Annotated in this window: 45 protein-coding genes (2 of these 45 only partly in view); 32 read left to right on the top strand and 13 right to left on the bottom strand. The window is 68.5% G+C overall.

From position 1 onward, the window contains the following. Positions 1–22 precede the first annotated feature (22 nt). From DMC64_RS26255 to DMC64_RS26160, 20 genes are all read left to right on the top strand, one after another. Positions 23–1,240: an ROK family protein gene (locus DMC64_RS26255; RefSeq protein ID WP_233629815.1), complete on the top strand. Its 1,218-nt coding sequence runs from the start codon at positions 23–25 to the stop codon at positions 1,238–1,240. Continuing rightward, positions 1,237–2,739: a sugar ABC transporter ATP-binding protein gene (locus tag DMC64_RS26250; RefSeq protein WP_016331778.1), complete on the top strand. Its 1,503-nt coding sequence runs from the start codon at positions 1,237–1,239 to the stop codon at positions 2,737–2,739. The genes DMC64_RS26255 and DMC64_RS26250 overlap by 4 nt, the downstream gene beginning before the upstream one ends. After that, positions 2,736–3,752 (top strand): ABC transporter permease, encoded by a 1,017-nt coding sequence (locus DMC64_RS26245; protein ID WP_038518488.1) that lies wholly within the window; start codon positions 2,736–2,738, stop codon positions 3,750–3,752. Before DMC64_RS26250 ends, DMC64_RS26245 begins: the two co-directional genes overlap by 4 nt. 22 nt (positions 3,753–3,774) lie before the next feature. Beyond that, a complete protein-coding gene (locus tag DMC64_RS26240) occupies positions 3,775–4,827 on the top strand; it encodes a substrate-binding domain-containing protein (RefSeq protein WP_016331780.1) in 1,053 nt (350 codons plus the stop codon). 42 nt (positions 4,828–4,869) lie between these two features. Next, positions 4,870–6,039 (top strand): Gfo/Idh/MocA family protein, encoded by a 1,170-nt coding sequence (locus DMC64_RS26235; RefSeq protein ID WP_125735681.1) that lies wholly within the window; start codon positions 4,870–4,872, stop codon positions 6,037–6,039. Positions 6,040–6,148: 109 nt separating this feature from the next. Beyond that, complete coding sequence (locus DMC64_RS26230; protein WP_125735680.1) at positions 6,149–7,306, top strand: inositol-3-phosphate synthase; 1,158 nt, start codon at positions 6,149–6,151, stop codon at positions 7,304–7,306. Next, positions 7,303–8,151 (top strand): SCO3242 family prenyltransferase, encoded by an 849-nt coding sequence (locus DMC64_RS26225; protein ID WP_038518478.1) that lies wholly within the window; start codon positions 7,303–7,305, stop codon positions 8,149–8,151. The genes DMC64_RS26230 and DMC64_RS26225 overlap by 4 nt, the downstream gene beginning before the upstream one ends. Next, complete coding sequence (locus tag DMC64_RS26220; protein ID WP_125735679.1) at positions 8,148–9,560, top strand: EboA domain-containing protein; 1,413 nt, start codon at positions 8,148–8,150, stop codon at positions 9,558–9,560. Before DMC64_RS26225 ends, DMC64_RS26220 begins: the two co-directional genes overlap by 4 nt. Before the next feature lie 4 nt (positions 9,561–9,564). Next, positions 9,565–10,428 (top strand): TatD family hydrolase, encoded by an 864-nt coding sequence (locus tag DMC64_RS26215; RefSeq protein ID WP_125735678.1) that lies wholly within the window; start codon positions 9,565–9,567, stop codon positions 10,426–10,428. Continuing rightward, positions 10,425–11,495, top strand: a complete 1,071-nt coding sequence (gene eboE / locus DMC64_RS26210; protein ID WP_125735677.1) for a metabolite traffic protein EboE — start codon at positions 10,425–10,427, stop codon at positions 11,493–11,495. Before DMC64_RS26215 ends, eboE begins: the two co-directional genes overlap by 4 nt. After that, a complete protein-coding gene (locus DMC64_RS26205) occupies positions 11,492–12,865 on the top strand; it encodes an alkaline phosphatase family protein (protein ID WP_125735676.1) in 1,374 nt (457 codons plus the stop codon). The genes eboE and DMC64_RS26205 overlap by 4 nt, the downstream gene beginning before the upstream one ends. Before the next feature lie 159 nt (positions 12,866–13,024). Continuing rightward, positions 13,025–16,114, top strand: a complete 3,090-nt coding sequence (locus DMC64_RS26200) for a ThuA domain-containing protein (protein ID WP_125735675.1) — start codon at positions 13,025–13,027, stop codon at positions 16,112–16,114. Further along, positions 16,114–17,118 (top strand): sugar phosphate isomerase/epimerase, encoded by a 1,005-nt coding sequence (locus DMC64_RS26195; RefSeq protein WP_037346231.1) that lies wholly within the window; start codon positions 16,114–16,116, stop codon positions 17,116–17,118. Before DMC64_RS26200 ends, DMC64_RS26195 begins: the two co-directional genes overlap by 1 nt. 10 nt (positions 17,119–17,128) lie before the next feature. Next, complete coding sequence (locus DMC64_RS26190; protein WP_125735674.1) at positions 17,129–18,016, top strand: sugar phosphate isomerase/epimerase; 888 nt, start codon at positions 17,129–17,131, stop codon at positions 18,014–18,016. Between the two features lie 14 nt (positions 18,017–18,030). Continuing rightward, positions 18,031–19,047, top strand: coding sequence for a multicopper oxidase domain-containing protein (locus DMC64_RS26185; protein WP_037346237.1), 1,017 nt, complete (start codon positions 18,031–18,033; stop codon positions 19,045–19,047). 19 nt (positions 19,048–19,066) lie between these two features. Beyond that, positions 19,067–23,032, top strand: a complete 3,966-nt coding sequence (locus DMC64_RS26180; RefSeq protein WP_125735673.1) for a ThuA domain-containing protein — start codon at positions 19,067–19,069, stop codon at positions 23,030–23,032. Between the two features lie 72 nt (positions 23,033–23,104). After that, positions 23,105–24,997, top strand: a complete 1,893-nt coding sequence (locus DMC64_RS26175; RefSeq protein WP_125735672.1) for a copper-binding protein — start codon at positions 23,105–23,107, stop codon at positions 24,995–24,997. Between the two features lie 72 nt (positions 24,998–25,069). Next, entirely contained in the window at positions 25,070–25,933 is an 864-nt protein-coding gene (locus DMC64_RS26170; protein ID WP_125735671.1) for a sigma-70 family RNA polymerase sigma factor, read from the top strand. A 29-nt stretch (positions 25,934–25,962) separates the two neighbouring features. Next, positions 25,963–26,439: a carboxymuconolactone decarboxylase family protein gene (locus DMC64_RS26165; RefSeq protein WP_037346248.1), complete on the top strand. Its 477-nt coding sequence runs from the start codon at positions 25,963–25,965 to the stop codon at positions 26,437–26,439. After that, the gene (locus DMC64_RS26160) at positions 26,439–26,804 is read left to right on the top strand and encodes a DoxX family protein (RefSeq protein ID WP_125735670.1); all 366 of its coding nucleotides are present in this window, start codon (positions 26,439–26,441) and stop codon (positions 26,802–26,804) included. Before DMC64_RS26165 ends, DMC64_RS26160 begins: the two co-directional genes overlap by 1 nt. Before the next feature lie 66 nt (positions 26,805–26,870). Here the strand turns inward: DMC64_RS26160 and DMC64_RS26155 are convergent, their stop codons facing one another. Both DMC64_RS26155 and DMC64_RS43010 read right to left on the bottom strand, forming a co-directional pair. Further along, positions 26,871–28,616: a BCCT family transporter gene (locus DMC64_RS26155; protein ID WP_038518437.1), complete on the bottom strand. Its 1,746-nt coding sequence runs from the start codon at positions 28,614–28,616 to the stop codon at positions 26,871–26,873. 326 nt (positions 28,617–28,942) lie between these two features. Further along, positions 28,943–29,086, bottom strand: a complete 144-nt coding sequence (locus DMC64_RS43010) for a hypothetical protein (RefSeq protein WP_199755092.1) — start codon at positions 29,084–29,086, stop codon at positions 28,943–28,945. 86 nt (positions 29,087–29,172) lie between these two features. On the opposite strand from DMC64_RS43010, the gene DMC64_RS26150 reads away from it, so the two are divergent. Next, positions 29,173–30,129, top strand: coding sequence for a GlxA family transcriptional regulator (locus DMC64_RS26150; RefSeq protein WP_125735669.1), 957 nt, complete (start codon positions 29,173–29,175; stop codon positions 30,127–30,129). A gap of 9 nt (positions 30,130–30,138) precedes the next feature. On the opposite strand, the gene DMC64_RS26145 is transcribed toward DMC64_RS26150, so the two are convergent. After that, a complete protein-coding gene (locus DMC64_RS26145; RefSeq protein WP_037346258.1) occupies positions 30,139–30,327 on the bottom strand; it encodes a hypothetical protein in 189 nt (62 codons plus the stop codon). 189 nt (positions 30,328–30,516) lie between these two features. Between DMC64_RS26145 and DMC64_RS26140 the strand changes: the two genes are divergently transcribed. Further along, a complete protein-coding gene (locus DMC64_RS26140) occupies positions 30,517–31,086 on the top strand; it encodes a TetR/AcrR family transcriptional regulator (RefSeq protein WP_199755091.1) in 570 nt (189 codons plus the stop codon). Between the two features lie 19 nt (positions 31,087–31,105). Further along, on the top strand, positions 31,106–32,302 hold the full coding sequence (locus DMC64_RS26135; RefSeq protein WP_125735667.1) for an FAD-dependent monooxygenase: 1,197 nt from the start codon (positions 31,106–31,108) through the stop codon (positions 32,300–32,302). 21 nt (positions 32,303–32,323) lie between these two features. On the opposite strand, the gene DMC64_RS26130 is transcribed toward DMC64_RS26135, so the two are convergent. The 3 genes from DMC64_RS26130 to DMC64_RS26120 form a co-directional block, all read right to left on the bottom strand. Beyond that, positions 32,324–33,580, bottom strand: coding sequence for an HNH endonuclease signature motif containing protein (locus DMC64_RS26130; protein ID WP_125735666.1), 1,257 nt, complete (start codon positions 33,578–33,580; stop codon positions 32,324–32,326). 207 nt (positions 33,581–33,787) lie between these two features. Continuing rightward, a complete protein-coding gene (locus tag DMC64_RS26125; RefSeq protein ID WP_125735665.1) occupies positions 33,788–34,537 on the bottom strand; it encodes an SDR family NAD(P)-dependent oxidoreductase in 750 nt (249 codons plus the stop codon). Positions 34,538–34,547: 10 nt separating this feature from the next. Next, the gene (locus DMC64_RS26120; protein ID WP_125735664.1) at positions 34,548–35,744 is read right to left on the bottom strand and encodes a glycosyltransferase 87 family protein; all 1,197 of its coding nucleotides are present in this window, start codon (positions 35,742–35,744) and stop codon (positions 34,548–34,550) included. A 135-nt stretch (positions 35,745–35,879) separates the two neighbouring features. Here DMC64_RS26120 and DMC64_RS26115 point away from each other — a divergent pair, with 135 nt between their 5' ends. From DMC64_RS26115 to DMC64_RS26100, 4 genes are all read left to right on the top strand, one after another. Then, a complete protein-coding gene (locus tag DMC64_RS26115) occupies positions 35,880–36,785 on the top strand; it encodes an AraC family transcriptional regulator (RefSeq protein ID WP_037346272.1) in 906 nt (301 codons plus the stop codon). Between the two features lie 78 nt (positions 36,786–36,863). Continuing rightward, positions 36,864–37,706: a carbohydrate-binding protein gene (locus DMC64_RS26110; protein WP_037346274.1), complete on the top strand. Its 843-nt coding sequence runs from the start codon at positions 36,864–36,866 to the stop codon at positions 37,704–37,706. 231 nt (positions 37,707–37,937) lie between these two features. Next, positions 37,938–39,242, top strand: coding sequence for an erythromycin esterase family protein (locus tag DMC64_RS26105; RefSeq protein ID WP_233629813.1), 1,305 nt, complete (start codon positions 37,938–37,940; stop codon positions 39,240–39,242). Between the two features lie 121 nt (positions 39,243–39,363). After that, entirely contained in the window at positions 39,364–40,338 is a 975-nt protein-coding gene (locus DMC64_RS26100; RefSeq protein WP_125735662.1) for a sporulation protein, read from the top strand. Positions 40,339–40,395: 57 nt separating this feature from the next. Here DMC64_RS26100 and DMC64_RS26095 read toward each other — a convergent pair whose 3' ends face one another. From DMC64_RS26095 to DMC64_RS26075, 5 genes are all read right to left on the bottom strand, one after another. Further along, positions 40,396–41,601 (bottom strand): acyl-CoA dehydrogenase family protein, encoded by a 1,206-nt coding sequence (locus DMC64_RS26095; RefSeq protein ID WP_125735661.1) that lies wholly within the window; start codon positions 41,599–41,601, stop codon positions 40,396–40,398. A 188-nt stretch (positions 41,602–41,789) separates the two neighbouring features. After that, entirely contained in the window at positions 41,790–42,986 is a 1,197-nt protein-coding gene (locus tag DMC64_RS26090; protein WP_125735660.1) for a GNAT family N-acetyltransferase, read from the bottom strand. 31 nt (positions 42,987–43,017) lie between these two features. Further along, positions 43,018–44,718 (bottom strand): ABC transporter ATP-binding protein, encoded by a 1,701-nt coding sequence (locus tag DMC64_RS26085; protein ID WP_125735659.1) that lies wholly within the window; start codon positions 44,716–44,718, stop codon positions 43,018–43,020. Next, complete coding sequence (locus DMC64_RS26080) at positions 44,715–46,457, bottom strand: ABC transporter ATP-binding protein (protein ID WP_125735658.1); 1,743 nt, start codon at positions 46,455–46,457, stop codon at positions 44,715–44,717. The genes DMC64_RS26085 and DMC64_RS26080 overlap by 4 nt, the downstream gene beginning before the upstream one ends. Then, on the bottom strand, positions 46,454–47,356 hold the full coding sequence (locus DMC64_RS26075) for an alpha/beta hydrolase (protein ID WP_125735657.1): 903 nt from the start codon (positions 47,354–47,356) through the stop codon (positions 46,454–46,456). Before DMC64_RS26075 ends, DMC64_RS26080 begins: the two co-directional genes overlap by 4 nt. 96 nt (positions 47,357–47,452) lie before the next feature. Between DMC64_RS26075 and DMC64_RS26070 the strand changes: the two genes are divergently transcribed. The 5 genes from DMC64_RS26070 (at position 47,453) to fxsT (ending at position 56,791) form a co-directional block, all read left to right on the top strand. Beyond that, entirely contained in the window at positions 47,453–48,487 is a 1,035-nt protein-coding gene (locus tag DMC64_RS26070) for a CdaR family transcriptional regulator (protein WP_125735656.1), read from the top strand. A 149-nt stretch (positions 48,488–48,636) separates the two neighbouring features. Continuing rightward, positions 48,637–49,353: a trypsin-like serine protease gene (locus DMC64_RS26065; RefSeq protein WP_125735655.1), complete on the top strand. Its 717-nt coding sequence runs from the start codon at positions 48,637–48,639 to the stop codon at positions 49,351–49,353. 170 nt (positions 49,354–49,523) lie between these two features. Beyond that, on the top strand, positions 49,524–51,317 hold the full coding sequence (locus DMC64_RS26060) for a hypothetical protein (RefSeq protein WP_125735654.1): 1,794 nt from the start codon (positions 49,524–49,526) through the stop codon (positions 51,315–51,317). A 13-nt stretch (positions 51,318–51,330) separates the two neighbouring features. Beyond that, positions 51,331–52,413: a MoxR family ATPase gene (locus tag DMC64_RS26055; protein ID WP_125735653.1), complete on the top strand. Its 1,083-nt coding sequence runs from the start codon at positions 51,331–51,333 to the stop codon at positions 52,411–52,413. Position 52,414: 1 nt separating this feature from the next. Next, positions 52,415–56,791 (top strand): FxSxx-COOH system tetratricopeptide repeat protein, encoded by a 4,377-nt coding sequence (fxsT, locus tag DMC64_RS26050; RefSeq protein ID WP_125735652.1) that lies wholly within the window; start codon positions 52,415–52,417, stop codon positions 56,789–56,791. A gap of 1 nt (position 56,792) precedes the next feature. On the opposite strand, the gene DMC64_RS43335 is transcribed toward fxsT, so the two are convergent. Next, a protein-coding gene (locus DMC64_RS43335; protein ID WP_233629812.1) for an HEXXH motif-containing putative peptide modification protein crosses the window boundary here: on the bottom strand, positions 56,793–57,671 show its 3' portion. The gene runs 111 nt beyond the window's last position; the window shows 879 of its 990 coding nt (coding positions 112–990); its start codon lies off the right edge, out of view; it ends in the stop codon at positions 56,793–56,795. After that, a protein-coding gene (locus DMC64_RS43330; protein ID WP_233629811.1) for a hypothetical protein crosses the window boundary here: on the bottom strand, positions 57,668–57,671 show its final stretch. It continues 923 nt past the right edge of the window; 4 of the gene's 927 nt are visible here — the last part of the coding sequence; its start codon lies beyond the right edge, outside the window — the gene reads right to left on this strand; the stop codon is at positions 57,668–57,670. Before DMC64_RS43330 ends, DMC64_RS43335 begins: the two co-directional genes overlap by 115 nt.

Below are 57,671 nucleotides of genomic sequence, written 5' to 3'. Positions count from 1 at the left end.
CGTAAGTGGGGACTGTGTGGCGGTGACGGAATCCGGGCGGCTCGACCCAGTCAGCCCCCGAACGGCGAACCTCGCCGCGCTCCTGCGGGCGTTGCGCGAGGGGCCGCTCTCGCGCACCCAGCTCGCGGCACGCTGCGGGCTCACCAAGGCGGCCGTCTCCGGGTTGATCACCGAGCTGTCCGAACGCGGTCTCGTCCGCTCCGCCGGACTCCAGGGCGGCGGCAACGGCAGGCCCAGCCAGCTGGTCGAGCTGAACGGCGGCAGCGCGTGCGGGCTCGCCCTCAGTGTCGAGGCCGACCGTTTCGCCGCCGTCGTCACGAATCTCGACGGCCGCGTGGTCGCCGAACGCACCGAGACCGCCGACGTCGCCGCGCTCGGGCTGCACCGGAGCATGGACGAACTCGCCTTCCTCGCCCGGACCGTGCTGCTGGACGGCAGGCCGGTCGGGGTCACCGTCTCGGTGCCCGGCCTGGTCGATTCGGCCGCCGCCGTCCTCCGGTTCGCGCCGACCTTGCGCTGGCGCGACGCCGAGATCGCCGACCTCCTCGCCGCCCGGCTCGGCCTGCCTGCCGAGGCCATCACGGTCGACAACGAGGCCAACCTCGGCGCGGTCGGCGAGGCCGTCGCCGGAGCCGGAAAAGGCGTGCGGGAGCTCTTCTACCTCAGCGGCGGCACGGGGGTCGGCGGCGGGCTCGTGTCCGGTGGCGCGATTTTGCGCGGTGCCAGGGGTTTCGCGGGCGAGGTCGGGCACATCACCGTCGACCCGTCGGGCGAGCAGTGCCCCTGCGGCCGGGTCGGCTGCCTGGAGACCAAGGCCGGGCTCAACGCCGTCCTGCGCGGCGCCGCCTCGCCGGGCGACCCGCTGCACGATCCCGCGCTCGGCGTCGACGGCCGGGTCGGGCTGCTCAAGCACCGCGTCCAGCGCGGTGACCAGCGCGCGGTCGCGGCCGTCTCGGAACTCGGGGTCGCGCTCGGCATCGCGGTGTCCACCGTGGTCGACGTACTCGACCCGGACCTCGTCGTCCTCGGCGGCTACTTCGCCGAACTGGGGGAGTGGCTGGTCGAGCCGGTGCGCCGCGAACTGTCCGCGCGTCCGCTCGGGCACGAGCCCGCCTGCCGCGTCGAGCCGTCGCCGCTGGGCACCACCGCCCCGCTGCGCGGCGCCGCACATCTCGCCACCGAACGGCTTTTCGCCGATCCGACGCTAGTTCCCACCACGGCCGAGGAGGCTCCGGCATGACCCTGCTATCCGTCCGGGGGATCGTGAAGACGTTCCCGGGGGTGCGTGCGCTGGACGGGGTCGACTTCGACGTCGAACCCGGCGAGGTGCACTGTCTGCTCGGCCAGAACGGCGCGGGCAAGTCCACGCTGATCAAGACGCTCGCCGGAGCCCACCGGCCCGACGGTGGTGAGATCTTCTGGCAGGGCGAGCCGGTCACGCTGCCCTCGCCGGTCGCCGCGCTGAAGATCGGCATCGCGACCATGTACCAGGAACTCGACCTGGTACCCGGGCTTTCCGTGGCGGACAACATCTTCCTCGGCCGCGAGCGGGCGAAGTTCGGGTTCACGCGGATCAGCGAGTCCCGGAACAAGGCCGCGAAACTGATGGCGCGGCTCGGGCATCCCGAGATCGCGCCCTCGACCGAGGTCGGCAAGCTGTCCGCCGCCGGGCAGCAGCTGGTTTCGATGGCGCGGGCGCTCGCGTACGACGCGAAGCTGCTGGTGATGGACGAGCCCACCGCGGCGCTGGCGGGCGAAGAGGTCGACAACCTGTTCCGCATTGTCGGCGAGCTGACCGCCGAAGGTGTCGCGATCGTCTACATCTCCCACCGGCTCGAAGAACTACGCCGGATCGGCCACCGCGTCACCGTGCTGAAGGACGGCAAGACGGTCTCCACCGGGCTCGACGCCAAGGAGACGCCGACCTCCGACCTCGTCGCGCTGATGGCGGGCCGCAAGGTCGAAACCGTGTTCGGCCCGCGCCACCAGGAACACGTCGACCCGGACAACGAGGTCCTCAAGGTCGAGAACCTGACCACCGTCGGCGAGTTCGAGAACGTGAACTTCACCGTGCACGCCGGGGAGGTCGTCGGTATCGCGGGCCTCGTCGGTTCTGGCCGCAGCGAGCTGCTGGAGACGATCTTCGGCGCGCGCAAACAGGACACGGGTTCGGTGTCGGTCGACGGCGAACCCGTCCGGCCGGGCAGTGTGTCCGCGGCGGTCAAGGCCGGGATCGGGCTGGCGCCCGAGGAACGCAAGAGCCAGGGACTGCTGCTGGACCTGCCCGTCGTGCACAACGTGACCCTGGCGAGCCTGAGCAAATACGCGACGTTCGGGTTCACCGAGCGGGGCAGGGAACTCGACGACGCCGGGGAAAGCCTGCGGCGTCTCGATCTCCGGCCCGCCGACCCGCACCGGATCATCCGCACGCTGTCCGGCGGCAACCAGCAGAAGGCGGTGCTGGCGCGCTGGCTGGTCCGCGGCTGCCGGGTCCTGCTGCTGGACGAGCCGACGCGCGGGGTCGACGTCGGCGCGCGGGCGGAGCTGTACCGGCTGATCGAGGAACTGGCCGCGACCGGGGTCGCGATCGTGCTCGTCAGCAGCGAGATCCCCGAAGTGCTCGGCCTGTCCGACCGAGTGCTGGTGCTGCGTGAAGGACGTGTCCTGGCTGAAAAGCCGTCCGCGGAGCTGACAGAGGCGGAAGTGCTCGACGTGATTCTCGAAGGGAGTGCGGCGTGACCGACCAAGCCGAATCGGTGCGTACGGAGAGCGCCGTGGAACCCTTGCCCCCCAAGAAGACAGGGTTCAAGTTCACCGCCGATCCCCGGCTGCTCGGGCTGACCGGGGTGCTGGTGATCCTGTGCATCGTCGGCCAGGTGACCAGGCCCGACCAGTTCTTCACCGACGGCAACATCTCCACGATCCTGCGGCTCGCCGCGGCCATCGGGGTGGTCAGCGTCGGGATGACGTTCGTGATCATCGCCGGCGGCATCGACCTCTCGGTCGGGTCGATCGTGGCGCTGTCCAGTGTCTGGCTGACCACCTTGGCCACCCAGTCCTACGGCCCGTTCGTGATGATCCTTTGTGGACTCCTGGTCGGCCTCGGCTGCGGACTGATCAACGGGATCCTGGTCTCCTACGGGAAGATCGTGCCGTTCATCGCCACACTGGCGATGTACGTCTCCGCCCGCGGTCTCGCGGAACGCATCAGCGGCCGCCGCACGCAGGTGGTGTCGGAAGCGGGTTTCCTCGACTTCTTCCGCGGTGACCTGCTCGGCATCCCGGTGCTGATCTGGATGTTCGCGCTGGTGTTCGCGATCGGCTGGGTGGTGCTGAACCGAACCACGTTCGGCCGCCGCACCTTCGCCGTCGGCGGCAACGCCGAGGCATCGCGGCTGGCGGGCATCAACGTCAAACGGCACACCGCGCTCGTCTACGGCGTCGCCGGGCTGTGCTGCGGTATCGCCGCGCTGATGGTCGTCGCCCGCACCACCGCGGGTGCCTCGACCAACGGCATGCTCTACGAGCTCGACGCCATCGCGGCGGTCGTCATCGGCGGCACCCTGCTCACCGGTGGCCGCGGCTCGCTCATCGGCACCCTGATCGGCGTGCTGATCTTCACCGTGCTGTCCAACATCTTCACGCTCAACAACCTGGACACCGACATCCAGAACATCGCCAAGGGCGTGATCATCGTCCTGGCCGCGCTGCTGCAGTTCCGCTCCGTCAAGAAAACCAAGACGAGTACTTGATCACCGTGGATGGAGAGTCGTCATGACCGAACAATCCCTGCACCGCCGCCGTTTCCTGCTGGGAGGCGCGGCCGTCGGAGCGGGTGCGCTGCTGACCGCGTGCACCTCGAACGAGGCACCGGCGCAGAACAACGCGGCCAACGTGGCCAACGCCGGGGCGAACTCGCAGCCCGGAACCCCCGTCACCATCGGGTTCTCGGCTCCTGCCGCGGACCACGGCTGGATGGCGGCCATCACCAAGAACGCCCGCGCGCAGGCGCAGAAGTTCAGTGAGGTCACGCTCAACGCGACCGAGGGCACCAACGACGTCAACCAGCAGATCTCCCAGGTGGAGACCTTGATCAACGCCAAGGTCAACGTCCTGGTGATCCTGCCGTTCGACGGCAAGGCGCTGACCGCGGTCGGCCAGCAGGCGATGGACGCCGGTATCCAGGTGATCAACCTCGACCGCGTCTTCGACACCCCGCTGGCGTACCGCACCTGGATCGGTGGCGACAACTACCGCATGGGTGTCAACGCCGGCAACTACATCGCCCAGCAGATGAAGGCGAAGAACATCGCCAATCCGGTCATCGGCGAGGTCGCGGGCATCGACTCGCTGCCGCTGACCCAGGAACGCAGCAAGGGTTTCAAGGACGCCTTGACCCGTCAGGGTTTCACGGTCGGCCCGCGGGTCTCGGCGCAGTTCACCCCGGAGTCGGGCGAACAGCAGACCTCGAACCTGCTGCAGTCGGCGTCCAAATTGGACGCTCTGTGGAACCACGACGACGACCAGGGCGTCGGTGTCATCGCGGCGATCAACAACGCCAACCGCAAGAACTTCCTGATGGTCGGCGGCGCGGGGTCGAAGAACGCGATGAACCTGATCAAGTCCGACGCCGAACCGCTGAAGGCCACGGTGCTCTACAGCCCGTCGATGGCGTCCTCGGCGATCTCGCTCGCCCGTCTGCTCGGCCAGGGCAAGGGCGCCGGCGACTTCGCAGAGCACGAGATCCCCGCCGAGATCACCACGTACTCCGCGGTGGTCACCAAGGAGAACGTCGACAAGTACATGGACGTCGGCTTCGACTCGTAAGACCCGCGTACCCGACACGCAAGCGGAGACATAGGAGGGGTATTGAGCACGGCAACGGAAACGATCGGGATCGGCATGGTGGGCCACGCGTTCATGGGTGCGGTGCATTCGCACGCGTGGCGCAGCGTGCACCGGTTCTTCACGCCACCGCTGATCCCGCGACTCGCCGTGCTCGGCGGCCGTGACGAGGTGCGGGCGAAGGCCGCGGCGGAACGGTTCGGCTGGGAAGACGTCGAGACGGACTGGCGTGCGCTGATCGCCCGCGACGACGTCGACCTGGTCGACATCTGCACACCGGGCGACAGCCACGCCGAGATCGCGATCGCCGCGCTCGAAGCGGGCAAGCACGTGCTGTGCGAGAAACCGCTGGCCAACACCCTCGCCGAGGCCGAAGCGATGGCCGAGGCGGCGGCGAAGGCACGGGCCAACGGCGTCCGGTCCATGGTGGCGTTCAACTACCGCCGGGTGCCCGCGCTCGCGCACGCCAGGAAACTGGTCGCGAGCGGGGCGCTCGGCGAGATCCGCCACGTGCGGTCGGTCTACCTGCAGGACTGGTTGTCCGATGCCCAGGCGCCGATGACCTGGCGGCTGCACAAGGACAAGGCGGGCTCCGGCGCGCTGGGCGACCTCGGCGCGCATATCGTCGACGCCGCCCAGTTCGTCACCGGCGACACGATCACCGGGGTTTCCGCGCTGACCAACACCTTCGTCAAGGAGCGGCCGGACGGCGACGGCGGCACCGGGCGGGTGACGGTCGACGACACCGCGCTGTTCCTCGGCCGGTTCGCCGGCGGGGCGGTGGCGAGTTTCGAGGCGACCCGGTTCGCGCTGGGCCGCAAGAACGCGATGCGGCTGGAGATCAACGGGTCGAAGGCGAGCCTCGCGTTCGACTTCGAGTCGATGAACGAACTGTCCTTCTTCGACGGTGGCCAGCCGCCCACCGAGGCCGGGTTCCGCCGGATCCTGGTCACCGAACCCGAGCACCCGTACGTCGGGGTGTGGTGGCCGCCGGGCCATCTGCTCGGCTACGAGCACACCTTCACCAACGAGGTCGCCGATCTGCTCGCCGCGATCGGCGAAGGCAAGGATCCCGAACCGTCCTTCGAGGACGGATTGAGGGTTCAGCAGGTCTTGGACGCGGTCGAGCGCAGCGCGTCCGACGAGGCGCGATGGACCACTGTGCCCGGAGTCACCGTGAAGGGGAGTAACTGAGGAGTAGATCCAGCCGAAAGTCGCATGACGGCTATCACTGCGACTTGGTTCGATCCGAAACATCCGACCATCGGAGGTTGGGGTTCTCGGGTTCTTGAAAGGTGGAGAAATGCCTGCTCACGAGCGTACGGGCATCTGGTTGATCGGGGCGAGGGGGTCTGTCGCCACTACCGCGGCGGTCGGGCTTCTCGCGCTCCGCGCGGGGGTGGCCGGCGGTGGCGGCTGTGTCACCGAGCTGCCCGCGTTCGCCGGGGTTCCGTTGCCGGGCTGGGACGATCTGGTCCTCGGCGGGCACGACATCGTGCACACCCCGCTGGAGAAGCGCGCCGAACAGCTGGCGCACGCCGGTGTCTTCGGGCACTCGGTGTTCTCCGCGGTCCGGTCCGGACTGGCCGAGGTGGACGCCGAGATCCGCGACGGCTACCACCCGGCGACGCACACCGGTGCCCAGGCCGACGCGGCCGCCCGGCTCACGGCGGACATCCGGTCTTTCGCCGACCGGCACGACCTCGCGCGGGTCGTGGTGGTCAACGTGTCCTCCACCGAGGCCCCGTGCCCCCACCTGCCCGAACACGACGACCTCGACGCGCTCGAGGCGGCGCTCGCCGACCCCGCACGGGCGGTACTCCCGTCGAGTTCCCTGTCGGCCTACGCGGCCTTGAAGGCGGGAAGCCCGTACGTCGAGTTCACGCCGTCCGCGGGGATCACCCTGCCCGCGCTGCGGAAGCTCGCCGATCGGGAAGGCCTGCCGTACGCGGGCTGCGACGGCAAGACCGGCGAGACGCTGCTGCGCACCGTCCTCGCGCCGATGTTCAGCGCGCGGGCGCTGAAGGTCCGCTCCTGGGCGGGCACCAACCTGCTGGGCGGTGGCGACGGCGAGACCCTCGCCGACCCGGTGACCGCGAACAGCAAGCTGGAATCCAAGGCGCGCGGGCTCGCGGCGCTGCTCGGCGAGGACGTCACCGCGCCGCTGCACATCGACAACGTGCCCGACCTCGGCGAGATCAAGACCGCGTGGGATCACGTGTCGTTCGAGGGTTTCCTCGGCGCGCGCATGAGCCTGCAGTTCACCTGGACCGGCTACGACTCCGCACTCGCGGCGCCGCTGATCCTGGATCTGGCCCGGTTCGTCACCGCGGCGCACGCCGCCGGCCAGAGCGGCGCGCTGACCGAACTCGGCTTCTTCTTCAAGGATCCGCTGGGTAGCGACGAACACCGCTTCGCCGAGCAGACCGCCCGCCTGGTCACCTGGGCGGCCGACCTGTGAAGGCCTATGTGGAACTCGTCCGGGCGCCCGCGGCGCTGACGGTGCTCGGCGACACGGTCGCCGGATCCGCCGCCGCGGGGCTCAAGATGACCGGACGGCGGCTGCTGCTGCCGCTGTCTTCGGTCGCCTTCTATTGGGCCGGAATGGCCCTCAACGACTGGGCGGACCGGAAGCTCGACGCCGTGGAGCGGCCCGAGCGCCCGATCCCGTCCGGGCGGGTGAGCGCGGGCGCGGCGCTCACCACCGGTGCCGCGCTGACCGCGGCCGGACTCGGCCTGGCGGCGCTCGGCGGCGGCCGCCGGGCGATGCGCGTCGCGGTCCCGCTCGCGGCGTCGGTGTGGGCCTACGACACCGTGCTCAAGCCGACCCCGGCCGGACCGGTGGCGATGGCGGCGTGCCGCACGCTCGACGTCCTGCTGGGTGCCGGTGATTCGCCGAAGAAGGCCGCCACGGCCGCGGCGGCGGTGGGCGTCCACACACTCGGCGTCACGGCCCTCTCCACCGGCGAGGTCCACGGGGCGAACCCGGCGACCGCCCGGGCGGCGCTGGCCACCAGCTGCGCGGCGACAACGTTGGCATTGACCGGACCGGCCCGTGGGGGCTGGCATCGCGCCGCCTCGATGGCCGCCGGTTCGGGCTACGCGGGCCTGGTCGGCCGGGCACAGGCGGACGCCGTCCGCGACCCGTCGGCGAAATCCGTGCGGTCGGCGACCAAGAACGGCATCCACGGCATGGTCCCGCTGCAGGCGGCGGTCACGGCGAAGGGCTCGGTACTGGGGGCGGCGCTGGTCGCGGCCGCACTGCCGATCGCCCGCAAGCTGTCGAGGAAGGTGAGCCCCACATGACGTTCTCGCTCGGATACGGCACCAACGGCTTCTCCAACCACCGCCTCGACGACGCGCTCGCGGTGATCGCCGACCTCGGCTACACCGGGGTGGCGCTGACCCTGGACCACGACCACCTCGACCCGTTCGCCGACGATCTGGCGCGGCAGGTCGACCACGTGGCCTCCCGGCTTTCGGCGCTCGGCCTGAACCGGGTCGTCATCGAGACCGGCGCGCGGTACCTGCTCGACCCGTGGCGCAAGCACTCGCCGACGCTGCTTTCGGACGATCCCGCGTTGCGGATCGACTTCCTGGCGCGAGCCTTGCAGATCGCCGGCGACCTCGGTGCGGACTGCGTGTCGTTCTGGTCCGGTGTGTCCACTGTGGACAACGAGCTGGCCTGGTCCCGGCTGCGTGAGGGAGTCGCGGCGGTCCTGGAGCACGCCGCACGGCTGAACGTGCGGCTGGCGATGGAACCCGAGCCCGGCCACCTCGTGCAGCATCTGGACCAGGTCCTGGACCTGCGCAAGGAACTCGGCGAACCGGATCTCTTCGGGGTCACGCTCGACGTCGGGCACTGTGTCGCCGTCGAGCCGGTGAACGCGGCCGAATGCGTCCGCCTCGCCGGTCCGCTGCTGTGGAACGTGCAGCTGGACGACATGCTGCCGAGGGTCCACGAGCATCTGGAGTTCGGCGACGGGCATCTGGATCTGCCGGGGACGCTCGCCGCGCTGGCGGAGATCGGCTACACCGGGTTGGCCGCGGTCGAACTGCCGCGGCACAGCCACGCCGCGCCGGACACCGCGCGACGGGCCTTCGAGGCGCTCACCGCGGCGATGCCGCAGACGTGGCAGACCAAGGCGGAACGCCGGATCCGGGAGAAGCCGTCGGTGATCGGCTCGATCTTCCCGGCCGTCGGCCGCGAGGTCGGCCGGGAGGCGCTGCGCCCGGACGTCGATCCGCAGGGCCTGGTCCACGGCACGGTCGACGACCGGGCACGGGTCCGGCTCGTGTCGGTGCTCGCCGAAGTCTTCGACGACGCGGCGCTGGCCGCGGAACTGCGCGATCTCTACCGCTACGGCGACGACGCCGAGCGGCGCGGGGTCCTGCGGGCGCTCTCCGCACTGGAGTCGCCGGGGGCCGAAGTCACCGATGCCGGGATCAAACTGGTCGAGGACGCCTTGCGCGCCAACGACATCAGGCTGGTCGCCGCCGCCATGGGTGCCTTCGCCCGGTTCCTGGACGACCACACGTGGCGCCACGGCGTCCTCAAATGCGTCTTCGTCGGTGTGCCGCTGGCCGCCGTCGCGGACCTCACTTCCCGCGCGGACGACGAGCTGCGGAGAATGCTCGCCGATTTCGCCGACGAACGCAGGGCGGCCGGACGTGACGTACCCGCCGACGCCCTCGAACTCCTCAAGGAGAACTGAGCCAGTGCGTATCTTCGATCCCCACATCCACATGTCCTCCCGGACCACCGACGACTACGAAGCCATGTACGCGGCCGGTGTCCGCGCGCTGGTCGAGCCCGCGTTCTGGCTGGGGCAGCCGCGCACCAGCGTCGGCTCGTACACCGACTACTTCGACGCGCTCATCGGCTGGGAACGGTTCCGCGCCGCGCAGTTCGGCATCCGGCACCACTGCACGATCGCGCTGAACCCCAAGGAGGCCAACGACCCCCGCTGCCGCGAGGTGCTCGACGTGCTCCCGAGGTACATGGCGAAGGACGGCGTGGTCGCGGTCGGCGAGGTCGGCTACGACTCGATGACCAAGGAAGAGGACGAGGTCTTCTCCCAGCAGCTGGCGATGGCGCTGGAGCACGACCTCCCCGTCCTGGTGCACACCCCGCACCGCGACAAGCTGGAAGGCACCAAGCGCACCCTCGACGTCGTGCGCGAGGCCGGCGTCGCGCCGGAGCGCGTGGTCGTCGACCACCTCAACGAGGTCACCGTCAAGCTGGTCAAGGATTCCGGCGCCTGGATGGGTTTCTCCATCTATCCGGACACCAAGATGGACGAACACCGGATGGTCGAGATCCTGCGCCAGTACGGGCTGGACCAGATGATCGTCAACTCGGCCGCCGACTGGGGCCGGTCCGATCCGCTGAAAACCGCCAAGACCGGGCAGGCGATGCTCGACGGCGGGTTCACCGAGGCCGACGTCGACAAGGTGCTGTGGCAGAACCCGGTCGACTTCTACGGGCTCAGCGGCAGGCTCACGCTCGACCCGCTGCCCGGGTTCACCGGCGAGGCCGTGACGTTCGAGGGCAACTCGGTGCTGCGAGGTGCCCGCAAATGATCTCCTACTGTACGAACGTCCACCCGGCCGAGGACGTCGACGGCATCGTCGCGCAGCTGGAGCGGTACGCGCTCCCGGTGCGTGAGCGGCTGGGCGCCGACCGGCTCGGCGTCGGGCTGTGGCTTTCCGCGCCGGTCGCGCGCGGGCTCGCCGAAGACGCGGAGGCGCGCAAGCGTTTCCGTGCCGAACTCGACGCCCGCGGGCTGTCGGTGTACACGCTCAACGCCTTCCCGTACGGCGGCTTCCACGACGACGTCGTGAAGCACGCGGTCTACCGTCCTGAGTGGACACACCCGGACCGGGTCGCCTACACGATCGACTGCGTGAACGTGCTTTCCGACCTCCTCGCCGAGGATGCTTCTTACGGCAGCATATCCACGCTGCCGTTGGCTTGGCGTGAACCGTGGGGCGAACAGGACGACCGCCGGGCGACCGAAGCCTTCGCCGAGGTCGTCCGCGCGATCGGTGACCGGCCGATCAAACTGGCCGTCGAACCCGAACCCGGCTGCGTGCTCGACACCGTGGCCGACGCGCTGGGCTGGCTGTCCGGCCGCGTCGATCCGGAATACGTCGGGCTGTGCCTGGACACCTGTCATCTCGCGGTGTCGTTCGCCGATCCGGCGGAGACGCTCCAGGCGATCGCGGAGTCCGATGTGGACATCGTGAAGGTGCAGGCTTCCGCCGCGTTGCACGTCGAAGACCCGGCCGAAGCCCGTGACGCGTTGGCGGCATTCGCGGAACCGCGGTACCTGCACCAGGTCCGCGAGTTTTCGGGTGGTGTCGTGCGCAAGGCCGACGACCTGCCCGAGGCGTGGACCGATCTGCCGGGGGAGGGGCCGTGGCGCGTGCACTTCCACATGCCGCTGCACCAGGCCCCGGCCGCGCCGCTGTCCACCACGACCGACGTCCTGCGCACGGTCGCCGCCGGGCTGCCCGGCGAACCGCATATCGAGGTCGAGACCTACACCTGGAGCGTGCTCCCGGACGCGGGCGACCTCGTCGGCGGGATCGCCGCGGAACTCGAGTGGGCACAGGCGAACCTCGTCAAGGAAGGGGCGTCCGCGTGAAACCGTTGGTCGTCATCGACGTCGTCGGGCTGACCCCGAAGGCGTTGCGGGACATGCCGAAACTGTCCGCCGTCGCCCGCGACGGCTGGCAGGCCGAACTGGGTACCGTGCTTCCCGCGGTCACCTGCAGCGCGCAGTCGACGTTCCTCACCGGGCTCATGCCCGCGCAGCACGGGATCGTCGGCAACGGCTGGTACTTCCGCGAGCTCGGCGAGATCTTCCTGTGGCGCCAGCACAACCGGCTCGTCGGAGGCGAAAAGCTGTGGGAGACCGCGAGGGCGGCGCACCCCGGCTACACGTCGGCGAACGTGTGCTGGTGGTACGCGATGGGGATGAGCACCGACGTCACGGTGACCCCGCGGCCGATCTACCACGCCGACGGCCGCAAGTCGCCGGACGCCTACGTGCGCCCGCCGGAACTGCACGATCAGCTGACCGGCGCGCTGGGGGAGTTCCCGCTCTTCCAGTACTGGGGCCCGACGGCGTCGCTCAAGTCGAGTAAGTGGGTCATCGGGGCATCGCGGCAGATCCTGCGGGAGAAGCGGCCGGATCTGCTGCTGACCTATGTCCCGCATCTGGACTACGACCTGCAGCGCTTCGGCCCCGACGCGCCGCAGGCACGGCAGGCCGCGCGTGAACTGGACAACGCGCTGGCGCCGTTGCTCGACGACGCCCGCAACGCCGGGGCGACCGTGGTCGCGCTCAGCGAGTACGGGATCACCAACGTGCACCGGCCGGTCGACATCAACCGGGCACTGCGGCGCGAGGGTCTGCTGGAGGTCTACACCCAGGCGGGCATGGAGTACCTCGACCCGTGGGCGTCGCGTGCGTTCGCCGTCGCCGACCACCAGGTCGCGCACGTCTACGTCCGCGACTCCGCCGATCTGGAGCGGGTGCGTTCGATCGTCGGCGAGCTGACCGGCGTCGACGAGGTGCTCGACCGCGAGGCGCAGGCCAAGTACGGGATCGACCACGAACGCGCGGGCGAACTCGTCGCGGTCGCCGAGCCGGACTCGTGGTTCACCTACTACTACTGGCTCGACGACGCACGGAAGCCCGACTTCGCGCGCGGCGTCGAGATCCACCGCAAACCGGGTTACGACCCCGCCGAGCTGTTCTTCGACCCGGAGGACAAGTTCGCCAAGGCGCGGGCCGGGCTCAACCTGGCGAAGAAGTTCGCCGGGCTCCGGTACGCGATGGACGTCGTCCCGACCGATCCGCGCTGGGTGCGCGGCTCGCACGGACGGCTGCCGGACTCCGCAGAGGACGGTCCGGTGTTGCTGTGCTCGGACCCGGCGTTCCAGCCGTCCGGTCGTGTGGGGGCCACCGACGTGCACCCGCTGCTGTTGTCGCTGCAGGGACTGAAGTAGAGGAGGTCCTCGGTCCAGTGGGTCGTGAGTGGTAAGTGACGTTAGAACGTCACTTACCACTCACGACCAACGCAAGTCCTTCCTTGATCGCCGCCGCTCATCGAAAGGATCGCCACTGCTATGTCTTTGAAACGACGATTGGGTGTGCTCGTCACATCCATGGTCACGGCTCTGACAGGCGTCGCGCTACCGATGCAGACCGCATCGGCGCACGAAGCGGCCACGGTGCTCGTGTTCTCCAAGACCGCGGGCTTCCGGCACGATTCGATCCCCGACGGCATCAAGGCGATCAAGGATTTGGGGGCGCAGAACCACTTCGCGGTGGAGGCCACCGAGGACGCGGCGGCCTTCACCGACGCGAACCTCAAGCGGTTCGACGCGGTGGTCTGGCTTTCCACCACCGGTGACGTGCTGAACGCGGACCAGCAGGCCGCGTTCGAGCGGTACGTGAAGGGAGGCGGCGGGTACGTCGGCGTGCACGCCGCCTCCGACACCGAGTACGACTGGCCCTGGTACGGCGAGCTCGTCGGGGCGTACTTCAAGTCCCACCCGCAGATCCAGCAGGCGAACGTCAAGGTCGAAGACCACGAGCATGTGTCCACTGTAGACTTGCCGGAGACCTGGCCGCGCACCGACGAGTGGTACAACTACCGCGAGAACCCGCGGAGCAACGTCCACGTTCTCGCGAGCCTGGACGAGAAGAGCTACCAGCCCGGCGACGGCGCGATGGGCGATCACCCGATCGCCTGGTGCCACGAGAACTCCGGTGGCCGCTCCTGGTACACCGGCGGCGGCCACACCAAGGCCTCCTACGCCGAGCCGGCCTTCCTCAAGCATCTGGCGGGCGGCATCAAGTACGCCACCAAGCTGAGCGAGGCGGGCTGCGCCAAGACCCAGGAAGACCCGGTCGACGCGGACTTCGACCAGATCACCCTGGCCAAGGGCGAAGAGAAGACCGGCGAGCCGATCGCGCTTTCCGTGCTGCCCAACCGCGACGTTCTGCACACTTCGCGCGACGGCCGTGTCTGGTACACCAGCTCTTCCGCGACCACCTCGCTGGCCGGGCAGATCCCGGTCTACAACCACGACGAGGACGGTCTTCAGGGTGTCGCCATCGACCCGGACTTCGCCAAGAACCGCTGGGTCTACCTGTACTACGCACCCAAGCTGAACACCCCGGCCGGTGACGCGCCGGAGAACGGCACCCCCGCCGACTTCGAGCCGTTCAAGGGTTACAACCAGCTTTCGCGGTTCAAACTGGGCACCGACAACAAACTCGACCTCGCGAGCGAGCAGAAGATCCTCCAGGTCCCCGCCGAACGCGGGATCTGCTGCCACGCCGGCGGCGAGATCGACTTCGACGCCAAGGGCAACCTCTATCTGTCCACAGGGGACGATTCCAACCCGTTCGCCTCCGACGGTTTCACCCCGATCGACGAACGCGCCGACCGCAACCCGGTGTACGACGCGCAGCGCACGTCGGCCAACACCAACGATCTGCGCGGCAAGGTGCTGCGGATCAAGGTCGGCACGGGAGGCAAGTACACGATCCCCAAGGGCAACCTGTTCCCCAAGGGCACGCCCAAGACCAAGCCCGAGATCTACGCGATGGGCTTCCGCAACCCGTTCCGCTTCGCCGTCGACCGCAAGACCGGCTGGATCCACCTGGCCGACTACGGTCCCGACGCCGGCGCGGCCGACCCGAAGCGCGGTCCCGGCGGCACGGTCGAGTTCAACCTGATCAAGAAGCCCGGCAACTTCGGCTGGCCGTACTGCGTCGGCGACAATCTGCCGTTCATCGACTACGACTTCGCCACCAAGCAGTCCGGCGCCGCTTTCGATTGTGCCAAACCGAAGAACACCAGCCCGCGCAACACCGGCCTGACCGATCTGCCGCCGGTGGAGAAGGCGTGGATCCCCTACGACGGCGGTTCGCTGCCCGAGTTCGGCACCGGCCCCGAGTCGCCGATGGGTGGTCCGGTCTACCAGTTCGACGCGAAGAACCCGTCGCAGACGAAGTTCCCGGAGTACTTCAACGGCAAGACCTTCGCCTACGAATGGGAACGCGGCTGGATCAAGGAGATCACCGTCGGCCCGAACGGTGAACGCGGCGCCATCAAGCCGTTCTTCGACTCGATGGACCTCGTCCGCCCGATGAACCTCGAGTTCGGCCCGGACGGCGCGCTCTACGTCCTCGACTACGGCACCGGCTACTTCGGCGGCTCCAAGGAATCCGCCGTCTACCGCATCGACTACACCAAGGGCCGTCGCACGCCGGTCGCCCAGGTGGCCGCGGACAAGACGTCCGGTCAGGCGCCGCTGACCGTCAAGTTCGACCCGGCCGGGACGAACGACCCCGATGGCGGCGCGCTCACCTACGCCTGGGACTTCGACGGGAACGGCACGACCGATTCCACCGAGGCCACCCCGGTTTCCCACACCTACGCCACGAACGGCCAGTACACCGCGAAGCTCTCGGTCACCGATTCCACCGGGCTGACCGGTTCGGCGAGTGTGGTGGTCACCGTCGGCAACACCGCGCCGGTGGTCACCTTGAAGACACCGGTCAACGGCAGCGTGTTCAGCTTCGGCGACATGGTCCCGTTCAAGGTCGAGGTGACCGACGCCGAGGACAACCCGATCGACTGCTCCAAGGTGACCGTCGAATACATCCTCGGCCACGAGGGCCACGGACATCCGCTGAGCCGCGCGACCGGTTGTGAAGGCACCATCGCCACGCCCGCCGACGAAGGACACGGCGCGGACGCCAACGTCTTCGGCGTCATCAACGCCAGCTACACCGACAACGGCGGCAACGGCGTGCCCGCGCTCACCGGCGAGGCGGAATCCATCCTGCAGCCCAAGCTGAAGCAGGCCGAGTTCTACACCCAGTCCAGCGGGATCGAGGTCGTCGCGCACGCCGGCGCCAGTGGCGGCAAACGCGTCGGACACATCGAATCCGGCGACTGGATCAAATTCGACCCGGTGAACCTCGTGGGCGTCAGCGGCATCGGCTACCGGGTCTCGTCCGGCGGCGCGGGCGGCACGATCGAGGTCCACTCGGGCGCGGTGGACGGACCGCTGGTCCAGACGGTCACCGTCGCCAACACCGGCGGCTGGGACACCTACGCCGACATCCCGGCTTCCGCCATCACCGACCCCGGCGGCACCGGCCCGTTGTTCCTCGTGTTCAAGGGCGGTTCCGGCGGCTTGTTCGACGTCGACGCGATCACCTTCGAGGAGAACTGATGAGCCGTCCGATCACCCTGTTCACCGGCCAGTGGGCGGATCTCCCGTTCACCGAGGTGTGCAGGCTGGCCAGCGAATGGGGCTACGACGGCCTCGAAATCGCGTGTTCCGGCGACCACTTCGAGGTCGACCGCGCACTGTCCGAAGAGGACTACATTCCCGGCCGTCTCAAGCTGCTCGCCGAGCACGGCCTCAAGGTGTGGGCGATCTCCAACCACCTCGTCGGCCAGGCCATCTGCGACGACCCGATCGACGAACGCCACCAGGCCATCATCCCCGCCAGGGTGTGGGGCGATGGTGAGCCCGAAGGCGTCCGGCAGCGGGCGGCGAAGGAGATGGCCGACACCGCCCGTGCGGCGGCGAAACTCGGTGTGGACACGGTGATCGGCTTCACCGGCTCGAAGACCTGGAAGTACGTCGCGATGTTCCCGCCGGTCTCGCAGGCGGTCATCGACGACGGCTACCAGGACTTCGCGGACCGGTGGAACCCGATCCTCGACGTCTTCGACGAGGTGGGCGTGCGGTTCGCCCACGAGGTCCACCCGTCGGAGATCGCTTACGACTACTGGACCACGAAACGTGCGCTCGAAGCTGTCGGCGACCGTCCGGCATTCGGGCTGAATTGGGATCCTTCGCATTTCATCTGGCAGGACCTCGACCCGGTCGGCTTCATCCTCGACTTCGCCGACCGGATCTACCACGTGGACTGCAAGGACACCAGGAAGCGGTTCGACGGACGGAACGGACGGCTCGGCTCGCATCTCCCCTGGGGAGATCCCCGACGCGGCTGGGACTTCGTTTCGACCGGGCACGGCGACGTGCCCTGGGAGGACTGTTTCCGCGCACTGAATTCGATCGGCTACGCCGGTCCGATCTCGGTGGAGTGGGAGGACGCCGGCATGGACCGGCTCCGGGGCGCGGCGGAGGCCGTGACCTTTCTGCGGGGGCTCCTGTTCGACAAGCCGTCGGCGGCCTTCGACGCGGCTTTCAGCAACCAGAAGTGAGGGCGGTTTCATGTGCGGTGAAGAAGCTGAGCAGTTCCACTCTCGACGGGCGCTCCTGCGCGGAGCGGCGACGGCGGCGGTCGCGGTCGGCGCGGCGGTAGCCCTGCCGGGCGTGGCCAGTGCGGCCACCGAGGCGGAGTCCCAGGGAGCCGGCCACCACGGACGGGGCCGGGTCCCGGTGGAGAAGATCAGCATCCAGCTCTACTCCCTGCGCACCGCGCTGCAGGCCGATCTGCCGGGAACCCTGTCCGCGCTGGCGGACATCGGCTACCGGAAGGTCGAACTGGCGGGCACCTACGGCCGCACGGCCGAGGAGTTCCGCGGTCTGCTGGACAAGAACCACATCAAGGCGACGTCCACCCACGTCGGCATCGACGGCGACCTCGACAAGACCATCGCGGACGCGAAGGTCCTCGGGAACACCCGCGCCAACGTGCCGTGGGCGAATTTCGACACCATCGACGGCTGGAAGCAGTTCGCCGGCCGGATGGACGCGGCGGCTCGGAAGTTCCGCCAGGCCGGTATCCCGCTCGGCTACCACAACCACGCGCACGAGTTCGCGCCCATCGACGGCGTGCGCCCGTACGACGTGCTCACCAGGAACACGAACCCGCGGTACGTGCACCTGGAGATCGACCTGTTCTGGGCGGTGGAAGGCGGGATGGACCCGGTTTCCCTGTACCGGCAGCACTGTCCGCGCGTGGTGCAGTACCACGTCAAGGACCGGACCGCGGCGGGCGAGATGGTCGACCCCGGCAAGGGCGTCATCGACTTCCCGCGCATCTTCCGCCACACCCGTCCCCACCTCGCCGAATACATCGTCGAGCACGACAACCCCACGGATCCCCTGAGCACCGCCCAGACCGGATTCACCTATCTCCGCAACGTCCGCTTCTAACTGGGGAATCCACAATGGACAACAAGAAACGCGGGCTGTCCCGCAGATCGATGCTCGCGGGCACCGCGGCCGGGGTGATCGCCCCGGTCGTGGTGTCGGCCAGCGCCGGTTCGGCACCGGCCGCCGCGGCCGGGATGACCCGCAACATCACCATTTACGCCGACTACGTTCCCGGCACGACCCGGGTCGGTTACGGGCTCGAGCCCGGCAAACCGACGATCCCCGGGCCGCTCCTGGAGTGCTACGAAGGTGACACGCTGGTGATCGAGCTGGTCAACAACACCGACCAGCGCCTCTCGATCCACCCGCACGGTGTCAACTACGACACCAAATCCGACGGCTCGCCGTTCAACGATTCCTTCAACAAGCCCTACGAGACCAAGACCTACACCTGGAAGACCCGCACGGCGTATCAGGCGGCCAACGGTTTCTGGATGCCCGGCAGCGCGGGGTACTGGCACTACCACGACCACGCGTTCGGCGGCGACCACGGCACCGCGGGCCTGATGAAGGGGCTCTACGGCGGCCTGATCGTGCGCAAACGTGGCGATCTGCTGCCCAGCAAGCAGTTCACCGTGGTGTTCACCGAAATGTGGATCAACCACCAGGTCGCCCCGAACACGCCGATCTTCGAGGCGAACCTCGGCGAACGCGTCGAGTTCATCTGCATCGGGCACGGCAATCTGATGCACACCTTCCACCTGCACGCGCACCGCTGGGCGGACACCCGCACCGGCATGCTCACCAGCGCGACCGACAACGCCCCCATCCTCGACAACAAGACCCTGGACCCCGGCAACTCCTTCGGATTCCAGGTGATCGCCGGTGACGGCGTCGGGCCGGGCGCGTGGATGTACCACTGCCACGTCCAGCAGCACTCGGACGACGGCATGTCCGGGGTGTTCCTGGTCCGCAACGCCGACGGCGGGATGCCCGCGGGCGCCCAGGAGGCGATCGACCGCTTCAAGGGGCACCAGCACACCACCACGTCCACGCCGAACGCCACCGGCGCCTCGGCCCACCACCACTAGTCTTGAAAGGAGCGAGAACTTGAGACGAGTATTTTCGCAACGCCGGCTCCGCAGACGGTCACTGGCCGCGCTCGCGGTCGGCGCCGTCGTCACCTCCGGGCTGCCGCCGGCCATCGCGCCGGTGACCGCCGAAGCCGCGACGAACGTCCCGGTGAACGTCCTGGTCTTCCACGGCGCCGCCGCGGACCAGAAGGACCCCGTCCTGCGTGCCACGGACGCGATCGCGAGCCTGGGCCAGGCGAACGGTATCTCCGTTTCGTCCTCTTCGGACCCCGCGGTGTTCACCGCGGCCAACCTCGCGAAGTACCGCGGCGTCGTTTTCCTTTCCGCGCAGGGCATCACGCTCAACCGTGACCAGGAAACCTCGCTGCAGAACTACATGAAGGCGGGTGGCGGGTTCCTCGGCCTGTCCGACGCCGCGCGGGCCCAGGACGGTTCGCAGTGGTTCTCGGGGCTGATCGGTGCCCGTCCGGTGGGGGCGCGTCCCACGCCGGAGGCCGTCGCGTCGGTCACCGCGAGCGCGGAGAACCCGCCCAACGAGACCAAGGAAAAGCTCACCGACAACAACGAGAACACGAAGTGGCTGGCCTTCCAGCCGACTGGCTGGGTCGCCTACAAGCTGGCCGCCCCGGTGGCCGTGAGCAGCTACGCGCTCGTCTCGGCGAACGACTACGCCGGGCGTGACCCCAAGAACTGGACCCTGCAGGGCTCCAACGACGGGACCACGTGGATCGATCTGGACACTCGCGCGGGCGAGACGTTCCCGGACCGGTTCGTGAGCCGGACCTTCACCTTCGCCAACACCACGGCGTACTCGAACTACCGGCTGAACATCACCGCCAACGGCGGCGAGCCGCTCATCCAGCTGGCCGATTTCAAGCTGTTCAAGGACAACTCGACCACTCCGCCGCCGCCGGAGCCAGACCCGGCGCAGGCCACGGTCGACGTCCTCGACAAGGCGAACCCGGCCACCGCGGGCCTGCCGCAGAAGTGGGTGCGCACCGACCGGTGGCTCAACTGGGAGGTCAACCCGGTCGGCACCGTGCACACGGTCGCGCAGGTCGAGGAATCGACCTACAAACCGGGTGTCGGCGCGAACGGCGCCTTCCACCCCATCTCGTGGTGCCGTGACTACGACGGCGGCCGCTCCTTCTACAGCGGTATGGGCCGGACCGAGGCGAGCTACGGTGAAGCCCAGTTCCGCAGCCACATCCTCGGCGCGCTCAAGTGGACCACCGGCATGGTGCGCGGTGACTGCAAGGCGGGTATCGCGGCCAACTACAAGGTCGAACGCCTGACCGGGATCAACCAGCCCGGCCAGCTCGACCAGATGGGCGAGCCGCACGGGCTCACCATCGCGCCGAACGGCCGGGTGTTCTACATCGGCCGCGCCGCCTGCGCCGGCAACGTCGTGCCCGCGCCGAACGACTGGACCAACCCCGAGATCGGCGCCGGCTGCGGCACGATCCACCAGTGGGACCCGGTCACCAAGAAGCCGAAGCTGCTCACCACGCTGAAGGTGATGGGCAACCGCGGCAGCGGCGACGAACTGGTCAAGAACGAGGAAGGCCTCCTCGGTCTCGTGCTGGACCCGAAGTTCAGCGAGAACGGCTGGATGTACGCCTACTGGATGCCGCACTCGTCGGTCGACATCGACAAGCGGATCGGCAAGCGCACGGTCTCGCGGTTCACCTACGACCTGAAGAACCAGACGCTGGACCAGGCGACCCGCAAGGACCTGCTGTCGTGGGACGTCCAGGTCCACAGCTGCTGCCACGCCGGTGGTGGCATGGACTTCGATAAGGACGGGAACCTCTACATCGGTTCCGGTGACAGCAACTCGTCGCAGGGTTCCAACGGGTACTCCGGCAACAACTGGACCCAGGACTACAAGGGCGTCTCGTTCCAGGACGCGCGCCGCACCGCCGGCAACACCAACGACCTCAACGGCAAGATCCTGCGGATCCACCCGGAACCGGACGGTACCTACACCAACCCGGCCGGCAACCTGTTCCCCGAGGCGAACGACCCCGGGAACAAGACCAGGCCCGAGATCTACGTGATGGGCGTGCGGAACATCTCGCGTCTGCAAGTCGACAAGAAGACCAACTGGCTGACCGCCGCCTGGGTCGGCCCGGACGCGACCTCGCCGAGCCCGGAACTCGGCCCGGCCAAGTACGAGACCGCCACGGTGATCACCGAGGCCGGTAACCACGGCTGGCCGTACTGCATGGGCAACAAGCAGCCGTACCGCGACCGCAGCAGCACCGACGCCGCGGTGCTCACCGGCTGGTACGACTGCGACAACCCGGTCAACACCTCGCCGCGCAACACCGGCCTGGTGAACCTGCCGCCGATCAAGAAGAACATGATCTGGTACGCGCCGGACGGCGGCGGGCCGGTGTTCCCCAACCGCCCCAACAGCTCCGTCCCGACGTACAACGCGGCCGAGGCCACCTACACGCAGCCCTACCTCAAGGGCGGCGGCCAGGCGGTCATGACCGGGCCGACGTACCACCGCGAACTGGTCAACACCAACAGCGGCGTCGCGTGGCCGTCGTACTGGAACGACAAGTGGTTCATCGGTGACCAGAGCAACGGGCAGAACCGGATCGCGGTCACCCTCGACCCGAACGGTGTCGCGAAGCAGGATCCGCCGGTGTTCGCCGAGACGGTGCGGCAGATCATCCCGACCGGTGGCGGCGACACCAAGCTCAACCAGTGGATGGACGCCAAGTTCGGGCCGGACGGCGCGCTGTACGTGCTCGACTACGGCGGCGGCTTCTTCACCCTGACCAACAACCAGAAGCTGCTGAAGATCAGCTACACCGGCGGAGAGGCCACGCCGTCCGCGGCCGCGGCGTCGACCATGGTGCAGAACAAGCCGCTCACCGCGGCCTTCACCGGGTCGAAGTCCGGCGGCGTCTCCTACAAGTGGGAGTTCGGCGACGGCACGATCTCGACCCAGCCCGACCCGCGGCATACCTACCCGCGCACGGGTCTGTACACCGCCAAGCTGACCGTGACCTACGCGGACGGCGAGACGGTGACCACGCGGAACTCGGTCAGCGTCGGGTGTCTCGTGGCGGATTCCAGTGCCACGGTGACCATCGGCGACACCGACACCGGGGTGACCAACCGCAACGCCGGTGGCGGCTGCACGGTCGACGACATGATCGACGACGAGAGCACGTGGACCTCCCACGCCGGTTTCGTCAACCACGTCACCCAGGCCGTGGACCGGCTGGGCGACCTCGGCGTGCTGAACGCGGCCGAGTCGGACAAGATCAACGCCGCGGCCGCCGCGTCGCCCATCGGCAACAAGGGCGTCACCGGCTACGACGCGATCTACGACGGCACGGCCGAATCGTTCCGCAACTGGTCGCAGGCGCCGTCCGGGCAGTTCGCCATCCAGCCGGACGGGTCACTGCGACCGTCGGGCGGGCTCGGCATGCTGTGGTATTCGGCACGGCAGTTCGGCAACTTCTCGGTGAAACTGCAGTTCAAGGACATCGCGCCGACCGGCAGCGCCAACAGCGGTGTGTTCGTCCGGTTCCCGGATCCGCGCACCCCGCTGGAGCAGCGTCCGCCGGGCAGCTGTGGCACGGTCGGTTCGGCGAGGACGTCGCAGGCCTGGGTCGCGATCTATTGCGGCCACGAAGTCCAGCTGTACGACGGGGCCACCGGTGAGCCGCAGAAGACCGGGTCGATCTACAACTTCGACCCGCGGCCGCTGGACCAGGCGGGTGTGAAGCCGAAGGGGACCTGGAACGAGTACGAGATCAAGGTCGTCGGGCAGAAGTACACGATCATCCGCAACGGCGTGGTGATCAACGAGTTCGAGAACGCGCCGGGGATCTCCTCGTCGCGGGCGGGCGATCCGTCCACCGACTTCCGGCAGTTCGTCAGCGGGTTCATCGGTCTGCAGAACCACGGTGACAACGACCTGATGGAGTTCCGCAACATCCGGGTGCGGCAGCTGTAGCGCGAAAACCGGCCGGGCGCGCGGGTTCCGTGTGCTCGGCCGGTCTCCCTTTGTACGGAAGGTTTCCCTGCGATGTCCCCAAGAACCCTCGTCGTGGCCCTGGTGGCCGCGACACTCGCACTGGCGGGCCTGGTGTTACCGGGCTCGTCCGCCCCCGCCTCCGCCGCACCCGTCCAGACCCTGGAATGGACCGCGGGCGACAGCACCGACCACTACCTCAGCGCGCCGACCACCGCGGTGGCCGGTGAGACCACGATCGTCTTCAAGAACACCGAAGAGCTCGGGTCGACGATGTCGCACACGCTGACGTTCGACACCTCGACGCCGGGCTACAACCACGACGTCAACCTCAACATCCTCGCCAACCCCTACGACGACAAGGGCGGCGTGCACGAGGCCACGGTCACGCTGACCCCTGGCAAGTACCGGTACTACTGCACGATCCAGGGCCACACCAAGATGATGGGCGAGTTCGTCGTCACCGACGGCGGCGGCGCCGACACCACCCCGCCGACCGTGACCGCGAACGTGACCGGCACCAAGGACACCGCCGGGAACTACGTCGGTTCCGCGACGGTGAATCTGTCCGCTTCGGACAGTCAGTCCGGCGTGGACAAGGTCGAGTACCAGCTTGACGGCGGCGCGTGGACCGCGTACACCGCACCCGTGGCGGTCACCGCGGCCGGATCGCACATGGTCCATTACCGCGCTACCGACAAGGCGGGCAACGTTTCGCCGGAAGGGATGTCGTCGTTCACCGTCGTCACCGGGCAGCCCGGCGACACGACGCCGCCGACGGTGACGGCCGAGGTGACGGGCACCAAGGACGGCGCGGGCAACTACCTCGACACCGCCACCGTGAAGCTCACCGCCACCGACACCGGCTCCGGTGTCGACAAGGTCGAGTACAAAGTGGACGAAGGCGCGTGGACCGCGTACACCGCTCCGGTCGCGGTCACCGCGCCCGGGATGCACATGGTCTCCTACCGCGCCTCGGACAAGGCGGGCAACGTCTCGCCGGAAGGCATGGCGCATTTCACGGTCGTCAGCGGTGACACCACCGCGCCGACCGTGACGTCCGAGGTGACCGGGACCAAGGACACCGCCGGGAACTACGTCGGCAAGGCGACCGTGACCCTCACGGCCACCGACGCAGGCTCCGGTGTCGGCAAGGTCGAGTACAGCCTGAACGGCGGCCCGTGGCTGACGTACTCGGCGCCGCTCGCGCTGACCGTCGTCGGCGCGCACACGGTGAAGTACCGCGCCACCGACAAGGCGGGCAACGTCTCGGCCGAAGGCACGGCGACGTTCACCATCGTCGAAGGCGACGACAACACCGCGCCGGTCGTCTCGGTGGTGGTGAGCGGTGACCTGGACGGAAGCTGGTCGTACATCGAGGACGCGACCATCAACCTGACCGCGACGGACACCGGGTCCGGGGTGGACAAGATCGAGTACCAGCTGGACGGCGGGGCCTGGACGGTCTACACCGCGCCGGTGAAGGTGACCGCGCTCGGCACGCACACGCTGACCTACCGCGCGTCGGACAAGGCCGGCAACGTGTCGGCGGAACAGGGCGGCTCGTTCACCATCGTCGCCGCGCCGCCGGGCCCGGACGCGTGCCCGGACTCCGACCTCCGGGACACCGTGATCCTCGGGACGGCGGACAGCCAGGTCGAGAACCGCGACACCGGTAACGGCTGCACGATCAACGACGTGATCGACGACGAGTCGGACTACTCGTCGAACGACCAGTTCGTGACCTACGTGCGGGCCGTGACCCAGGAACTCCTCGACGGCGAGGTCATCTCGTCCGACGAGCGGAACCTGATCGTCACGGCGGCGATCGAGTCCGGTATCGGCGGCACGGCCACCGAGCCGGAACCGGAGCCCGGCAAGAAGAAGCCGGAGACGAAGAACCCCGGCATGAAGAAGACCGTGAAGACGCCGATCCGCGACGTCTGAGCGAAGTCGGTTACCTTTCTCGCGTCGCGCTCGTCATGTCCATGACGGGTTCGGCGCGAGAAAGGTATCGACATGACCGGTGAGGCGCTGGCCAGCGCGTTCGAGGAGCAGCGCGGGCGTCTGGTGGCCGTGGCCCAGCGGATGCTCGGCTCCCGCACGGACGCCGAGGACGCGGTCCAGGAGGCATGGCTGCGGCTCGCGCGCCAGGACGCCGACACGATCGACAATCTGTCCGGCTGGCTGACCACGGTCGTCGGCCGCGTCTGCATCGACACCCTGCGCTCCCGCAAGACCCGCCCCGAGGACTCCTACGACGAGCCGCCCGAGCTGCTGGTGCTCGACGATTCGCCGGAAGAGGACGCGCTGCTCGCCGAATCGGTCGGGGTGGCGCTGGTCGTGGTGCTCGACACCCTCGGCCCGGCCGAGCGGCTGGCGTTCGTGCTGCACGACCTGTTCGCCGTCTCGTTCGCCGAGATCGGCGAGATCCTCGGCAAATCCGCGGACGCGGCGAAGATGCTCGCCAGCCGGGCCCGCCGGAAGGTGCGGGGACAGCGTCCGGCCGACGAGCCGCGGCAGCGCGCCGTCGTCGACGCGTTCCTCGCCGCCGCGCGCGAAGGGGACTTCGACGGGCTGATGGAGATGCTCGACCCCGACGTGACGTGGCGCTCGCAGAGCCGTCACGGCGAGGTCGTCCGGCTCGGTGCGGCCGAGGTCGCCACCCGGGTCCAGCGCGGAGCGCGCGCCGCCGGCATGACCCGTCCCGCGCTGGTCAACGGCAAACCGGGGGTCGTGTCGTGGAGCCGGACGGGCAAACTGCTGGGCGTGATGACCTGCACCATCGTCGACGGCCGCATCGTCGGAATCGACTCGGTCAGTGATCCACGTCGCCTCGCGGCCATGGGTGTTACCTCTCGGGAGTCCTCCTCGTCGAAGTAAGTGAAGGACCGACGAGAAGGAGAAATCCCATGCAGGCAAGGCTCGAATTCCTCAAGACCGCTCTCGCGCCGAAGCTGGTGAAGCACTTCGTCTCGGCCGCGAAGGTGCTCGACGGCAGCGAACTTCCTTTGGCGACAAGGGAACTGGTGAACATCCGCGCCAGCCAGATCAACGGCTGCTCGGGCTGCCTCGACATGCACACCAAGGACGCGGCACACGCGGGGGAGACCACGACACGGCTGAACCTGGTCGCGTGCTGGCGTGAGGCGACGGTCTTCACCGAGGCCGAACGTGCCGCGCTGGAACTCACCGAGCAGGGCTGCCGTCTCGCCGACGGCAGCGGTGTCACCGACGAGGCGTGGGAGGCCGCCGCCAAGCACTACGACGAGGACCAGCTCGTGGCGCTGGTGGCCCAGATCGCGCTCATCAACGCCTTCAACCGGCTGAACGTCATCACCCGGCAGCCCGCCGGGGACTACACGCCCGGCCAGTTCGCGGCGCACTGATGGAGACCGCACTGTGGATCGTCGCCGGTCTGCTGGCCGTGATGTATCTCGTGTCCGGTGTCGGGAAACTGTTCCTGCGCAGGGAAACGGTCGCCGGAGTGGCCTCGGGCGCGGGATGGGTGCTGGATTTCGGCCCGGGCACGGTGAAGTTCATCGGGGTGGTCGAGATCCTGGGCGCGGTGGGCCTGGTCGTTCCCGCGCTGCTCGACATCGCGCCGGCCTTGGTGCCGTTGGCGGCCCTCGGACTGGCGCTGGTCATGGCGGGCGCGCTGATCGTCCGGTGGCGTCGCCGCGAGCCCCTGATCGCGCTGCTGGACCTGGGGTACCTCGCGTTGTGCGCCTTCGTCGCCATCGGACGCGCCTGAAGTACGTGAAGGCCCCCTTCACTGCGCTAGACGCAATGAAGGGGGCCTTCACGTACTTTCACCGACTCAGGTGCGCTGTTTCGACCGGCCGAGGATGCGACGACGGCCGTGGCCGTTCGTGCGTTCCTCGTGCAGTTCCTTCAGCGACAACATCATCGCGTCTTCCTGCTTCATCAGCGGGTCGTTGCGCAGGTCCTTCCAGACCGACACGCACAACCCGACCATCACGAACACGAACGGCACCGCGATCAGGATGGTGAGGTTCTGGAGCCCGGTCAGCGCCTTGTCCCCGCCGACCAGCAGCATCACCGCCGCGACGGCGCCCATCAGCACGCCCCAGAAGATGACGACACCCTTCTTCGGGTGCACGCTCCCGCGCTGGGACAAGGTGCCCATCACCACCGAAGCCGCGTCCGCGCCGGAGACGAAGAAGATGGACACCAGGATCATCACCAGGATCGCGATCGGGACGAACCACGGCAGCGTTTCGAGCAGCTCGAACGTCGCCGACTGGGCACTGCCCGCGCCCGCGATGTCCGTACCCGCCCGCTGCCTGCTGATCGCCGCGCCGCCGAAGATCGCGAACCAGATCAGGCTCACGATGCTCGGGATCGCGATGACACCGAAGATGAACTGCCGGATGGTGCGGCCGCGCGAGATCCGCGCGATGAACATGCCGACGAAGGGCGTCCACGAGATCCACCACGCCCAGTAGAAGACCGTCCAGCCACCGAGCCAGGTCTGCATCTCCTCGCCACCGGTCATCCCGGTACGGCCGGACATCTCCGCCAGTTCGCGGAAGTAGTCGCCGATCGCGCCGGGCACGATGTTGAGGATCAGCACGGTCGGGCCGACCACCAGCACGAACACCGCGAGCACCGCGGCGAGCACCATGTTGATGTTGGACAGCCACTGGATCCCCTTGGCCACGCCGGACACCGCCGAAGCGATGAACGCGATGGTGAGGATCGCGATGATCGCGACCAGGAGTCCCTTGCCGGGATCGTCGATCCAGCCGACGGCGCCCATACCGCCACCCACCTGGAGCGCGCCGAGACCGAGCGAAGCGGCCGAACCGAACAGGGTCGCGAAGATCGCCATGATGTCGATCGCCTTGCCCAGCGGGCCTTCGGTGCGCCGCTTGCCGATCAGCGGGGCGAACACCGAACTGATCAGCTGGCTGCGGCCCTTGCGGAAGGTGCTGTAAGCGATCGCGAGGCCGACGACGGCGTAGATCGCCCACGGGTGCACGGTCCAGTGGAACAACGTCGTCGCCATCGCGGTGTGGACCGCTTCGTCGGAGTTCGGGGCCGCGGTACCCGGGGGCGGGCTCGCGAGATGGGAGACCGGTTCGTACACCCCGAAGAACATCAGGCCGATGCCCATGCCGGCGCTGAACATCATCGCGATCCACGACGACGTCCGGAATTCGGGGAGTTCCTTGTCCCCGCCCAGCGGGATCCGGCCGTAGCGGCTTATGGCCAGACAGACCGCGAAGAGGACGAAACCGCTCGCTGTCAGCACGAAGGCCCAGCCGCCGTACGGGATCACGGCGTCGTTGAGGAGGGTCGACGCGACACTCGCGAGACTCTCGGGGGACAGGACACCCCAGATGATGATGGCGAGCGCGAGGGCAGCCGCCACACCGAAAACGGTCCGGTCGGTTTCGGCGGGTCGTTCGGCGGCGAGGTCGAGCGGGACGTGCTCATCGGGCGGGTGCCCCGGACCTGTCGTGTCCGGCGCGTGGGCGAGATCCGACGCGGTCTCCGCGACGACCTCTTCTTCCGCTTGTTTACCGTCCTGCGAACTCATGTTCAGCCACGCGCCGACGACGGCGCGATCTCCTTCCGCCCGAGTTAACCCGTTTGCACCACTGCACCCTAACCAGAAAACTGGTAACCGGCAGAAAATGCGGGCGAAGAGGTTTAAACCGGTGATTGTGGGTCTGACCTCGGCGGATGTGCGTTCGTTCGACGGTCTCGGCGGGGAACGTGTCCCTCGTGACACCGGTGGTCGGGGGATCGAGCCGAGTTTTTCGCGGAGAGCCCTGCTGAACTGGGGGTTCCTTGGCGAGGATTTCCTCGCATCCCTCGGTTTTGACGCTCGTCACCGCCTGAGCGGTGACCGCGTCGGGGATTTCAGACCGTGGCGCCACCTTTCCAGAAGGGCCGGCCGAGCGGGTCGCCGCCGGCGGTGTCCGGGCGGCCCTGCCGCGCGTGGTTGCGCTCCAGCAGGTAGGTGACGAGGGCGATCAGGGCGAGGGTGACGATGATTGCGGTCATGGCAGTAAGTTTGCGCCACTCGACATCCTGCCAAAAGTGGCAGTTCTGTCGTTGTGCGTCAAAATCCTGCCAGCTATGCTTCGGGCATGCTGAAGAGCGTCGCCGTGGTGCTGCTGGACGACTTCGCCGCCTTCGAGTTCGGTGTCGTCTGCGAGGTGTTCGGTTACGACCGCACCGATGACGGCGTGCCGCTGCTCGACTTCCGCGTGTGCGGGGAGCGCGCCGGGGAGCCGCTGAGCCTCGGTCACGGCGTCAAGGTCACCCCGGAACACGGTCTCGAAGCGACCGAAGACGCGGACCTCGTCGTCGTCCCTGCCTGCGACGTGCGTGACGAATACCCACCCGCGGTGCTCGAGGCGCTCCGTGCGGTTTCGGCGCGAGGGGCAACGCTGCTTTCGGTGTGCACCGGTGCATTCGTGCTGGGCGCCGCGGGGCTGCTCGACGGGCGGCGGTGCACGAACCACTGGCGGCACAGCGAGCGGTTCCGGAAGCGTTTTCCCGAGGCGAAGCTGGATCCGGACGTCCTCTTCGTCGACGACGGCGACATCATCACCAGTGCCGGAACGGCCGCCGGTATCGACGCGTGCCTGCATCTGGTCCGCCGCGAACTCGGCTCCGCCGCGGCCACCGCGATCGCCCGGCGCATGGTGGTGCCCCCGCAACGGGAAGGCGGGCAACGCCAGTTCGTCGAGGTGCCGATCCCGGAATGCACCGGGGACAGCCTTCAGCCGGTGCTCGCCTGGATGCTCGACACCATCGACCACGAACATCCCGTCGCCGATCTGGCCCGCCGGGCCCGGATGTCCGAACGCACCTTCGCCCGCAAGTTCGTCGCGGAGACGGGCACCACACCGCACCGATGGCTTTCGACACAACGGGTTCTGCACGCGAGGTCGCTGCTCGAAGAGACGACGATGAGCATCGACGAGGTCGCGCGCCGCTGCGGCTTCGGCTCAGGAGCCATGCTGCGTCACCATTTCCACAACGTCGTCGGCGTTTCCCCGCAGGACTACCGACGAACCTTCGCGCCGCAGCGGGTTTGACGTTCGGTCTCAGTCCTTCGATGGCTTGTTGAACAACCCGAGGGACTGCGCGAACGCCGCGCCACCGGCCAGGAAGACGAGCGGCAGCGTCTTGGCCCAGAACGCGCCGACGTCGAGCGAGATGAGCAAGGCGAGTAGCCCGCCCGCCAAGGCGGCCAAGACGAGCATTCCCAGGGCGAGGCGGGGTTTCGAGACCATGTGTCCTCCAGGAAACGGGTTCGGAAGAGCAAGCTTCGCGACCGTTCCGGGGGAGGAAGAGGTCATTTTTGCCCCGTGCGGGAGTTTCAGAGTGAACCCCAGGCGCGGGCCGAAGAGGGCATGAGTTTGCACCGCGGCCGGATCCGGGCATACGATCAGGGCAGTCGTACAGGACGAACGCCCTAGGAGATGACGGTGGCAGGATCCCCGGCCGCGGCACGTGGCAAGCTCGTCCGGCAACGGTTGCTCGAAGCGGCCGTCGCGCTCGTGCCCGAACTCGGCTGGTCCGCGGTCAGCACCCGGATCCTGGCCGAGCGCGCGGGTGTCACGCCGAGCGTCGTGCACTACCACTTCCCGTCGCTGCAGGCCTTGATGATCGAGGCGGTGCTCGGCGCGATGCGTGAGGTCGCGGTCGCTTTCGAGCCGGCGCTGGAGTCCGTCGAGACACCGGCGGAGGCGGTGGACGCGCTGCTGGCGTCGGTCGGCGAATACTCCGGCACCGACCCAATGTCGTTGCTGTTCGCCGAGGCCTATCTCGCCGCGACCCGCGATGACACCTTGCGCCAAGGCATCCGCGAGCTGCTCGCCGGCTTGCGCACCAGGTTCGGCGGGTGGCTGGCGGAGCGGGGAGTGGCCGACGCCGAGGACACGGCGGCGGCACTCCTCGCCGCGGTGGACGGGCTTCTGCTGCATCGGGCGCTCGGACCGGAGTCCGGCCGGATCGTCTCCCCGGCCGTCCTGCGCAGGCTGGTCGGCTGAACGAAAGGGAGGGACCCCCATGAAGGTGGCGATCTGCGGGGCCGGGATCACCGGTCTGGCGCTGGCGCACCGGCTCACGGCGCTGGATGTCGAAGTCGTGGTGCTGGAACGGGCCGCGGGGCCGCGGCAACAGGGTTACATGATCGACTTCTTCGGCCCCGGTTTCGACGCCGTCGAGGAAATGGGACTGCTGCCCCAGGTGGAGGAAGCGGCGTATCAGGTGGACGAGGCGAGCTTGCTGGACGAGCGCGGCCGCCGCCGGGCGGCGATCGACTACGTCCAGTTCGCCAAATCGGTGCGGGGACGGCTCTGCAGCATCATGCGGCCGGATCTGGAACGGGTACTGCGCACCGGTCTTCCGTCCACAGTGGACGTCCGATTCGGTGCCGGGGTCACCGGCGTCGAGGATCTCGACGACGGCGTGCGGGTCACTTTGGCGGACGGCGAGACCCTCGAAGCCGACTTGCTGGTCGGGGCCGACGGCATCCATTCGACCGTGCGGCGGCTGGTCTTCGGTGAAGAGAGCCGGTTCTTGCGTCATCTCGGTTTTCATACGGCGGCCTTCGTTTTCGAGGACGAGGAAATTCGCGCGCAGGTGGGCGAGCGGTTCTGTCTGACCGACACGGTCGGGATGCAGATGGGTTTCTACGGTCTCCGCGACGGCAAACTCGCGGCGTTCGCCGTGCACCGCACGACGGATCCGGCCCTGCCGGACGACGCGCGGGCGGCACTGCGCGCGACTTACGGTTCGCTCGGCTGGGCGGTGCCGAAGGCGCTCGACCTGTGCCCGCCGCCGAGCGAGGTGTACTACGACCAGGTCGCGCAGATCGAGATGTCTTCCTGGAGCCGAGGGCGGGTCGTGCTCGTCGGCGATTCTTGTTACGCCGTCTCACTTCTCGCCGGTCAGGGCGCCTCACTGGGTATCGCGGGCGCGTTCGTTCTGGCCGAGCAACTCACCCGGGCGCCCTCGATCGAGACCGCGCTCGCGGAGTACGAGCGTCTGGTCCGCCCGGTGGTGACCGAAAAGCAGCAAGTCGCCCGGCGAGGCGCGCGATGGTTCCTGCCCGCCAATCGGTTCCTGCTCCTGGCGCGCCGGGCGTTCCTTCACGTGGCCCGGCTCCCAGGACTCGAACGACCACTCGCGGCCGCCGTCACGGGTAAGTCGACGGCGCTGGTGACGAATCTGAAGCGTGGGGCCGAGATCCGGAGCCGCTGACTTTCGGAGGCTGGGGTCGGCCTACGTTCTGAGGTGCATGGTGTTCCTCCTTGGTGTCCCGGCCGGGTCGAGGTAGGTGGGCGGGGTGAATTCCGGGAGTCCGTCCTGGGCGATCTGGACTTTCCACTCGCTGCGATGGATCAGCCGGTGGTGTTTGGTGCAGAGCAGGACGAGGTTGTCTATTTTGGTTTCGCCGTGGTGCCGCCAGAAAACAATGTGGTGGGCGGTGCAGCGCGGTACGGGCATGTCGCAGCCGGGAAACGCGCAGCCGCCGTCCCGGAGGGTGAGCGCATATTTCTGCGCCAGTGACACGGTGCGTTTGGAGCGGCCGATGTCGAGGGGTTCGCCTGCGGTGCCGAGGACGCCAGGCCGGACGCGGGCGTCACAGGCGAGAATTCTGGCGTCGGTGGCGCTGATCGGGCCGACAAGGTCAAGGTGGGCTTCGCCGATGTCCCGGATCAGGTCGTCGTAGGACATGGTGACCAGGATGTGCGTCGCTTCCCCAGCCTGGCCGGGAAGATTCCGGCTGGAGGTCTTCAACCGGACGTAGTCGGTGAAGGCATCCCCGTAACGTTCGTCCTGCGTCCGGGAATCCCGGACGCCGTCGATGGCCTTGTGCGGCTTGGCCATTGGATCGAGGTCGGATTTCAGGCGGGCGTAGGTTTCCAGGTCCAGTCTCGCCTTGAGGCCGAGAGTGCCGTCGCGGTGCTTGACGAACCGTAGCTCCGGCCGGGTCTCTTTCGGGTCCTCGTTGCGGGGTTCCTTGCCGTCGGGGTCGAGTTCGTCGAGCAGGCGGCGTCCGGCGCGGGCGATCTGCCGTGGCCCCGCATGTCTGGCCAGTTCGACGAGGATCTTCTCCCCGGCCCGCACATCGTCCTCAGGAACACTGGACGGGATGCGGGCGAGAGTCTTGATGATGGCATCGATCTGACCGCCGCCGATCGCACCTTCCGCAGCAGCCTCGGCCGTCAACGGAGCCAACGGCGGCTCGGGGTCGCCACCGATCGACGGACCAGCATGCAAAGCCAGCACCCGATCGGCGCGGACGGCGGCTTCCTTGTCCGACACCAGGAAATCCTCGAGAATCAGCCCAGCCAGCGTCGAATGGCCGCTGCAGCCCCGAATCCCGCGGGAATTGATTTCCGCGAGGATCGCGTTCTGCTCGGCATCCAGTCGGCGCTTAAGAACTTCGAGCTCCTGTTTACGCGCATGCAGCGTCGCCGTGTCGACGCGCCACCACTCGGTGGACGTCTTCGGGGATGCATCGTCGCTGGACACAAGATCAACGGTACGCCGGTTCGAACACCTGTACTATCGTACGTTCAGACTATATCGTTCTCAATAAAACGGTGGCTTGATTCGCCGAAGCGGATGCTGAAGGATTCACGTGGAAGCTTCCTACGAGGACTCATCCCCGTCGTTAAGTGCCGTGCCACCCGTGCATCATGCCTGCCGGCCGCATCACCTGGACCAGATCGGCCGCGATCACCAAGTGGGACGCGCGGAGACACCTCCATCCACCGTGAGGTTGTGCCCCGTGATCCACGACGCGAGCGGCGAAGCGAGAAAAAGGCAGGCGTTCGCCACGTCCCCGGGAGTGCCGAGCCTGCCCAACGGCGCGGCCTGTCGCCAGCGGCGGACGCCCTCCGGCCAGGCGTCGTCGAGGCCGGGGCGCTCGATCAGGCCGGGGGAGACGGCGTTGACGCGCAGTCCTCGCGGGCCGTATTCGAGCGCGGCGGCGCGGGCGTGCATGACCAGGGCGGCCTTCGCGCTGCTGTAGTGCGCGTGTCCCGGCGCGGGCTGGGTCGCTTCGATCGAGGCGATATGAATGACGCTGCCGCCGTTCATCACCGCGGCCGCGGCTTGGGTGCACGAGAACGCGCTGGTGAGGTTCGCGTCGAGGACGGCGCGCCAGCTTTCCGCCGACATCTCCGGCAGGGGTTCGATCGGCTGCACGCCGGCGTTGTTGACCAGGGTGTCCAGTCGTCCGGTCCAGGCCGCGGCGGCGGACACAAGCCGTCGGCATTCGCCGTCGTCGGTGAGGTCGGCGGCGAACGTCTTCGCGGTGCCGCCCGCCTCCTGGATCCGTTCGACGACGGCGAGCGCCGAGGACTCGTCCCGGTGATAGTGCACGGCGACGGCGCTGCCCGCCTCGGCGAACCGCAGCGCGATGCCGCGGCCGATCCCGCCGCTGGCCCCGGTGACGAGCGTGGTGGTACCGGTCAGGTCGAGCATCGGGGTCCTTTCAGGCGAGACGGCGGCGGGTCCACCGCTTCCGTAGCGCGAGCACACCGGCGACGGCGAGGAAGATCAGGCCCGCGACGACGTAGCAGTTTCCCAGCCACTGCTGGGTGGTCGTCCATGTCTGGCCCGGCCGGTCGAAGGCCGGGAAGTACCGGAACGGGGCCGCGACGAAGATCGTGGCGACGACGCCGGTGACGGCTAGCCAGGCTGCCGCTTTGCGGCGATCCTGGCGCCTGAGCACGGCGAAGGCGATGGTGGTGAACAGCGCCGGGGCGATCCACACCCAGTGATGCGACCACGACGTCGGCGAGATGAGCAGGGCGAACGTCGCGTTCAGCAGCAGCGCCTGCACCGGTGCCGAGCGGTACATGGTCACCGTCACCAGCACCAGCAGCACACCGGTGAGGACGATCCAGAGTGGCTTCGCGGCGGACTCGACGCCGAAGCGCGCCAGCACCGCTTGCAGGGTCTGGTTGGTGTGGAACGAAGTGCCGCTGATCCCGGACGCCCCGGCGAGCCCGCCGAACCAGTAGCGCGCGGACGCCTCCGGTGCGACCGCGAACGCGACGGCCGAGGCGGCCACGAACGTACCCACCGCGGTCAGCGCGCCACGGAAGTCCTTGCGCACCAGGAAGAACAGCAGGAACGCCATCGGCGTCAGCTTGACGGCCGCGGCGAGACCGACTCCGATGCCCCGGTAACGGCCCCGCGCCAGCAGGCAGTCGGCCGCGACGAGACCCATCAGCAACAGGTTGATCTGGCCGAAACCGAGGGTCTGGCGGACCGGTTCGAGGAAGAGCGCCGGAGTGATCGCCAGCGACGCGACGAGCAACGCCTTCCGCCGGTCCCCGGACGGCCACAGCGTGCGGACGATCCCGTAGAAGGTGATGCCCAGCGCGGCCAGGCTGAGTGCGAACAGCAGGAGTACCGCGCCCGTCCACGGCACCACTGCCAGCGGAGTGAGCACCAACGCGGCGAACGGTGGGTAGATGAACAGCAGGGGGATGCCGGCGTCGGAAAGCGGCAACGCGCCGTAGAGATCGCCGCCGTTCCACAGCGTGTCGACGCCGAAACGGTAGATCTCGAGGTCGCTGTGGGAAGTGCCCGCCGTCGCCATGGCCACGGCGCACGCCAGCGCCAAGGCGGCGAACGCGCCGAGCGACCATCGGGCCCGACCGCGCGACTTGGTGGGAGACATCGCGTGGTGACCCTTCGGACGTGCGTCGATGATCTCGACTGTACCCGGCGGGTGAGAAGCGACTTCCGTCGGCAGTCACGGCGCGAACATTGGTCTAGACTTTTCATTCCCCAGTGTGGTGAAAGGGACCGGTCCATGCGCGGAACGACGGTGTTGCCGAGGACGCCTTGCCTGAAACCGAAGGCGGGGGAATTGCCACTGCATCGGCTGGAGGTCCGCGCGCCGGACGCCCTGCCGTTCACGGTCGGCACCTTCGACACGATCGGGCCGATGTCGCGGGCGGCGTTCCCGCATCGGCACACCTTCTACGAAATCGTCCATGTCACCGGCGGCACCGGTGACCACGTCATCGATTTCACCCGCTGGGAATTGGGACCGCCGCAACTCGCGGTCATAACACCGGGGCAGGTGCACCATTGGGATGCCCGCGATCTCACCGGATTCGTCGTGTTGTTCACCGACGATTTCCTGCTCGAACATCCGTCGGATCGCGAAACCCTGCGAAGGCTCAGCCAGCAGCCGTGGCGGCTCGACGAACGCGCGGCCGAGGAGACGGCGCGGCTGGTCGCCGAACTCGACGAGGAATTCCGTTGTGGCGGGCAGGGAACCGATTCGGTGCTGCGGGCCCTGATGCACGTGCTGATCGTGCGGGCGGGACGGCTTCCCGGCCTGGCGGATCCGCGTCCGCCGGCCAGGGCGCAGGCGGTGGGCACGGAATTCGCCCGGTTGCTCGGCAGACCCGACCTCGGGCTCTGGTCGGTCGGCGCGCTCGCGGAACGTATCGGGGTCACGCCGGGATATCTCACGGACGCGGTGAAAACGGCGACCGGCCGGACGGCGGCACAACTGATGCGCGAGGCGCGGACACGGGAGGCGAAACGGTTCCTGCTCGGCACGGATCTCACCGTGCGGCAGGTCGCCAGCCGGGTCGGTTTCGCGGATCCCGCGTATTTCTGCCGGTTCTTCCGGCGGGAAACGGGGTTGAGCCCCGGTGATTACCGCCGGACCGGAGACGCGCCCCCGGAGATTCACCACGACTGACCAAACCAGTCCATCGTCCGCAGCTGATCTTCTCCATACCGTCGAGGGTGATTCCCGAAGCCCCCACGAGGAGCAGGTATGGACGAAGAGAACAAGCTCAGCCGGAAGACCGTGCTGAAGGCCGCGATCGCCGCGGGTGTGGCGGCTCCGGTCGCGTTGATCGGCGGCCCCGCTCTCGCACGCACCACCGTCGCGAGCGGCCAGGCACCCGAGCTGACCCCGTACTGCGACGACGGGGACGACCCGACCATTCCGCAGACCGAAGGTCCTTATTTCAAGCCGAATTCCCCGCAGCGCACCTCGCTCGTCACGGCGGGCACGCCGGGAACGCGGCTCACCGTGTCCGGCTACGTGTTCGGGCTCGGCTGCCTGCCGATCGCGCGGGCGCTGCTGGACTTCTGGCAGGCGGACGTCAACGGCGCCTACGACAACGTGGGGTACACCTTCCGCGGTCACCAGTTCACGAACGACCAGGGCGCGTTCTCGCTGAGCACCATCGTGCCCGGCCTGTACCCCGGTCGTACGCGGCACATCCACGTCAAGGTCCAGGCGCCCGGCAGGCCGGTGCTGACCACGCAGCTCTACTTCCCCAACGAGCCGCGCAACAACACCGACACTATCTTCGATCCGCGGCTGCTGATGACCGTCCGGGACGCGGGTACGGCCAAGGAGGCGGCGTTCGACTTCGTGTTGAACGTGCCGCAGACGCCGACGTCGACCTCGCGGCCGACCAGTACGACGCCGACGACGTCGACTTCGACCTCCAACCCGCCCGGCGGGACGACCTGGGCGGCGGGAACCGGCTATTCTGCGGGCGCCCGGGTCACCTACAGCGGTCGCGGTTACGTGTGCTTGCAGGCGCACACCGCCCAGCCCGGCTGGGAGCCGCCGTCCACACCCGCGTTGTGGCGCGCGGAGTGACGGACAGCCGCTGCGGAGGGAGATAAACGCGGGTGGATTCCCGCCGCCGGGTCCCACACCCCGGCGGCGGGGTCCACCCGCTTCCCAAGGGGTGAGGAAAACCCCACCCCAAGTAGGAGCTTTGCTTCAATGCGCCCCCACCGTTCCGTCGACGATGATCGATTTCGACAGCGGAACGAAGGGGTGAACGGTATGAAGGACGGCCGGAAACGGTGGGCTAGACGTGGAGTGGTGGCCGCCGCCGTGGTGGTGACGGGAGCGGTGCTCGCTCCCTTGACGAGTCCGGCTCTCGCGGCGGACACGACCACGACCTGGCGGGATCCGGTGCGGTCGCTGGACCGCGCGGCGCATCCGCTGCGCTCGACCGAACCGGGCCGCAACAATGCCGATCTCCGGGCGCTGGGCGGGATGATCGCCGACGCGAAGGTGGTCGGCCTCGGCGAGGCGACCCACGGCTCCCACGAGTTCTTCACGATGAAGGAGCGGGTGTTCCGCTACCTCGTGGAGGAAAAGGGGTTCCGGGCCTTCGCGCTGGAGCTCAGCTGGTCCGCCGGCCTGGAGATCGACGAGTACGTCCAGACCGGGCGCGGCGACGCCCGAGAAATCGCGAAGCGCACGCTGGCCGGATCCCCGTGGGATCGCGAGGAGTTCGTCAGCCTGATCCGGTGGATGCGCGATCACAACCGCGCGCATCCCGATCGCACGGTGCACTTCGTCGGTGACGACCTCGGCGCGCCTTCGGTGAACGACGCGTTCTTCGCGCGGATCACCGACTACATCGGCAGGCATCATCCGGAGGCGCTGCCCCGGCTCAACGAGCTGTACACGGGACTGCGCCCGATCGACGACGCGTTCGCCTACGTGCGTAAACCCGTCGACGAGCGACGGCGGCTCGCCACACAGGCGGAGCAGGCCTTCGAGCTGGTCAAGGGGCTGACCGGCGCGGACGCCCACGGCTGGACCGAGCAGCACGCCCGGTTCGTCGCGCAGACCGCCCGCTTCCTCGCCGTCGACCTCGCGGATCCGAAGGGGCTGCCCGCGGCCCAGATCCTGCGCGACCAGGCGATGGCGCAGAACGTGGCCTGGTGGCAGCGGCGGACCGGCCACAAGATCCTGCTCTCCGCCCACAACGCCCACGTCGCGTACATCCCCGACATGCCGTCGATCTACCCGAAGACCCAAGGCGCCTTCCTGCGCGAGACGCTGGGCCGCGGCTACCTGCCGATCGGGTTCAGCTTCGACCGGGGTTCCTTCCTGTCCAAGGACACCGCGATCGGCGGCGAGTGGAAGCCGTTCTCCGTCCCGGCCGCGCCGTCCGGGACGAACGAGCACACCCTCGACCGGGTCCGGTTCGACGACTTCTACCTGGACCTGCGCACCGCGCCGCCCGCCGCCCGCGCCTGGCTGGACACCGCCCGGCCCACCCGCACCATCGGCACGCTGTTCCCCGTCGACCCGGCGGACATCTCGCTCGGGCGCTCGTACGACGTCGTCATCCACCTGCACGACGTCCGCCAGGCCGATCTGAGAAGGTAGTGACGTCGCGCCCGTTTAGGGGTTTTTAACCCGGTTTGCCTGGCGTGCCGCGACGGATCTCGGTAGTAGTCGAAGTGTTCCGGTACCCCCCTGTTCCAGTACCCAGCGGAGGAAATCCCTGATGTTCAAACGGATGCTCAGCGCCTTCGGGGTCGGCGGCCCGTCCGTCGACACCGTGCTCGACTCGCCGCACGCCGTCCCCGGCGAGGTGATCACCGGCCAGGTCCGCATCCAGGGCGGTTCGAGCGACGCCCAGATCGAGGAGATCCTGCTTTCGCTGGTCACCAGGGTCGAGGTCGAGCACGGCGACCACGAGCGGGCCGGGACCGCGGAGTTCCTGCGGGTCAGCGCGGGCCGCAAGGTACGGGTGTCGGCGGGGCAGCTGACGACCGTCCCGTTCCAGATCGCCTTGCCGTGGGAGACGCCGATCAGCGCGGTGGGCGGGCGTGAGCTGCCGGGCATGGTCGTCGGCGTGCGCACCGAACTCGTCATCGCCGGCGCGCCGGACAAGGGCGACCTCGACCCGGTGCTCGTCGGGCCGCTCGAATCGCAGGACCGGGTGCTGGAGGCGTTCGGCGAGCTGGGCTTCTCCTTCCGCAGCGCCGACGTGGAGGCCGGGCGATTGCACGGTGTGCGGCAGGAGCTCGGATTCTTCCAGGAGATCGAGTTCTTCCCGCCGTCGCGCTACGCCGGCCGGGTCAGCCAGGTGGAGCTGACCTTCGTCGCGAGCCCCGACGACCTCGTGGTGGTGCTGGAGGCGGACAGGCGCGGCGGCATGTTCCGCTCCGGCGGCGACTCCTTCGGCCGCTTCCACGTCTCGCACGAGGAGGCGCTGCGCACCGACTGGGCCGCCGCCATCGACGGCTGGCTGGCCAAGGTCGCCGAATCCGGCGGCGGGCACGCCATGTTCGGCGGGCACCAGGAGCACTACGGCCACGACTACGACCACCACGGTCATCACGGTCACCACGGCAGGCGTGGTCCGGGGATGGGCGGTGTGGTCGCCGGTGCCGCGGCCGGTGTGGTCGGCGGCATGATCCTCGGCGAGGTCATGGAGGACGTCTTCGACGGCGGCGACGAGGGCTTCGAGGAGTGATCCGGCCTTCTGGGCACACCGGCTCGCCGGTGTGCCCAGAAGTCACTTCGCCGGGACTCAGGTGTACCAGGTGGGCTCCGGGAGTTCGTTCAGGAGCGCGTAAGCACCGACTTCCCGGCGTTTGTACGCCACCGGATCGTGCAGGGAGTGCGTCCGCAGATTCCGCCAGAACCGGTCCAGACCGTATTTCGTGGCGCTCGCGCGGGCGCCGGTCAGCTCGAAGATCTTCGTGCCGATTTCGAGGCCGGTGTCGATCACGCGCTGTTTGGCGGCGGCGATGAGGACCGCGATCTCGCCGCGTGCCTCGGGGGTCAGTTCCTCGCGCGGAGCGTGCAGCACGGCGGAGATCGCGGTCCCGGCCTTGTCCACCAGCGCCTCGGCGGCCCACAGCTTCGACTGGAGATCCCCGTAGCCGTCGAGGATGTACCACTCCTCGCCGGCGGACGGCTTGTTGTCGCCGCCGTACGGCCACGCCCGGGTGTGCTCGCGCGTGTACGCCAGCGCGGTTTCGAGGGCGCCTTGTGCGATGCCGAGATAGAAGTTGGCGAACACCAGCTGGATCGCCGGGACGTTGAGCGTGTTGTACGTCAGCGGGTGGAACTTCTTGTCGACGTAGCCCGCCGCGCTCGCCCACGGGACGCGCACGTCGGTGATGGTCACGCTGCCCGATTCGGTGAGCCGCTGGCCGATGTTGTCCCAGTCGTCGTGGAAGACGATTCCGTCCTGGCCGGACGGGACGATCGCGAAGATGTGGTCCTCGGTGCCTTCGAGGACGCCCTCCAGCACGGTCAGATCCGAGACCTTGCTTCCGGTGGAGAACGACTTGTGTCCATTGTAGACGATCTCGTCGCCGTCTTCGGTGATCTTCAGATCGGAATCGCGGGGGTTGACCGCGCCGCCGAAGAAGAAATCGTTTCGCGTATACAGTTCTTCGACGGCGGCGATCTGGTCGTCGGTCGCCACGAGGCGGGCGGCCCAGGCCCAGAGATAGTGGTAGCCGAGCAATTGGCCGATCGAGCCGTCACCGCGGGCGACCTCGCGGATGACGCGATAGGCGGTCTCCCAGCTCTGGCCGCCTCCGCCGTGCTCGACCGGGCCGAGCAGCGTCACCAGGCCGGATTCCTTGAGCAGCCGGACTTCCGCGTAGGGCGTTTCGTTCTTCCGGTCGCGCTCGGCCGCGTTCACCGCGAGTTCCGCGGCGACCTCCTTCGCGGCCGACAGCCATTCATTGGCGGATCGGATCCGGGGCTCGGTCGTGGTCATGGGGTGAATTCCGTTCTGTGCGAGGGCGAACGGGAATTCCGGGCAGGGCGGAGCGCCCGGAATTCCCGGGTGTTTCTCTAAGATGAGCGACACTTGTTCAGGCCGTACAGCGCATGCGTCCGAGTAGAGCAGTGGCACTTTGGGGTGTCAACGAACGTCCGCGCTCTGAGACCGCGCCCTTCTCGCGATCAGAACCAGTGCAGGCAGTGCGGCGGACGCTCGGTGCGGAACAGAGCGTCGGCCATCGCCGCGGCCTCCGGGTGGTGGGCGCGGATATGACCCGCCCGCACGAGTGTGCTCGGAGTGGTACCGCCGAGATAGATCGAGCCCAGATCGCTCACGTCGAGGGACAGATCGGGTTCCCGCTCCGTCGGGACACAGGCCGCCTCGCCGTCCCGGACGGTGAGCAGATGGCGGCCGTGCTCGCCGAGCGCCGGGTCGCCGACGTCGAGGACGAGCTCGCCGTCGGTAAACCAGCCGCGGGCGGTGAGCGCGCGGGGGACGTCGAGCAGCCGCACCCACAGCCAGTCCGTGTCGCCGCCGAGTTCGCCCGCGCGGAAGTCTTCGAGTTGCCAGCGCAGCGGATCGTCGAGCGGGCGGTGCTTGAACACGACTTCGCTGACGAGGTCGTGCCCGAGCAGGAACCTGGCCAGTGCCGTCGAGACCGCGTCGTCGGTGGCGATGGTCTCGTCGACGGTCAGGGTGTCGGGTTCGGTGAGTGAATAGGAGGCGTAACCGTCCGGGACGCCGTCGGCGTCGCGATGCACGGCGACGTGACGCTGCGCCCGGGAGATCGGGGGTTGCCCGGCCCCCGCTTCCCACCAGCCGTGCGGGCGCGACAGCGCGCCGGGCCTGGCGCGGCGATACCGGTCGTAGACCGCTTCCAGGATCTCGCCGCAGTCGGCCCGGCGCAGCAGTTCGATCGAGCCGCTGGCCACCTCGGCCGCCCGGGGGACGGCGAGGGCGGCGCGGTGCCGCTGCACCGTCAGGCGCCGGGTGTAGGTCGCCGGTCCGTAGCCGAACCGGCGGTAGATCAGGGCCTCCGACGCCAGCAGGACGGAGAGGAATTCGCCCCTGGCCCGGAAGTCGGCGAGCTGGTGCCGCATCATCGCGCTGAGCACGCCTTGCCGACGATGCGAGGGCAGGACGCCGACCGCGGTCACCCCGGCGGCAGGCACGACGACCTCACCGGGCAGCGTCAGCTCGAAGGAGTACGCCGCGGCCGTGCCGACCGGCCTCCCGTCCTCGGACACCGCGAGCAGGCCGCGGTCCATTTCGAGCGCGGACCAGGTCTCGCCCGCGGTGTCCGGGAACCGGGCGAAAGCGGTGAACATGGTGTCGACGAAGACGGCGCGGTCGTCGGCGGTGGTGGAACGGATCTTCATGGGCACAGTGCATTGCCGTTGCCCGGCGGCGTCAAGCGATTTGCGGTTCGAGGAATCCGGCGTACCGGCCGCCGAGCCGGGCCAGTTCGCCGTGGCTCCCTTCCTCCGCGATCCGTCCGCCGTCCAGGAAGACCACGTGGTCCGCACGTTCGACGGTCCGCAGCCGGTGCGCCACCATCACCACGGTCCGGCCCGCCATGAGCCGCTCGATCCCCTCGTGGACGGCCGCTTCGTTGACCGGATCGAGTGCGGAGGTCACCTCGTCGAGCAGCACGATGGGCGCGTCCTTCAGCAGGGCGCGCGCGATCGACACCCGCTGGCGTTCCCCGCCGGACAGCGACGCGCCGCCCTCGCCGACGTTCGCGGACCAGCCGCCGGGCAGCCGTTCGATCACCTCGTCGAGGCGGGCCGCCGTCGCCGCGGCCCGCACCTCGGCGTCGCCGGCGTCCGGACGGCCCAGCCGGACGTTCTCCTCGATCGTGCCGTCGAAGAGGTAGACGTCCTGGAACACGATCGCGATCCGGGACATCAGATCGTCGGTGCTCATCATTCGGACGTCCACCCCGCCGACGCGCACCGCGCCCGAATCCACGTCGTGGAACCGGGCGAGCAGCTGCAGCACCGTGCTCTTCCCTGCGCCCGAAGGGCCGACGAGGGCGAGCTTCTGTCCTTCGTGGACGGTCAGTGACAGGCCGTCGAGCACCGCGCGGCCGCCGCGGGTGAAGGCGGCCGACTCGAACTCCAGATCGTGCCGCTCCGGCCGGACCGGTTCCGGCGGTTCCGGCAGCGGTTCGGTGCGCAGCAGCGCGTCGAGCCGCACCAGCACCGAACGCGCGCCGCGGAGTTTGCCGCCGATGTCGGTCAGCGAGAGCAGCGGATCGGCGCAGCGCGTGGCCAGGACGAGGATCGCCACGACCTCGGCGGCCCCGATCTGCCCGCCGAGCGCGAGGAACGCGCCCAGTGTCAGCAGGACGGTGAACAGCGCCTGCACCGTGAACGTCAGCCCCACGACCCCGGGCAGCGCCGACAGGGTGGACCGGCGGTTCGCCCGCTGAACCTCTCGCAGCGAGTCGTCGAGCAGCCGGAAGCGTTCCTCGGCCCGCCCTCCGGCGCGCAACACCGGCTGGGCCTGCAGGTACTCGATCACCCGGCCGGTCGCCTCGGTACCGCGCCGGGCGGCCTCCTCGTCGGTCGCGGCCGACGAACGACCCGTCCGCACCTGGATCACCGCCACGACCGGGACGGCGATCAGCGCGGCCAGCCCCAGCCGCCAGTCGAAGGCGAGGATCACGAACACGATCGTCAGCGGGGTGACGCAGGCGGCCACGAACGGGGCGAGCAGATGCGCGATGACGCTCATCGCCCGCAGGACACCCGGTCCGGCGAGCGCCGACACCTCGCCGACCCGGTTCCCGCCGTACCAGCCCATCGGCAGGCGGGCGAGATGGTCGCCGAGCCGGTGGTACATCCCGCGCAGCAACGTCGTCCCGGTGCGAAAGCCGGAGAGATCGGCGCGGTAGCGCAGGATCGCGAACACCGAGAAGGCCGCGCCGAACGCGATCAGCCACGGGACGGCGTTGCCGGGAGTGCTCCCGAGCAGCGCCCGCAGCAAGGGGACCAGCAGCGCGTAGGACAGCCCTTCGACGACCCCGGTCACCGTCATCAGCGCCACGGTCCGCCGCACCGGCGGGGCGTGTTCGGGGCCGAGGACGCTCAGCAACATCCGGATCATCGAGGGTCCCCCTGTGGTTCGGCGGCGTGCTGGGAACGCCAGAAGGCGGCGAATTCCCCGTTCCGGGTCAGCAGTTCCGCGGGCTTGCCGCGTTCGGCGATGACGCCGTTGTCCAGTAGTACGACGGTGTCGGCGTCGACGACCGTTTCCAGCCGGTGCGCGATGACCAGGATCGTCCGGTCGGCCCGTGCGGTCGCGAGAGCCCGGCGCACGGCCAGTTCGGTCTGCGGGTCGGCGAACGCGGTGGCCTCGTCGAGCACCAGGACGGGCGTGTCGGCGAGCAGCGCGCGGGCCAGCGAGATCCGCTGGGCTTCCCCGCCCGACAAGCCGGTTTCCTCGTGCAGCACCGTTTCGTAGCCGCGCGGCAGTTCGAGGATCCGGTCGTGGATGTTCGCCAGGCGGGCGGCGCGCACGATGTCGTCGAGATCGGCGTGCGGCACGGCCAGCGCGATGTTCTCCGCGACCGACGCGCGCAGCAGACGGACGTCCTGGAACACGAAGGAGACCTTGCGATACAGCTCCTCGCCACTGATCTCGCGCAGATCGACGCCGCCCAGCAGGATCTTTCCTTCGGTGGGGTCGAAGAACCTCGGCAGCAAACTGACCAAAGTGGACTTCCCGCCGCCGGACGGACCGACGAGAGCGGTGACGGTGCCCGGTTCGAGGACCAGGTCGATGCCGCGCAGGACCTCACGGTCGGCCTCGTAGCCGAACCGGACGTCGCGCAGCTCGACGCGATGCCCTTGTGGCACAAGGGGATTCTCCGGTTCCGGCAGGGGTCGCACACCGAGCACGTCGCGGATCCGGCCGATCGCGCGCCGAGCGGCCTGCAGTTCGTCGAAGCCGTGGCCGAGTGCGGCCACAGGGGCGGTCAAGCCCAGGCCCAGCACCAGGAACGGCAGGAGATCGACCGGGGCGAGGCCGCCGCCGGTGATCAGCAGCGTGCCGCCGATCAGGACCACCAGCAGGACGAACGGCGGCGACAAGGCCAGCTGCATCCCCGCCGCCGGCCCGGCCATCCCCCGTACCCATCGGGTGAAGGTGGCGACGAAATCGTCCGCGGCGGTGCGGAACCTGCGGTGGGCGCGGCCCGCTCCGCCGAACGCCTTGACCACGGCGATGCCCTGGACGAATTCGACGACCGAATCCGAGATCCCCGCCATACCGCGGTCGAACTCCTCCTGCTCGCGCAGCCGGGAGGGCGTCATCATCAACGGCACCAGCGCCACCGCCAGCACGACCGGGATCAGCGTGATCAGGGTGAGCCGCCAGTCGATGGTGAGCAGGTAGCCCAGCGACACCAGCGGGACGACGAAGGCGGAGACGAGCTCGCCGGGCGTGTGGGCGATGAACGGGTGCACGGCGCCGACGTCCTCGCCGACGACCTTGGCCAGCTCACCGGTGCGACGTCCGGAGAACCAGCCGATCGGCACGCGGCCGAGGCGTTCGGCGAGCAGACGGCGGAAGGTGAGCTGGACCCGGCCGTCGAGCAGATGCCCGATCCCGGACGACGCGGCCGTGAGCACCAGCCGGACGAACAATCCGGCCGCGCCCACGATCACCGCGGTCCAGACCCGGCCTTCGTCGACCGGGCCGGGCGCCAGTAGCGCCCGGCCCAGCTCGACCACCGCGAGCAGCGGCGCCAACCCCGAGATGGCGCCGATGATCTGCAGGACGACGACGGCGGCGAAACTCCCGGCGAACGGGCGCAGCAGCCGGGCTGTCGTAGGCGCCGTCATGACTCGGCCAGCGCGCGGCGCAGGACGCCGCCCAGCTCGTCGATCTGGCGGCGGGACACCTCGGCGGACAGGATCGCCTGTGACCCGTGGAAGGTGCCCGGCCAGTGGTGCAGCTCGACCGAAACGCCCGACTGAAGCAGACGGAGCGCGTACTCGATGTTCTCGTCGCGGTTGGGGCAGAGTTCGGCGGAGGCCACGTACGCGGGCGGCAGCCCGGAGAGATCGGTGGCCCGCGAAGGGGCGGCATACGGCGACGGTGCGGGCTTTCCGGCCAGGTAGTGCCCCCACGCGGCGGTGATCTTCGCGCGGTTCATCCACGGCGTGTCGGTGAAGTTCCGCGCCGACCACGACTCCTGCCGGTCGTCGAGCCCCGGCTGGTTGAGCAGCTGGAAGCAGATCCGCGGGCCGTCTTCGTCGCGGGCGCGCAGGGCCGTCGCCGCCGCGAGCCCGCCACCCGCGCTGTGCCCGCCGATCGCGATCCGGTCGGGGGAGACGCCGAGTTCGGCCGCGTGGTCCGCGGTCCAGGTCAGCACGGTGTAGACGTCGTCGAACGCGGCCGGGAACGGGTTCTCCGGCGCCAGCCGGTACTCGACCGAGATCACCGTCGCGCCGGAGGCCTCGGCGAGCCGCGCCGCCCAAGGGTGTTCGGTCTCCAGGTTGCCCATCACCCAGCCGCCGCCGTGCAGCCAGATGATGGCGCCCCGCGCCTCCTCTGGCCGGTAGATCCGGATCGGGACGCCCGGGTCGCCGGGCACCGTCCGGTCCTCGACCTCCATGGCCGAGGTGTCGGGCCGCGGTACCGACATGGCCAGCTTCGCGAGCTTCTCGCGATCCGCGATCGGGTCGTCGAGGTTCGCCGCGGGGAACAGGGCGATGAAGGCTTCGAGTTCGGGGTCCATGACGACGATCTTTCCGGTTCCCGGTCCCGAGGGCGGCCGCCATCCGTCGCGTGTGATCGCCCCTTCGTGCGACGATCGCCGCGTAGGCTCGCTGACATGGAGGCATTGGCCGCGCGGTTGTCGCATCTGGATCCCGACGTCGAGGGCGCGATCCGGGTCGTGATGTTCTACGACACCCTGATGCGGCGGCGGGTCGACCTCCCCGCGCTCGCCCGCGCCACCGCGGGACTGGCGGAATGCGCGGCGGGTATCCGGCTGCACAGCACGGGGCGCACCATCCGCATGGCCCCCGACGGACGCGAAGCCGCCCCGGCCTCCGTGCCCGCGTCCATCACGATGGCCGTCACCCTCGACGACGAAGAGATCGGCACGGTCTGGCTGGAACGCGAGGGGGAGGCCGCCGCCCTCGACGAAGCGGTGCTGGACCGCCTCGCGATCGCCGTGGCGACGGTCGTCGAACGCTACGGGCCGGCCCGCACCACCATGGCCGATCCGGCGCTGGTGGAACTCGTGATCAGCTCCGCCAGTGACGACGCCGCCAGGAACCGGGCCCTGCGGCTGCTGGGTTTCCCCGGTGACGCCCCGATCCGCGTGATCGCCGTCCGGTCCGGGCTCCCGCTCGAGAAGATCGGGGGCCTGATCTGCCACGGGCGCCCGGTCAAGGCCGCGTCACTCGGCGACGTCGGCATCATCCTGGCCGCCGCGGTGGATCCGGCCCGGTTCCCCGAAGACGTCCGCGCGGGGATCGGCGACGCCGAATGCCCGCATCGGTCCTGGCTGGACGCGACGACCGCGCTGCGGTTCACGACCGCGCGCCGTCCGGTGATCCACTATCGCGATCTCGGCGCCCTCGCGCTGCTCGCGCGGATCCCGGAGGAGGACACGCGGGCCAACGCCGACGTCGTCGCGATCACGAAGCTGGCCGCGGATCCGGAGGATCTGCGGACGCTGGACGCCTACTGCGCCACGGGTTCCGTGCGCCAGGCCGCCGATTCCCTGCACCTGCACCACAGCAGTGTGGCGCGGCGGCTCACCCAGATCGGCAAAAGCCTGTCCGTCGATCTGACCGACCCGCTCGGCCTGACGCGGGTGAGGCTCGCCCTCACCGCTTGGCGCCTGCTGGGCGAGTGACTACCTAGTGATCTTCGCCGGGCGCTCGAAATAAATAGGTAGCCCACGCGAACTTTCGTCGGTTTCCGGCTTCCCTTGGCACGACACAGAATCAGCGCGTTCGTCCCCACTGAAGCGGCGGGAACCCCGCCGCAGAAATGAGTCGGAACATGCGACTGCGCTCCCTTGTCCTGCTCGCCGGCACCGCCTTCATGGCACTGCTCGGCTCGACCGCCCCCGCCGCGACCGCCGCCGAACCCTCGGGCGTGCAGCCGATGATCATCGGTGGTCAGTACGCGCAGAACGCTCCCTGGGCGGCCCGGCTGTTCGTGAACGGCCAGCAGAACTGCACCGCCACGATCATCGCGCCGCAGTACATCCTCACCGCCAAGCACTGCGTCGCGAGCAGCGGCAGCTACACGTTCCGCGTCGGCAGCCTCGACCAGCAGAGTGGCGGCACCATGGCCACCGCGGCGAGCATCACCCGCCACTCGGGCGCGGACCTCGCCATCGTGCGGCTGACCAGTTCGGTCAACGCCACCTACTCGCCGCTCGGCACCACGAGCAACGTCGCCGTCGGGCAGAACGTCCAGGTCTACGGCTGGGGCGCGACCAGCCAGTGCGGTTCGGAGATCAACTGCCAGTCCCGTTACCTGAAGGTCGCCACCGTCCGGGTCAACTCGGTCAGCTGCAGCGACTACAACGGCGGGGTCGCGGTCTGCGCGAACCGCGTCGACGGCATCACCGCCGGCGGTGACTCGGGCGGCCCGATGTTCTCCGGTGGCCGCCAGGTCGGCGTCGCCTCGACCAGCGACCGGTCGAACAACACCGCGTACACCAACATCACCCGCTACCGCAGCTGGATCCAGCAGGTCGCCGGAGTCTGACCCCTTTCGTGAGTGGTGAGGACGGTTCCAACCGTCCTCACCACTCACGAGCGTTAACACCGAATCGCAGCCTCCTATTTGTCAATTGACACTCAACTCCGGGCCGGTCGACGCGATAATGTGGCGGTCGGCGCCGGTGGGTCGGCGCCGTGGACCTTGGGAGGGGGCCAGTGGCGCGACCGACGCGGGCTCTCGACCGCACGATCGTCGTGGTGGACGTCGTGGGGTTCACCGCGCCGGACCGCAACCGTCTCGACCGGCTGGCCGTGCACCAGGGCATGTACGAGGTCTTGAAGATCGCGTTCGCCGAAAGCGGTATCGACTTCGATTCGTGCGCGCACGAGGACCGCGGCGACGGCGTCTTGGTCCTGCTTCCGCCGGGTACGACCAAAAGCCTGGTCGCGGACCTGCTGCCGGATCGGCTCGGGGTCGCCCTCCGCCGGTACAACCACACGCGGACACCGCAGGCGCAGATGCGGCTGAGGGTGAGCCTCAACGCCGGCGAAGTGATCGGCGACGACAACGGCTGGGTCGGGGACGCGGTCGATATCGCTTTCCGCATTCTCGACGCGCAACCGGTGAAGGACGCCTTCGCCGAATCCGATCGGATGATCGCCTTCATCTCATCGGAGCGTTTCTTCGCGGACGTCATCGAGAAGGACCCGGGTTTGTTGCCCGAGTTGTACCGTCCGCTACCTGTTTCAGTGAAGACGTTCACCGGAATGGCTTATTTACGGCTGCACGGGGAAGCCATCGCGGATTCGGTGGTCGTGCGCGCCGAAGAACTCTTTCCGGCCGACGTGGCCGGTCCCGTGCTGGAGTTGGTCCCCCGCAAGGATCTGGTGGGCCTGCGTCGCCATCTGACCGGAATGAGGATCCCGAATCTCGCGATCATGGTGAGCCGTGCGCTCGGCCCCGCGGTCCAGCCGCCGCGGCTGGACGGTGTCACCGACGCGTGGGAAGCCTTCCAGCTGCTCACGGACTTCAACGCGGGGCCGGACGGCATCCCGCCCGCGCTGACCTTTCTCGGGCTGCTGGCCGAAAACACGGAAGGCAAAGCGGACGCGATGATCGAGGGCTGGCTGGCGAACCAGGCCCGGTCCCTGCGGCTCGCTCCGGCGCTCGGACATCAGCGGCTGACCAGGCCGCCGATTCCGGACCGCCCCCATCTGCACCTGATGATCATGCTCGAACCGGTTTCCGCTGATCCGACGCGGTGCACACTCGCGTTCTGGAGACAGGACGATCCGGATGTCTGGCCGCCGCCCCTCGGCGGCGTGCGTGAAATCGAAATCGAAGAAGTCGAGCTCAGGGTCGATGACGTCATCCTGGAGACCGAGGCGGTCTGGTCCGGTCAGAGCATGTCCGCGTCGGTGGAATTCCTCCTGCCCAGGACATTGATCAATTTGCCGGTGCAGCGGTGGGCGAAGGAGCATGAGACCGGTCAGCCCCAGCCGTTGCGCTACGGGTACCGTCTCGGAATACGCTCTTTGGAGAGGATGCGGGCGAGGCATTGGCATCGCGCATGGCATGTTCGCTGGGATTCGATGGTGAAGGACCCCGCCGCCGACCGGCTGCACTATTCCGGTTGCCCGGAGGTCGAGGATCACCCGATCGACGCCATCCTGAGCGACGAGCACTGGGTCGGCCTGGTATTGGCGAAACCCCCGTCGCCCCAAGCGAAACCGGATGGGCCGCCGGACGAACTGACGAGCGCGCTCCGCAGTGGCCTCCCGGTCGTGCTCTGGCATCCGGACGCCGAGCCGGAGACCCTGCGCGAGTTGCTCGACTGGGTATTGGCCGCGGAGAGCGGTTTCAACGAACTTCCGGATCGTCGCAAACTGGCGAATTCCGGTATGGCGGTACCGTTCAAGAATTCTCTGGCTCACGATCTGGTGGTAATGTGGGACGACCCCAAACGCGTGATCGTTCTGGACCAGCCGTTGATCCCGACTCGACTGTAAGGGGATACCGCGGATGAGCGGGAACGATCAGGACGCGGCCGTGGACGGCCGGACCCCTCGGCTCGACGCACCCGATTGGTGGATCTACCGGGGCACCGGGATGCCCATTCACGACATCGATCTCGCGCAGTTGCTGCCCGCGCCGCCGCCGTGGCGGTCCTATCGCGGTGATCCGCCGCCGGAGAACGACGTGCCGCCGCCGGACGACGGCGAGGCGGAACGCCGTCTCGGTACCGCGTTCACGCTTTCGGAGCAGGACGCCGACGCCGCCGAACTGAACATGGTCAACGCCGCCCTGTATCTGCGGCGCCCGTTGCTGGTCACCGGGAACCCGGGCACCGGGAAGTCCAGCCTCGCGTACCGGATCGCCAGGGAACTGGGGCTGGGCCGGGTGCTGCGCTGGGCGATCACCAGTCATACCGCGCTGAGTTCCGGGTTGTACGGCTACGACGCGATCGGCCGGGTCCAGGCGGCCGCGACCAGTCAGGCCCGGCGCGGGGACGAGGTGGAGGAACCGCCGATCGGCGATTTCGTCCGGCTCGGCCCGCTCGGCACCGCGTTCCTCCCCAGCAGGTTGCCGCGCGTCCTGCTGATCGACGAACTCGACAAATCCGAGGCGGATCTGCCCAACGATCTGCTTTCGATCTTCGAGGACGGCGAATTCTCCATCGAGGAATTGACCCGTGTGCGCAACCGGCATCCCGAAGTCACCGTGCACACCGCCGACCCGCAGCGCACCGCCGTGGTCCGCGACGGCCGGATCGCCTGTCACGCCTTCCCGATCGTCGTCATGACCAGCAACGGGGAGCGGGAGTTCCCGCCCGCGTTCCTGCGCCGGTGCCTGCAGTTGCGGATCGAGAACCCGGACGAGGAGCAGCTCGCCGCGATCGTGGCCGGTCATCTGGTCGGCGAGAACGGTGAACACCGCGACCGGCTCATCCGGGAGTTCGCCGAACGGAGCAAGGCGGAAGGCGGGCTCCCCACCGACCGGCTGCTCGACGCCGTCTATCTCGCGACGTCGGGCGCGTACCAGCCGGATCAGGAGGCATGGCCGCGGCTGGTGGACGCCCTGTGGCAACGACTGACGGTGCGGTGACATGGACGGGCCGGGCGGTGTGTCCGACTCGCGTTCCGCCCCGGTGGCGGACCGGCGGGACACCGGTTTTCCACGTGGGGGCAAGCGGTTCGGATTCGAGGACCTGAACTGGACCGACGTCGCCGACATCGTGTGGCTGGCCGCGGCCATTTCGCCACGGCAGGCCGAGGGAAGGTCCGCGCCTGCCGAGGAGCCGCCCGAGGAAGTACGGATCCGTAACGCACCCGCCGACCGCGGGGAAATCCCGGAACTTCCCGAGCCGGGGCCGTCCCGCCTCGTGGACGTCCCGCCGGAGGCGGAAGACGAGGATCAGGACGTCGCGATCGAAGGCAAACCCGGTGAGCTGCCGGAACCCGCGGTGGACGGCGCCGGGCCAGGGGGAGCGGTACTCCTCGAATCGCTGGAGTACTTCCGCGCACTGAGAACACTGAAACGAGAGATGGCCTCGCGGCGACACAACAATGTGGTCCTGGACGAAGTGGCGACCGCCGTCCGGGTCGCGGAGACCGGCCGGTGGTGGCCGGTCACCCGATCGAGAAAAGAGCGCTGGCTGGACCTGACGCTCGTCCTCGACAACGGTCCGTCGATGGCCTTGTGGCGCCCCAGGGTGTCGGCTTTCGTCGAATTACTCCGGCAAGTGGGTGCTTTCCGAACCATCCAGGTCCGCCTGTTGGAAACCGCTAAGGACACCGAAGAGAAACTCGTTCTTCGTGGTGGCACGCCCGGAGCGCCCGCCCGCGATCCGGACGAGATCCTCGATTCGTCGGGACGGCGCGTGGTGTTGCTGGTGACCGATGGGGTGGGTGACGCCTGGCAGAAGAAGGACGCGCTCTACCCGATGTTGGCCCGGTGGGGCAGGAAGATGCCGGTGAGCATCGTGCACCTGCTCCCGCACTGGCTGTGGGGCCGGTGCGGGATGAGCCCGCACAAGGCCCGGTTGCGCGTGCCGAACGCGGTGGCGCCCAACGGCAGATGGAAATGCGACCTCGCGGACGCCTGGCTCGAACCGGGCTCGAAAGTGCCCGCTCATCTCGTCCCGGTGCCGGTCCTCGAACTGCGGCCGACGTCGCTGGGCTGGTGGGCCGGACTGATGACCGGCGGAAACGACGAATCCGTGGAAGGAACCGTCGTACTCGCCACGGAACGGATTTCCCAGTCCGATTTCGATGACCCGCCGGTAACTTTGTCACCCGCCGAAAGAGTGCAACGATTTCGCAGTGTTGCGTCGCCGCCGGCGCTACGCTTGGCGCAGTTGCTCGCGGCGGTACCGGTCCGTCTCGACGTGGCGAAGCTGGTGGGACAGGAATTCGTTCCGGAAGCGGGCCCGGAACACCTCCTCGAACTTTTGCTTTCGGGGATGATGTACGCTCCCGCACTCAGGGAGGGCAAGTCCACTTGGGACACAGACGGGGTCTTCGCTTTTCCCGAGGCAGTCCGGGAACTGCTGCTCAGCGGCGCGCGGCGGTCGGAGACGGCCAAGGTCGTCCGAGTGGCCGCCACCCATTTCGGTGACCGGATCCGGTTGATCTCCCACCTCCGAGACGCCATCGCCGACCCGAACAACACACCGGACCCAGACCTCACCCACGAGTCCCCGGCCGATGTGGAGCTGGAAACCGCGCTCATGCGCGCCCTTTCCGGGCCGTACCTGTCCCGTGCGGATCGGCTGCGCAACGCCGCGGCAAGCCAAGTCCTCCTCATACACGTATCTGAATCAAAGACTGCGAGCTCAACGATGCCCGAGACGGCCGAACGTCCACCTGCCTCGACGCCTGTGACACAGGGACGCTCGTCTTATCTCAATGAGCCCGAAGCGAACGAGCCGACGACCCGGATCGTGCACCCTTCGGCGGCGGAAACCTCCCGGAACTTCCCGGACCGTCAGGCCGACGACCCGCCGCTCGTCTTCGGCAACGTCCCCCCGCGGAACCCCAACTTCACCGGCCGCGACGAATTGCTCGACCAGCTCACGAAGCGGTTGAGCAGTGGTACCACCGCCGTGCTTCCCTCGGCGCTGCACGGTCTCGGTGGTATCGGCAAGACCCAGATGGCCGCCGAATACATCTACCGGCATCTCCAGGATTACGACCTCGTCTGGTGGATCGACGCCGCGCACACCACCCAGATCCGCGCCGGTCTCACCGAACTCGCCGGTGTTCTCGGACTTCAGGGCGCGTCGGAGACCAATGTCGCGGTCCCCGCGGTCATCGAGGCGCTCCGGACCGGACGTCCCTTCCGCCGCTGGCTGCTGGTGTTCGACGCCGCGGAGAGCCCGGAGACCGTGCTGCCGTTCTTCCCGCGGAACGGTCCCGGCGAAATCCTGATCACCTCGCGCAACTCCGACTGGGCGGGGATCGCGCGCCCGCTGGAACTCGCGGTGTTCAAAAGAGAGGAAAGCGTCGAGCTGCTCGGCCGCCGCGGTCCGGAGATCGACCCGGCCGACGCCGACGAACTCGCCGAGAAGCTCGGCGATCTGCCACTGGCCGTGGAGCAGGCTGCTGCCTGGCGCGCGGTGACCGGGATGCCGGTGCAGGAGTATCTGCGTCTGTTCGACGAGTCGGTCGAGGAAATCCTCGACACCGCTTCGGCGCCCGACAACGAGGTTTCCGTCGCCGCCGCGTGGAACGTTTCGTTCGAGGAGCTGAAGACCCGCAACCCGGCGGCTCATCAGATTCTGCACATCTGCGCCTTCTTCTCCCCGGAACCGATCTCGCGTGACCTGCTCACCGGGGTCAACCGGGTGTCGATCTCGCCCGAGCTCGACGCCGCGCTCCGTGACCCGATCAAGCTGGCGCGCGCCATCCGGGACATCAACCGCTATGGCCTCGCCAAGATCGACCACGGGAACAACACGCTTCAGCTGCACCGGCTGGTGCAATTGGTGCTGCGCAACCGGGTGATGGCCCGGCAGGTGCACGCGCGCATGCAGCACGGCGCCCACCAGTTGCTCGCGGCCCTGGACCCCAATGATCCCGAGTCCAGCAGGCACTGGTCGCGCTACCGCGAACTGCTGCCGCACGCCTACGCGGCGAACGTCCTGGACTGCGACAACGACTGGCCGCGTCAGCTCTACATCAACCTGATGCGTTACCTGTTCGAGTACGGCGATCACGAGGAGGCGGCGCGGCTCGGTCTCGAAGCGCGTAAGCGGTTCACCGATGCCCTCGGCCCCACCCATCCGCAGACCCTCGAAGTCTCGTCGAGGCTCGGGCTCTACCTGTGGGCGATCGGACGGTACTCCGAAGCCGCGGAGCTCAACCAGCGCACTCTCGCCCTGCGCATGCAGATGTCCAGTGAGGAGAACGAGGAGACCTTCGCGCTTCAGCGGAACATCACGATCGATCTCCGGGCGCAGGGTGATTTCGCGGGAGCGACCAAACTGAGTGAAGAGATCCTTCACAAGGCCAGGCGGATGTTCGGCGACGACGACCCTGAGACGCTCTACGCCGCGTTCCAGCATGGGATCAGCCTCCGGTTGGTCGGTGCCTACCGGGAGGCACTGGAGCTGGATCAGGACACCCTCCGGAGGCGGATCGAGGTCCTCGGCCGCGATCACGTCCGTACCTTCAGCGTCAACAGCGGAAGGAACGTGGATTTACGCGAGGCGGGTGAATACGGCCAGGCCCGGATTCAGCAAGAGCGGCTCACGGAGAGCTTCATCGCCCGTTTCGGTCCGGATCAGCTGGACTCGGCGGGTAACTCACTCCTGCTCGCGATGGCCAGGAGGAAGGACGGCGACCACCCGGGTGCGCTCAGCCTGTCCACGGAGGTCCTCAAGCGGTTCCGGCTCGCTTATGGCGACGATCACGGCACGACGATGGCCTCGGCGCTGGCACATTCGATCGATCTTCGCCACTCAGGTGATTTGGCCGCGGCGAGGAAGCTCGGTGAGGAGACGTTCGAGCGGTACCGGCGTGGTCTCGGCGAGCATCACCCGCATACCCTCGTCGCCAACGTCAACCTGGCGGTGACTCTGCGGCTGATGGGAGACCCCGCGGCCGCGCGCGTCCTCGACGAGCGTGCCCTCGAGCAGTTCCGAGCCAGCATCGGCCCAGACCATCCCTATGCCATCATCGCCGCGATCAACCTGGCGAGTGACCTGGCGGCGGTGGGCGAGCTCGACCGGGTGGTCGAGCTGGGGCGAGACGCGATCGAGCGTGGCACGCAGGTACTCGGTGAGGATCATCCCGTGGTCCTGGCGGCGTCGTTCAACCTGGGACTGGACCTGGCCGCGCTCGGCCGGACGGAGGAGGCCGCGCCGTTCCGCGACCCGATCCTGGCGCGGTACCGCCGGATCCTGGGTGAGGCCCACCCCGGAACACAGGCAGCCGGTCGCGGTATCCGTGCCAACTGCGACGTCGACCAGATCCTGATGTGAGTCAGCCCGGTACGAGTTGTCCGATCCAGGAGGCGACATCCTCCACGGTCGGTGGCCGCGTGCCGGATCGCAAGTGCCGATGGACCGCGCGGACCAGCTCGGGACAGTGCAGCAAGGCGCGAGCGGCGGGGTGGAGGCCTCGGGCGGAGAGCGCGAGGCCCAGCCCGACCAAGGAGTTCGGCCGGTCCGGATCCGCGGCGAGCTCCCGCCGGTAACCCTCGACGGCTTCGAGGTGATCGCCTGCGGTGTAAGCGAAATCAGCTTCGGTGGCGCCGGGTACCGTCAGTGGTCGCCCCGCGCCGCCGAGGGAGAGCCGGATGAGGTCCATTCTGGCCGGGGACCAGCCTCCGTCCGGTATCGGCGTCGGAGGAAGGCTTGTCGCGTCGAGATTCGCGGGCGGCCTCGATCTTCCGCTGAGCCACGCTCTCGCGAGTTCGGCGACGACGGACGGGTCCGGACGCAGGTGCCGGGCCCGCCATCCCGCGCTGTGATCGCGGCGGGCGGCGGTGGCCAGTTCGCTCGCTTCCGCCGAGACGGGCTCGCTCTGCCAGGGCCCGAGGCGTTCGGCGATGGCGTCGAGAAAGCGTCGGCCGGCGTCGGTCAGCGTCGAGTCCGCGCGCAGGACTCGCAGGGTGTGCCACGTTTGCTCACGCCAGTAGGCGAATTCGAAGCCGGAGCGCCGGGAACTCGTCCCGGCCCTGGCCAGTGCGCGCCAGAAGGCGGTGACGCCGAAGAAGGCGTAGACCCCTTGCAGGGCGCCACTCAGGGGGCGTGGATCATCCCGCCAAGCCACGTAGATCCGCTCTCGGGGATCCGGCTCGTACAACTCGACGAGGTGCAGCAGACCGCCGAGCACGATGTGCTGGAACTCGTGGATCAG

The organism is Amycolatopsis sp. WAC 04197 (genome assembly GCF_003947475.1).
GTDB lineage: Bacteria > Actinomycetota > Actinomycetes > Mycobacteriales > Pseudonocardiaceae > Amycolatopsis > Amycolatopsis japonica.
This window is presented reverse-complemented; position numbering and strand designations above follow the sequence as displayed.

What these genes read in the sequence shown, in the direction of transcription:
- DMC64_RS43010 (WP_199755092.1), bottom strand. Translation starts at nt 29,086, where the DNA reads ATGACCGCAATCATCGTCACCCTCGCCCTGATCGCCCTCGTCACCTAC.
- DMC64_RS26240 (WP_016331780.1), top strand. Translation starts at nt 3,775, where the DNA reads ATGACCGAACAATCCCTGCACCGCCGCCGTTTCCTGCTGGGAGGCGCG.
- DMC64_RS26075 (WP_125735657.1), bottom strand. Translation starts at nt 47,356, where the DNA reads ATGGACCCCGAACTCGAAGCCTTCATCGCCCTGTTCCCCGCGGCGAAC.
- DMC64_RS26070 (WP_125735656.1), top strand. Translation starts at nt 47,453, where the DNA reads ATGGAGGCATTGGCCGCGCGGTTGTCGCATCTGGATCCCGACGTCGAG.
- DMC64_RS26250 (WP_016331778.1), top strand. Translation starts at nt 1,237, where the DNA reads ATGACCCTGCTATCCGTCCGGGGGATCGTGAAGACGTTCCCGGGGGTG.
- DMC64_RS26160 (WP_125735670.1), top strand. Translation starts at nt 26,439, where the DNA reads ATGGAGACCGCACTGTGGATCGTCGCCGGTCTGCTGGCCGTGATGTAT.
- DMC64_RS26135 (WP_125735667.1), top strand. Translation starts at nt 31,106, where the DNA reads ATGAAGGTGGCGATCTGCGGGGCCGGGATCACCGGTCTGGCGCTGGCG.
- DMC64_RS26100 (WP_125735662.1), top strand. Translation starts at nt 39,364, where the DNA reads ATGTTCAAACGGATGCTCAGCGCCTTCGGGGTCGGCGGCCCGTCCGTC.
- DMC64_RS26090 (WP_125735660.1), bottom strand. Translation starts at nt 42,986, where the DNA reads ATGAAGATCCGTTCCACCACCGCCGACGACCGCGCCGTCTTCGTCGAC.
- DMC64_RS26065 (WP_125735655.1), top strand. Translation starts at nt 48,637, where the DNA reads ATGCGACTGCGCTCCCTTGTCCTGCTCGCCGGCACCGCCTTCATGGCA.
- DMC64_RS26175 (WP_125735672.1), top strand. Translation starts at nt 23,105, where the DNA reads ATGTCCCCAAGAACCCTCGTCGTGGCCCTGGTGGCCGCGACACTCGCA.
- DMC64_RS26155 (WP_038518437.1), bottom strand. Translation starts at nt 28,616, where the DNA reads ATGAGTTCGCAGGACGGTAAACAAGCGGAAGAAGAGGTCGTCGCGGAG.
- DMC64_RS26145 (WP_037346258.1), bottom strand. Translation starts at nt 30,327, where the DNA reads ATGGTCTCGAAACCCCGCCTCGCCCTGGGAATGCTCGTCTTGGCCGCC.
- DMC64_RS26085 (WP_125735659.1), bottom strand. Translation starts at nt 44,718, where the DNA reads ATGATCCGGATGTTGCTGAGCGTCCTCGGCCCCGAACACGCCCCGCCG.
- DMC64_RS26095 (WP_125735661.1), bottom strand. Translation starts at nt 41,601, where the DNA reads ATGACCACGACCGAGCCCCGGATCCGATCCGCCAATGAATGGCTGTCG.
- eboE (WP_125735677.1), top strand. Translation starts at nt 10,425, where the DNA reads ATGATCTCCTACTGTACGAACGTCCACCCGGCCGAGGACGTCGACGGC.
- DMC64_RS26115 (WP_037346272.1), top strand. Translation starts at nt 35,880, where the DNA reads ATGCGCGGAACGACGGTGTTGCCGAGGACGCCTTGCCTGAAACCGAAG.
- DMC64_RS26055 (WP_125735653.1), top strand. Translation starts at nt 51,331, where the DNA reads ATGAGCGGGAACGATCAGGACGCGGCCGTGGACGGCCGGACCCCTCGG.
- DMC64_RS26200 (WP_125735675.1), top strand. Translation starts at nt 13,025, where the DNA reads ATGGTCACGGCTCTGACAGGCGTCGCGCTACCGATGCAGACCGCATCG.
- DMC64_RS26080 (WP_125735658.1), bottom strand. Translation starts at nt 46,457, where the DNA reads ATGACGGCGCCTACGACAGCCCGGCTGCTGCGCCCGTTCGCCGGGAGT.
- DMC64_RS26185 (WP_037346237.1), top strand. Translation starts at nt 18,031, where the DNA reads ATGGACAACAAGAAACGCGGGCTGTCCCGCAGATCGATGCTCGCGGGC.
- DMC64_RS26140 (WP_199755091.1), top strand. Translation starts at nt 30,517, where the DNA reads ATGACGGTGGCAGGATCCCCGGCCGCGGCACGTGGCAAGCTCGTCCGG.
- DMC64_RS26165 (WP_037346248.1), top strand. Translation starts at nt 25,963, where the DNA reads ATGCAGGCAAGGCTCGAATTCCTCAAGACCGCTCTCGCGCCGAAGCTG.
- DMC64_RS26195 (WP_037346231.1), top strand. Translation starts at nt 16,114, where the DNA reads ATGAGCCGTCCGATCACCCTGTTCACCGGCCAGTGGGCGGATCTCCCG.
- DMC64_RS26230 (WP_125735680.1), top strand. Translation starts at nt 6,149, where the DNA reads ATGCCTGCTCACGAGCGTACGGGCATCTGGTTGATCGGGGCGAGGGGG.
- DMC64_RS26120 (WP_125735664.1), bottom strand. Translation starts at nt 35,744, where the DNA reads ATGTCTCCCACCAAGTCGCGCGGTCGGGCCCGATGGTCGCTCGGCGCG.
- DMC64_RS26110 (WP_037346274.1), top strand. Translation starts at nt 36,864, where the DNA reads ATGGACGAAGAGAACAAGCTCAGCCGGAAGACCGTGCTGAAGGCCGCG.
- fxsT (WP_125735652.1), top strand. Translation starts at nt 52,415, where the DNA reads ATGGACGGGCCGGGCGGTGTGTCCGACTCGCGTTCCGCCCCGGTGGCG.
- DMC64_RS26125 (WP_125735665.1), bottom strand. Translation starts at nt 34,537, where the DNA reads ATGCTCGACCTGACCGGTACCACCACGCTCGTCACCGGGGCCAGCGGC.
- DMC64_RS26220 (WP_125735679.1), top strand. Translation starts at nt 8,148, where the DNA reads ATGACGTTCTCGCTCGGATACGGCACCAACGGCTTCTCCAACCACCGC.
- DMC64_RS26170 (WP_125735671.1), top strand. Translation starts at nt 25,070, where the DNA reads ATGACCGGTGAGGCGCTGGCCAGCGCGTTCGAGGAGCAGCGCGGGCGT.
- DMC64_RS26150 (WP_125735669.1), top strand. Translation starts at nt 29,173, where the DNA reads ATGCTGAAGAGCGTCGCCGTGGTGCTGCTGGACGACTTCGCCGCCTTC.
- DMC64_RS26190 (WP_125735674.1), top strand. Translation starts at nt 17,129, where the DNA reads ATGTGCGGTGAAGAAGCTGAGCAGTTCCACTCTCGACGGGCGCTCCTG.